53 protein-coding genes and 1 pseudogene are annotated in these 54,583 nt (G+C 61.2%); 18 read left to right on the forward strand and 36 right to left on the reverse strand.

Features of this window, described 5'->3' with window-relative positions; genetic code table 11:
- Nucleotides 1–61 precede the first annotated feature (61 nt).
- Nucleotides 62–379: a sunset domain-containing protein gene (locus ATY29_RS23620; RefSeq protein WP_097533171.1), complete on the reverse strand. Its 318-nt coding sequence runs from the start codon at nt 377–379 to the stop codon at nt 62–64.
- A gap of 333 nt (nt 380–712) precedes the next feature.
- On the opposite strand from ATY29_RS23620, the gene ATY29_RS23625 reads away from it, so the two are divergent.
- The 4 genes from ATY29_RS23625 (at nt 713) to ATY29_RS23640 (ending at nt 3,385) form a co-directional block, all read left to right on the forward strand.
- A complete protein-coding gene (locus ATY29_RS23625; protein ID WP_097533172.1) occupies nt 713–1,141 on the forward strand; it encodes a hypothetical protein in 429 nt (142 codons plus the stop codon).
- A gap of 244 nt (nt 1,142–1,385) precedes the next feature.
- Nucleotides 1,386–2,513, forward strand: coding sequence for a hypothetical protein (locus ATY29_RS23630; protein ID WP_133118161.1), 1,128 nt, complete (start codon nt 1,386–1,388; stop codon nt 2,511–2,513).
- An 8-nt stretch (nt 2,514–2,521) separates the two neighbouring features.
- A complete protein-coding gene (locus tag ATY29_RS23635; protein WP_097533174.1) occupies nt 2,522–2,872 on the forward strand; it encodes an STAS-like domain-containing protein in 351 nt (116 codons plus the stop codon).
- A 3-nt stretch (nt 2,873–2,875) separates the two neighbouring features.
- Nucleotides 2,876–3,385, forward strand: coding sequence for a hypothetical protein (locus ATY29_RS23640; RefSeq protein ID WP_097533175.1), 510 nt, complete (start codon nt 2,876–2,878; stop codon nt 3,383–3,385).
- Between the two features lie 118 nt (nt 3,386–3,503).
- Here the strand turns inward: ATY29_RS23640 and ATY29_RS23645 are convergent, their stop codons facing one another.
- From ATY29_RS23645 to ATY29_RS23675, 7 genes are all read right to left on the reverse strand, one after another.
- Nucleotides 3,504–3,722 (reverse strand): hypothetical protein, encoded by a 219-nt coding sequence (locus ATY29_RS23645; RefSeq protein ID WP_097533176.1) that lies wholly within the window; start codon nt 3,720–3,722, stop codon nt 3,504–3,506.
- Nucleotides 3,723–3,751: 29 nt separating this feature from the next.
- Entirely contained in the window at nt 3,752–5,734 is a 1,983-nt protein-coding gene (locus tag ATY29_RS23650; RefSeq protein ID WP_165779356.1) for a head maturation protease, ClpP-related, read from the reverse strand.
- Nucleotides 5,735–5,789: 55 nt separating this feature from the next.
- Nucleotides 5,790–6,380, reverse strand: coding sequence for a hypothetical protein (locus ATY29_RS36470; protein WP_097533178.1), 591 nt, complete (start codon nt 6,378–6,380; stop codon nt 5,790–5,792).
- Nucleotides 6,367–7,107, reverse strand: coding sequence for a DUF3102 domain-containing protein (locus ATY29_RS23660; RefSeq protein WP_097533179.1), 741 nt, complete (start codon nt 7,105–7,107; stop codon nt 6,367–6,369). Before ATY29_RS23660 ends, ATY29_RS36470 begins: the two co-directional genes overlap by 14 nt.
- Nucleotides 7,104–7,727 carry a hypothetical protein gene (locus tag ATY29_RS23665; protein ID WP_133118162.1) on the reverse strand — a complete coding sequence of 208 codons (624 nt, stop codon included), beginning with the start codon at nt 7,725–7,727 and terminating at the stop codon, nt 7,104–7,106. Before ATY29_RS23665 ends, ATY29_RS23660 begins: the two co-directional genes overlap by 4 nt.
- Nucleotides 7,663–8,460, reverse strand: a complete 798-nt coding sequence (locus tag ATY29_RS23670) for a helix-turn-helix domain-containing protein (RefSeq protein WP_165779357.1) — start codon at nt 8,458–8,460, stop codon at nt 7,663–7,665. Before ATY29_RS23670 ends, ATY29_RS23665 begins: the two co-directional genes overlap by 65 nt.
- A 164-nt stretch (nt 8,461–8,624) precedes the next feature.
- Nucleotides 8,625–8,819 carry a hypothetical protein gene (locus tag ATY29_RS23675; RefSeq protein WP_097533182.1) on the reverse strand — a complete coding sequence of 65 codons (195 nt, stop codon included), beginning with the start codon at nt 8,817–8,819 and terminating at the stop codon, nt 8,625–8,627.
- Nucleotides 8,820–9,004: 185 nt separating this feature from the next.
- Here ATY29_RS23675 and ATY29_RS23680 point away from each other — a divergent pair, with 185 nt between their 5' ends.
- Nucleotides 9,005–9,739 (forward strand): hypothetical protein, encoded by a 735-nt coding sequence (locus ATY29_RS23680; protein WP_097533183.1) that lies wholly within the window; start codon nt 9,005–9,007, stop codon nt 9,737–9,739.
- Nucleotides 9,740–9,741: 2 nt separating this feature from the next.
- Nucleotides 9,742–10,977, forward strand: a complete 1,236-nt coding sequence (locus ATY29_RS23685; protein WP_097533184.1) for a tyrosine-type recombinase/integrase — start codon at nt 9,742–9,744, stop codon at nt 10,975–10,977.
- A gap of 655 nt (nt 10,978–11,632) precedes the next feature.
- On the opposite strand, the gene ATY29_RS23690 is transcribed toward ATY29_RS23685, so the two are convergent.
- The 7 genes from ATY29_RS23690 to pobA all read right to left on the reverse strand — a co-directional run bounded on the left by ATY29_RS23690 (nt 11,633) and on the right by pobA (nt 18,618).
- Nucleotides 11,633–12,466 (reverse strand): cadherin-like domain-containing protein, encoded by an 834-nt coding sequence (locus ATY29_RS23690; protein ID WP_003566271.1) that lies wholly within the window; start codon nt 12,464–12,466, stop codon nt 11,633–11,635.
- A 345-nt stretch (nt 12,467–12,811) separates the two neighbouring features.
- Complete coding sequence (locus ATY29_RS23695) at nt 12,812–13,528, reverse strand: ABC transporter ATP-binding protein (RefSeq protein ID WP_097533185.1); 717 nt, start codon at nt 13,526–13,528, stop codon at nt 12,812–12,814.
- Entirely contained in the window at nt 13,509–14,273 is a 765-nt protein-coding gene (locus tag ATY29_RS23700; RefSeq protein ID WP_003566267.1) for an ABC transporter ATP-binding protein, read from the reverse strand. The genes ATY29_RS23695 and ATY29_RS23700 overlap by 20 nt, the downstream gene beginning before the upstream one ends.
- Nucleotides 14,270–15,277, reverse strand: coding sequence for a branched-chain amino acid ABC transporter permease (locus ATY29_RS23705; protein WP_097533186.1), 1,008 nt, complete (start codon nt 15,275–15,277; stop codon nt 14,270–14,272). Before ATY29_RS23705 ends, ATY29_RS23700 begins: the two co-directional genes overlap by 4 nt.
- 1 nt (nt 15,278) lies before the next feature.
- The gene (locus ATY29_RS23710) at nt 15,279–16,142 is read right to left on the reverse strand and encodes a branched-chain amino acid ABC transporter permease (protein WP_097533187.1); all 864 of its coding nucleotides are present in this window, start codon (nt 16,140–16,142) and stop codon (nt 15,279–15,281) included.
- 66 nt (nt 16,143–16,208) lie between these two features.
- Nucleotides 16,209–17,381 carry an ABC transporter substrate-binding protein gene (locus tag ATY29_RS23715; RefSeq protein ID WP_097533188.1) on the reverse strand — a complete coding sequence of 391 codons (1,173 nt, stop codon included), beginning with the start codon at nt 17,379–17,381 and terminating at the stop codon, nt 16,209–16,211.
- 64 nt (nt 17,382–17,445) lie between these two features.
- Nucleotides 17,446–18,618, reverse strand: a complete 1,173-nt coding sequence (gene pobA, locus ATY29_RS23720) for a 4-hydroxybenzoate 3-monooxygenase (RefSeq protein ID WP_097533189.1) — start codon at nt 18,616–18,618, stop codon at nt 17,446–17,448.
- 118 nt (nt 18,619–18,736) lie between these two features.
- On the opposite strand from pobA, the gene ATY29_RS23725 reads away from it, so the two are divergent.
- The gene (locus ATY29_RS23725; protein ID WP_003566257.1) at nt 18,737–19,627 is read left to right on the forward strand and encodes a helix-turn-helix domain-containing protein; all 891 of its coding nucleotides are present in this window, start codon (nt 18,737–18,739) and stop codon (nt 19,625–19,627) included.
- Nucleotides 19,628–19,697: 70 nt separating this feature from the next.
- On the opposite strand, the gene ATY29_RS23730 is transcribed toward ATY29_RS23725, so the two are convergent.
- Nucleotides 19,698–20,876: an acetate/propionate family kinase gene (locus ATY29_RS23730; RefSeq protein ID WP_097533216.1), complete on the reverse strand. Its 1,179-nt coding sequence runs from the start codon at nt 20,874–20,876 to the stop codon at nt 19,698–19,700.
- A 458-nt stretch (nt 20,877–21,334) separates the two neighbouring features.
- On the opposite strand from ATY29_RS23730, the gene ATY29_RS38535 reads away from it, so the two are divergent.
- Nucleotides 21,335–21,463 carry a hypothetical protein gene (locus ATY29_RS38535; RefSeq protein ID WP_375164585.1) on the forward strand — a complete coding sequence of 43 codons (129 nt, stop codon included), beginning with the start codon at nt 21,335–21,337 and terminating at the stop codon, nt 21,461–21,463.
- 9 nt (nt 21,464–21,472) lie between these two features.
- Here ATY29_RS38535 and ATY29_RS23735 read toward each other — a convergent pair whose 3' ends face one another.
- Together ATY29_RS23735 and ATY29_RS23740 are read right to left on the reverse strand one after the other, a co-directional pair.
- On the reverse strand, nt 21,473–23,044 hold the full coding sequence (locus tag ATY29_RS23735) for a putative bifunctional diguanylate cyclase/phosphodiesterase (protein ID WP_097533190.1): 1,572 nt from the start codon (nt 23,042–23,044) through the stop codon (nt 21,473–21,475).
- 410 nt (nt 23,045–23,454) lie between these two features.
- Complete coding sequence (locus ATY29_RS23740) at nt 23,455–24,009, reverse strand: histidine phosphatase family protein (protein ID WP_097533191.1); 555 nt, start codon at nt 24,007–24,009, stop codon at nt 23,455–23,457.
- Nucleotides 24,010–24,241: 232 nt separating this feature from the next.
- Here ATY29_RS23740 and ATY29_RS23745 point away from each other — a divergent pair, with 232 nt between their 5' ends.
- Genes ATY29_RS23745 through ATY29_RS23755 form a run of 3 tightly spaced genes read left to right on the forward strand, consistent with a single transcriptional unit; the run spans nt 24,242 to nt 25,893 of the window.
- Nucleotides 24,242–24,451, forward strand: coding sequence for a CbtB domain-containing protein (locus ATY29_RS23745; RefSeq protein ID WP_003566248.1), 210 nt, complete (start codon nt 24,242–24,244; stop codon nt 24,449–24,451).
- A 12-nt stretch (nt 24,452–24,463) separates the two neighbouring features.
- Nucleotides 24,464–25,210, forward strand: a complete 747-nt coding sequence (locus ATY29_RS23750) for a CbtA family protein (RefSeq protein WP_097533192.1) — start codon at nt 24,464–24,466, stop codon at nt 25,208–25,210.
- 53 nt (nt 25,211–25,263) lie between these two features.
- The gene (locus tag ATY29_RS23755; RefSeq protein ID WP_097533193.1) at nt 25,264–25,893 is read left to right on the forward strand and encodes a hypothetical protein; all 630 of its coding nucleotides are present in this window, start codon (nt 25,264–25,266) and stop codon (nt 25,891–25,893) included.
- Here the strand turns inward: ATY29_RS23755 and ATY29_RS23760 are convergent.
- A complete protein-coding gene (locus ATY29_RS23760; RefSeq protein ID WP_097533194.1) occupies nt 25,878–26,540 on the reverse strand; it encodes a sulfite oxidase-like oxidoreductase in 663 nt (220 codons plus the stop codon). The two genes, ATY29_RS23755 and ATY29_RS23760, sit on opposite strands and share 16 nt — an antisense overlap.
- Before the next feature lie 187 nt (nt 26,541–26,727).
- Between ATY29_RS23760 and ATY29_RS23765 the strand changes: the two genes are divergently transcribed.
- From ATY29_RS23765 to ATY29_RS23790, 6 genes are all read left to right on the forward strand, one after another.
- Complete coding sequence (locus ATY29_RS23765; protein ID WP_375165808.1) at nt 26,728–28,524, forward strand: sensor histidine kinase; 1,797 nt, start codon at nt 26,728–26,730, stop codon at nt 28,522–28,524.
- Complete coding sequence (locus tag ATY29_RS23770) at nt 28,521–29,855, forward strand: sigma-54-dependent transcriptional regulator (RefSeq protein ID WP_097533196.1); 1,335 nt, start codon at nt 28,521–28,523, stop codon at nt 29,853–29,855. Before ATY29_RS23765 ends, ATY29_RS23770 begins: the two co-directional genes overlap by 4 nt.
- A 211-nt stretch (nt 29,856–30,066) precedes the next feature.
- Entirely contained in the window at nt 30,067–31,050 is a 984-nt protein-coding gene (locus ATY29_RS23775; RefSeq protein WP_097533197.1) for a tripartite tricarboxylate transporter substrate-binding protein, read from the forward strand.
- A gap of 198 nt (nt 31,051–31,248) precedes the next feature.
- Nucleotides 31,249–31,710, forward strand: a complete 462-nt coding sequence (locus tag ATY29_RS23780; RefSeq protein WP_097533198.1) for a tripartite tricarboxylate transporter TctB family protein — start codon at nt 31,249–31,251, stop codon at nt 31,708–31,710.
- Nucleotides 31,711–31,719: 9 nt separating this feature from the next.
- A complete protein-coding gene (locus tag ATY29_RS23785; protein WP_097533199.1) occupies nt 31,720–33,225 on the forward strand; it encodes a tripartite tricarboxylate transporter permease in 1,506 nt (501 codons plus the stop codon).
- A gap of 92 nt (nt 33,226–33,317) precedes the next feature.
- Nucleotides 33,318–34,487 (forward strand): M20 aminoacylase family protein, encoded by a 1,170-nt coding sequence (locus tag ATY29_RS23790; RefSeq protein WP_097533200.1) that lies wholly within the window; start codon nt 33,318–33,320, stop codon nt 34,485–34,487.
- Nucleotides 34,488–34,535: 48 nt separating this feature from the next.
- On the opposite strand, the gene ATY29_RS23795 is transcribed toward ATY29_RS23790, so the two are convergent.
- From ATY29_RS23795 to ATY29_RS23875, 17 genes and pseudogenes are all read right to left on the reverse strand, one after another.
- The gene (locus ATY29_RS23795) at nt 34,536–36,323 is read right to left on the reverse strand and encodes an adenine deaminase (RefSeq protein ID WP_097533201.1); all 1,788 of its coding nucleotides are present in this window, start codon (nt 36,321–36,323) and stop codon (nt 34,536–34,538) included.
- Nucleotides 36,320–37,240 (reverse strand): nucleoside hydrolase, encoded by a 921-nt coding sequence (locus ATY29_RS23800; RefSeq protein WP_097533202.1) that lies wholly within the window; start codon nt 37,238–37,240, stop codon nt 36,320–36,322. The genes ATY29_RS23795 and ATY29_RS23800 overlap by 4 nt, the downstream gene beginning before the upstream one ends.
- 4 nt (nt 37,241–37,244) lie before the next feature.
- Nucleotides 37,245–38,270 (reverse strand): ABC transporter ATP-binding protein, encoded by a 1,026-nt coding sequence (locus ATY29_RS23805; RefSeq protein WP_097533203.1) that lies wholly within the window; start codon nt 38,268–38,270, stop codon nt 37,245–37,247.
- Nucleotides 38,263–39,042: an ABC transporter permease gene (locus ATY29_RS23810; RefSeq protein WP_025416970.1), complete on the reverse strand. Its 780-nt coding sequence runs from the start codon at nt 39,040–39,042 to the stop codon at nt 38,263–38,265. The genes ATY29_RS23805 and ATY29_RS23810 overlap by 8 nt, the downstream gene beginning before the upstream one ends.
- Nucleotides 39,039–39,866, reverse strand: a complete 828-nt coding sequence (locus ATY29_RS23815; protein ID WP_003566221.1) for an ABC transporter permease — start codon at nt 39,864–39,866, stop codon at nt 39,039–39,041. Before ATY29_RS23815 ends, ATY29_RS23810 begins: the two co-directional genes overlap by 4 nt.
- 66 nt (nt 39,867–39,932) lie before the next feature.
- Nucleotides 39,933–40,955 (reverse strand): ABC transporter substrate-binding protein, encoded by a 1,023-nt coding sequence (locus ATY29_RS23820; RefSeq protein WP_025416969.1) that lies wholly within the window; start codon nt 40,953–40,955, stop codon nt 39,933–39,935.
- Nucleotide 40,956: 1 nt separating this feature from the next.
- Nucleotides 40,957–42,001 (reverse strand): annotated as a pseudogene (locus ATY29_RS23825) (LacI family DNA-binding transcriptional regulator).
- A 171-nt stretch (nt 42,002–42,172) separates the two neighbouring features.
- Nucleotides 42,173–43,615 (reverse strand): efflux transporter outer membrane subunit, encoded by a 1,443-nt coding sequence (locus ATY29_RS23830; RefSeq protein WP_003566213.1) that lies wholly within the window; start codon nt 43,613–43,615, stop codon nt 42,173–42,175.
- 150 nt (nt 43,616–43,765) lie between these two features.
- Nucleotides 43,766–46,876, reverse strand: coding sequence for an efflux RND transporter permease subunit (locus tag ATY29_RS23835; protein ID WP_097533204.1), 3,111 nt, complete (start codon nt 46,874–46,876; stop codon nt 43,766–43,768).
- Between the two features lie 48 nt (nt 46,877–46,924).
- Nucleotides 46,925–48,136 carry an efflux RND transporter periplasmic adaptor subunit gene (locus tag ATY29_RS23840; RefSeq protein ID WP_097533205.1) on the reverse strand — a complete coding sequence of 404 codons (1,212 nt, stop codon included), beginning with the start codon at nt 48,134–48,136 and terminating at the stop codon, nt 46,925–46,927.
- A 153-nt stretch (nt 48,137–48,289) separates the two neighbouring features.
- The gene (locus ATY29_RS23845) at nt 48,290–48,892 is read right to left on the reverse strand and encodes a TetR family transcriptional regulator (protein ID WP_097533206.1); all 603 of its coding nucleotides are present in this window, start codon (nt 48,890–48,892) and stop codon (nt 48,290–48,292) included.
- Between the two features lie 103 nt (nt 48,893–48,995).
- Nucleotides 48,996–49,940, reverse strand: coding sequence for a phosphoribosylaminoimidazolesuccinocarboxamide synthase (locus ATY29_RS23850; protein WP_097533207.1), 945 nt, complete (start codon nt 49,938–49,940; stop codon nt 48,996–48,998).
- Nucleotides 49,941–50,038: 98 nt separating this feature from the next.
- A complete protein-coding gene (locus ATY29_RS23855) occupies nt 50,039–51,781 on the reverse strand; it encodes an SLC13 family permease (protein WP_097533208.1) in 1,743 nt (580 codons plus the stop codon).
- Nucleotides 51,782–51,883: 102 nt separating this feature from the next.
- The gene (locus ATY29_RS23860; protein WP_280176779.1) at nt 51,884–52,576 is read right to left on the reverse strand and encodes a phosphoribosyltransferase; all 693 of its coding nucleotides are present in this window, start codon (nt 52,574–52,576) and stop codon (nt 51,884–51,886) included.
- Between the two features lie 8 nt (nt 52,577–52,584).
- On the reverse strand, nt 52,585–53,391 hold the full coding sequence (locus tag ATY29_RS23865) for a pseudouridine synthase (RefSeq protein WP_003566198.1): 807 nt from the start codon (nt 53,389–53,391) through the stop codon (nt 52,585–52,587).
- Nucleotides 53,392–53,549: 158 nt separating this feature from the next.
- Nucleotides 53,550–53,756, reverse strand: coding sequence for a hypothetical protein (locus ATY29_RS23870; RefSeq protein WP_003566196.1), 207 nt, complete (start codon nt 53,754–53,756; stop codon nt 53,550–53,552).
- A gap of 141 nt (nt 53,757–53,897) precedes the next feature.
- Nucleotides 53,898–54,236, reverse strand: coding sequence for a hypothetical protein (locus ATY29_RS23875; protein WP_097533209.1), 339 nt, complete (start codon nt 54,234–54,236; stop codon nt 53,898–53,900).
- Between the two features lie 57 nt (nt 54,237–54,293).
- On the opposite strand from ATY29_RS23875, the gene ATY29_RS36970 reads away from it, so the two are divergent.
- Nucleotides 54,294–54,440 (forward strand): hypothetical protein, encoded by a 147-nt coding sequence (locus ATY29_RS36970; RefSeq protein WP_165779358.1) that lies wholly within the window; start codon nt 54,294–54,296, stop codon nt 54,438–54,440.
- The last annotated feature ends 143 nt before the right edge of the window (nt 54,441–54,583 follow it).

Genomic DNA, 54,583 nt, shown 5'->3' on the forward strand with positions numbered 1-54,583 from the left:
TCCGCGCGACACGAGTGCGACATGGATTGCAGCCATGCGCAAATAGCCATGTCAATCGGCTTCACACCTTCGATTTCCGCCAGCCGGCCGCCCAAGCTTCAAATTCCGAGCAGAACCACCGTTCGCCATATCGGGGGCTAATTGTCGTCTGGGCATAGTATCTCTGCCCCGGCACGTGGAAAATGCGCTCGCCCGTTTCAATGCTGATATTGCCCTTGATCTTGCACGACGGTCCGGTGCCGCCAGAAGCGTTCCACGAAGCCAGCAAATCGCTAACGGTCATGCAGCCGGCTGCACCGAACGCGATCGCACCGATCACCAAGCCCGGAAACTTGAGAAGCACCGATCGCTTCTGCGAATTGCGATAACTGTTACGCATGCCCCATCCCGCCAGTTCGCGCGAAAATCGTAACCGCGGTGGCGCCTTGGGAACATCTATCAAAAAGGGGTAGTCTCGCGCCCTTTCAAACCTGCGGGGCTTTGCCGAAATTTCGAAACCTGTCACGCCGTAACCAAACCGTCGTGCGGGAAGGGTATCGTGGGTTCGAATCCCGCCAGCCCTCGACCCCGGTTGCCCCGCTTGACGGCGGCTTTGCTTAGAGGCAGCTTCCACCAACAGTGGCATCAGGAGGGGGATTCCATGACGAGCCCAGCTTCAAACGGACCCAGATCGCATAGAGGATCGTTTTCAGTACCGTCAGCATTGCTACAGATGGCCCTGACGAGAGCCATTGTTCTCGCCGCCTGCTTTTCATCCTTTGTCACTGCGACGTTCGGTGCAGAGTTGCAGAGAAGCTGCATAGAACCGCCTGCGACTGTCATCGAGATGACCGGCATTAACACCAAACATGCACGCGCCACGGCAAAATTCACGGGGCCAGATATCATCAAGGCATGCCATGAAGGCTATGTGGGCCAAGGAAGCTATGGATCGCCTGAAGAATGCATTCGTCAGACGAAAGCGGACCTTCTCGGCGACACGATTCACGCAGAAGCAAATTGCAGTACGGGCACGATGAAATTGGGGCAAATGTCCTTCAAGATGCCCATTGAAAACAATTGTGCCTCAGGCGGCATACTTGCGGCGCCAGCTTTCAAAATGCTCTGCCCAAGCTATAGGGGCAAAGTTGTGAACGAATGAGCGCGCAAATTTTTGCACTATGCCGCACTAATCGCGACCGATTGACCAGGTATCCAGCCCCCGCGATGGCCCCGCTCTATGAGGCGCTCTTCCACGGAAAACGAACGATCATTCAACTAGGAAGATTTCCAGTCGTTTCATCGCGCAGTGAAGCAAGTTGACTTTTCATTCGCGTTGTAGTTGAAGACCGCGCGAGGCCTAAAGGATCGACGTGCGGAAGCTAACCGAACAACAACGAGAATACTTGAAGAAGCATGCTCAGCGCCTGCATCGTCGCGACCTTGCATTTAAGGAATGGCAAAAGGAGCGACGCAAGGCACCAGGAATGAAGTCGGTACTTGCCTATCAGGACGGCCGGCACATTCGGGCAAATGCCATATCCTCCATCCCCCTACCAGAAGTGTTTTGCCTCGATGAGAATACCCGCGGCACCCTGCAATTCCTCGACAGTGTATGGGATGTAATTCTTCAGCGCAGCCCTCGGAGACCATTCGTTCGCAAAAGCAAATCTGCGCCCCCTGTTGTAAAGCGCTATTTGGACTTGACTACGGTAAGACAGATCAGCCCGTCGGCGGCCCTCGTCCTCGCCTCGCTGTTCCAGCGCGCGAAACACGTCAACGGCCACAAACTATCGACGATTGATGAACACATGTGGGATCCCTTTGTGGCCGTCGTATTGCGAGCCGTCGGTTTCCATGAACTCTTGGAAATGCGACCCCTGCGGAGTTGGGACATCGATAGCTCTGGCCTTAAGATATTGAAGTTTCAGTCGGGGCGTGAGGCAGCTGGAGAGCCGCCTGGCAGACTGCTGGAAGCGCTCGCCGAATTACTACCTCCCGACCAAAAGGAGAACTTGTTAATAGCTCAGCCTTATGGTGGTATGTTTGAAGCGATCCTCAATTCAAACAATTGGGCGTACCCTGAAGATCATGTATGGGACTTCCCGGTGCTCCCGAATTGGTGGATTACCGGAGCCGTCGACACGAAATCGAACGAAGTGACCGTATGCGCTTTCGATCAGGGGGTGACAATTCCCGTCAGCCTCCCCAGATGGACACACTGGAGTCCATTTGAACTGCGTGGAAAGCGACTAATCGAGCGGTTAAAGCTATCGAAGCCGATCGACGATCCATCGAACGATGGAATTGCAATTCAGTTGGCAATGAAAATTGCGCGTACAAGCTCGAATCTACCACAGCACGGCAAAGGCCTGCATACCATGGTGGAAGTGGTGGAGAGAGCTCAACGCGGCCGGTTACGGATCTTAAGTCGCAATGGCGAATTTATATGGGAGACTGGACAGAAGCCGCGAAGCCGTACCCACGACCACCCTCTAAGAGGAACATTGGTGGAATGGCAGCTTCAGCTTTAGGAAGAACCATGGAAAATCAGATTGTAGTTGCCACAGACTTCACAAGGTACCCTGGGCCAAGATATCGAAAATCCGGCCCTTTTAGCGGGCAGCAGTTTCGCGAGGACGTATTGGCCCCCCGCTTGAAGCAGGCTATCGAATCTGGAACGGTGCTGGTCGTAATCCTGGACGACGTCGCGGGGTATGGATCATCGTTCCTCGATGAATCGTTTGCAGGTTTAGTCCGTGCGGGCTTCAGCCAAGAAGAACTGGATAAACATCTTCGTATTGAAGCGCACACCGCCCGGTTTCGCCATCACGCGGTGCGCGCACGCGAATACATCGCTGAGCAATCGGCACGAACCCCAACGGCCCACTGACGCATGTTGTTGCTGTCGGGACTATTGGGGGCCTTCCTTGGCGCAATGATGACCTTCGGGTTCAACATGTGGAAATTTCATCGCGACGAGCGAAACGCGCGATGTGATGAATTGTGTAAAGCGATTTGGGACGCTGGAATTTTGGCCTCAGACTACTGGTCAAAAAAGTTTGATGATTCAAACACGCAGGCCGTCCAGGAAGCTCGGATCGTCGCCGCGCAAACTTTGATGGATGGTCTCTATGCAGACTTTGATGAATATCTTTCGTCAAAGACGAAAGATCTGGACGGTCATTTCTCCGATCTGCTCGATAAGCTTTCAGGTGGTCAATTTACAGAGGAAGATCGTCCAATTGATTTAGCGAGGGCGGCAATGGCGCCCCGTGTTGCTGGAGTGACCATCGTAGCGCTACGCAGATTGTATCGAGAGAGCATCCCCTTCCATGGTTTAGGCAAAGCAATCCGCGAAAACCGCCGCCGCGTTTTAGATATGCCCATCCCTCGCCCGCGCTGAGTGTCACAGGGCCTCGCCCTCCCGTCGCTAGTTCGATGTCTCCTTTGCGCTTGCTGCATCCTCGCCGTCAGCCTGATTCAGTAGGGGAACGCAAGGCAGCCGCCAGTCGTAGGTTCAGTCACTGGAGAGGATCGGGAACGACTTCGATCCTCATTGGCCTGCCATAGATCCGGCTCGCCTCCTCGGCTCCCAAGGCAAGAGCCGTTTCGAGCGTGATACCTAAGCGGGTGCAAAGTTCGTCAATCGATATGTTTTTGCCCTGCGCCTGCTCCTCGGCGATCTTTGCACCTTCGGCCATGATTTCGTCGTCGGTCAGACACGAGTAATGTTCTGACATATCCGGTCCTCTTGGTTGATCCAGGCCTTCTATTCGCCCTCGTTGAGATAGGCGCCGCGCCAGCCGGTGATGCCACAGCCGAAATCCAGAATTGCCCGGAATTCGGTCCCGAGCGTGTTCCAGCCTTCGCGCGTTTCCAGTTTCGGCTGCTGGACACCGTTAAGGTAGGCAATCTCAAGGATAGGCGCCTGGTCGGGAGATGCGAAGAGCCGCCAGGCGGCATCCTCAAGGCGAGGCTCTACCAGCAGCGAGAGTTTCCCGGAGAAGGGGTTGACCTCTTCGGTTGCCGAGGGCGTGATCGCGGCGATAATTTGCTCGCCCGTTGTTTCATTATCAGAGCCGACGATGAGGAACTGCGGCTTCAGCGAAAGCGGCGTCTCGTTGTCGAGCCCCTTCTGATCGCGCATCGCCTTGCGGCCAGCGCTGACGCTGCTGATCGTCAGGGCGGATGGCGTAACCGCTTTGTTTCCACGTGCATTTGCGAAGAGCGTGACGTCGTCGTCGAGCAGTGGTCCGAGGCCGTTATTGTCGAGCAGAAGGTCGGCAATCAAATCCGCCTCGGTCTGCGCGGCGGCTTGGCCGAATGCCCGGAGCGTGTCTGAGAAAGCGTCAAGATCATCGTTGATCAGGGCTTCCCGTGAGATGCCGAACATTTTCGCATATGTTTTGACGCGGTAGGTTTCTTTCGCCTCCGAACGCGTGCCGTAAGTGATTTCGGCGCCTTCAAGCACCTCTTCTAGCTTCGGCATTTCCGACATGCGGCCGATGGTCATAGCCTTGAAATTCGCGGCGTTGCGGAGGCGTGCCAATTGCTTCAGCGGCGTTTCGGCGGCGCGATAGGCATCGAGCAGGAAACGGTTCGCGGCGTTGCCCGTGACGAAAGGAAAATCCGACGTGCTGTGCGTCGCCCCGCTGCTCATGATCTGCGTCGCAAGCCGATCGCGATTTCGCGAAATGACCCGCTCGCCACGCGCCTCCAACAGGGCGGCGCCCATGTCGAGCAGGCTGCGGCCCTGCCATTCCGAGGCGCGGCCCTGCGCCGGCTTACCGGCAATCCGCGCATAGAGCGCATCCTCGATATCGCGGGCGACCATCACCGAGCAGTTGCTGTCCGCCATGGGATTGTGCGATACGCGGCCCCCCATCGGATCTTGATCCGCCAGATGATTGATAATCATCCTCTGCGCTTTGGCTAAGTCGCCCTTCGCGTCGAGCACGATGTTGTTTGCCTCCGCAAGCGTCATCTTCGCGATGGTGCAGAGTTGGTAGATGCGGGAATTGACGTCTTGCACCTTGGCGGTCGCTTGGTCGTCCGCCGGAGCCACGTTCGGTTCGGTCATGGTCACTTCCTTTCGTTTATGCGGAGCGGGCGCAACGGCCACCATGGGAAGACCCATTGCCTTCCGCTCTGTCGCCAGCTTCTTCAGACGATCCGGCGCTTTGGCGTACGTGCGATAGTCGAAGGCCGCATCAGCCCTCGATGCGGTCGGTGCATGCTCGGAAACCGAGGTGGCGAAGCCATTGGCCAGCGCGTCCTGCGGCGCCATCCAGGTTTCATCCTTCATCATCTGTCGGATTTCTTTCTCGGAAAGACCGGTGCGCTCGGCATAGACTTGCGCAAACACGCCGGTCATCGTTTCGAGAACGCCGGCGGTGCGCCGGTGATCGTCGGCAGGGCCGAGGGTCATTCCGGACGGTTCATGGATCATCAACAGGGTGCCGAGCGGCATTTCGATTTCGTCGCCAGCCATGGCGATCAACGAAGCGGCAGACGCGGCGATCGCGTCGATCTTGACGATCACCCTCCCGTCGTGGCGCTTCAGAGCGTTGTGGATCGCCGAGCCCTCCATGGCGATGCCGCCGCCGGAGTTGAGACGAACGACGATGTCGTCGGAAAGCTCGGCCAAAGCCTCGATCACCTGGGAGCTGGTGAAGCCGCTTTCATCCCAGAAATCCGTGAAGCCAACCGGCCCGTAAAGCATCAGCTCGCCGTCTACGATCAGTTTTGACATGCTTGCCTCAATTCGTTTGCTTGAGGATTTCGCGAAACCGTGGTCACGAAAAGCCCTATCTCGTAACCAGGATTTTCCTGATCCGCTCGGCAGAAAGCGCATGATCGACGCGGGTCAAGATGAGCCAAAGCGCCGCATGCAAGTCGCTGGCTTTGTATGGACATGTTTGCTCCGCCCGATCGGTGCGCCAGGCGGAAGCCGAATAGCGTCTCAGGGCTATCGCCAGCGCGTCGGCCTGCTGCTTCGGTTTCAGTGCGGGGAAGAAATTCGCTGCGGCTTCCCGAATGCCGGCGTTGCGTGCCTCAGCCAGCGACACCGCGCGCCAACCGCGTTTGCCGGGCGGCGCTTTGAGGTCGAGCGCTGCGGCGACGTCATGTGTTTCGCCCGACACGAACCGGTTGAGGCGGGTCATCATGCTGCGCGCCCAAGGCTCCGGCACCCGATCAAGGTGCTCCGCGAGGTTGATTAGGTCGTCTAATGGGGTCGACATCTTTCCTCCAACAACAATCATCATGATAGTGCGTAGTTTAGTGTTCGCGCACATGGTCAAGGCGACTGCGCTGCCGCCCCTCCCGCTTACCGTTTTCGTCCCGGAAGGACCCGTGGCATGGGTGAACGATGCGCCAGCGTCGTCATCGATGTTCATAGTCTTCCCTGCCGCTGGCTCCGGGCAATTTCCCCGATGGTTTTATTTGTCCATTGCCCATCGCAACCCTGCTTTCGCGTCCTCGAGTCGGATTGCTTGAAGTCTTCGGGGTAAGGGCGTCCACAAAGACGAGGCAATGGCTTTTCACCTCTATGCCCGCTGAGAGGACTCGCTCCATCAATGGAGGGATGCTTTCGACGGTTTGGATATCGGTTTCGTGGTCGATGAGATCGAGCGTCTGGCGCAGCGCCGTCGTCATGTCCGTCAGTCTTGATGTTGCCGCCAACAAGCCGCCGTCTTCGTAGATCGCCAGCGCAGTAACAACCGGATCAAATTGCTTCCGGCAGTAGCGACAATCAGCCAACTCCGCTTCAAGCGCTATGATTGCCGCCTCGATGTCGTCCAGCCTTTCAGCAAGCGTCGGCTTGCGATCAATAAGCTCGACCGCTGCCTGGATTGTCAAAAGCGCAACGTCTGCGCTTTTCGACTCGATCAATTCCCGATGCTTGGCAAGGCGCATGTAGAGCTGTGCAGTGCGCTTCGGAACCGCGCAATTGTCGGCGAGCCAGGGCAGCCATTGGCCATGCGCAACAAGGCTCTTCGCCTCCATCAGCATTTCGCCCGCCGCCAAGGCATGCGAGAGTGATTGCCGCATTGCGGCGAGGCATTCGTCATGCTCGGTCTTGATGCTCGCTGCAAGAACCGGCAACCGGTTGCTCTCGCTCATCGTTTCTCCTCCTCTGTTTCTGGTGTGACGGCCGCCTTCGCCTTCAACGATCGCCGCAACGCGTCGCTATGCCGACGGTCCTGCCGCGAAATGAAATCGGAAACCGATTCGGCTGCCGTACGATTCATCCGTTCCTCCTTGTCGGCGAATAGCGCCCGATCGAAGTGCGCGCTTGCCGCCTTCACGGCTGCCTCCTCCTTCTCGGCGTCCCGCCTGGCGCGCCAGTTGGCGACGGCCTCCGGATCGCCTTTCGGCGCCGGCAGGGCGCGCGGCTTGCCGTCCTCTTCCCATCTGTAGCGCCGCTCTTCTTCGGCGGCCCGCCGCTCTCTTTCGCGAAGGGGTTCCATCACGCGATCGATTTCGCGCCGCAATTCGGCCGGCGTCGGCATGAAGGGGTGACCCAAGGCATTCTGATTGATCTGGCGTTCCGCCTCGAACAGTGCCCATTTACCGACCCCTTCCAGCGCTTGCATGTAGGCGGGCCGCACTAGCCGGAAATCGCTCGGTGCCCGGCAAGGGTAAACTGCAAGCAAGCGAGTAAGGACGGTCAGCTTTTCAGTGTCGGTGGCGACCCGAGATATATCCGGGCGGCCCGCCGGTGTCGTCTTCGGCGTTGTCATCGAACAATCCTTCTTGCTTCAGAAAGGCGCGCCGGGTTTCCTCGAACGCTTGCTCTGCGATGTGGGGTGGGCGCTGCCGGCGATTTGTTCCTTTGCGCTTTCCGTCGGCGGCATCGTTCCTGGCCCAAATTCGCCAAGCCGCACCCCAGTCGAGTTTCCTGCCTGCAACACCCGGCTTGGCTTTCCAGTAATCGATGAAGTTGAGCGCGCTTCGTTGTGCTTCTTCGGCCGTCATGCCTTCGGCCAGGGCTACAGAACGGTCAGGGCTGAAATGTTCGGGAATGCGACAGCCCTGCTCGTGCGTCGGCGCACGCATACGGGACTCTCTCCCAGTTCTTTCCAGTTCCCTTTCCGGTTCCTTATAGGGGGGTGCACGACGTGCCGATTTAGGGGTGCACGACGTGCCGGTAAGACGGGCGCTCGTGCCGGTTAAATTCAGTTCGGGGGCTTCGTTATCCGGCACCACGTGCCGATTAAAATCAGCCAAGAGCTGATAGCTGTTTCCGGCCTTGCCGCCCCCCACGACCCGGATGAGACCGGCCTGCTTTAGCTTAGTCAGGGCCTTGCGGACCGCACGTTCCGAGTAGTCGGTCTCTAGGCAGATCGTCGCAACCTTCGGGTTGCATTGCCCGGTCTTGCCGTTGTGGTGCTCGGCAAGGGCGACCAAAACATTTTTGGCGACTGGATCACCGAGAGGCTGACTGCGTGCCCATCGGACGGCGTCGTGACTCATGGCGCACCACCGGCGACGCGATGAGTAAGATCGAGCTGTTGAGGCATGGGCCATACTCCTATGGCCACCTTGCTTGCGAGTGCGGAAAGGACGTCTATATTAGGAATTGCCCACGCAATCCCTAAGCCGCTGCCGTAGCTCGCAAAAAGCCGGTGGCGGTTTTTTTAGGCAGGCTGCTCGCCCGCGAAGTACATTCGAAGCTTCGCTTTTGAGGCGACCCATCGGCCGCAGACTTTCACGGCTGGCAACTCGCCCCGTTCTAGCAGATGGTAGGTCGACCGCTCATTGCGACCGATTTCCGCGGCGATTTCGCCTGCGCCCCACAACAAGTCGTCTTTTAATTCCATCTCAATTTGCATCGATGCGCTCCTCTTCAGCTGCGTGCATGGAAGTCGGTGAGCACGCCCGTTTTACCAAGCGTTGATTGCGCCTTCTTCTGTCCGGCATTTACAGAAAATATCGTAACGCGGGAGAGGCGATTGCGCTACATTGGTTTTCTTGATATTCGTAACTTTGGAAAAAAAGCGTAACAAGGGAGCGAGTGATGATACCGATTCGCTTAAACTGGCAGCGTTACACGGATGGTTTTCAGCTTCAGGAACTCAGGCAATCAAGTGGGACGAAAGTGAAAATCGCGGAACCACGAAGCAAGCGGACAGATGCGCTGCTACATGAAGCGATTAATCTGGAAGATCCAATCGTGTTGCGCCTCGTCAATTGCGAGACTGATGCCGACTACATCAAGTTCTTGCATCGTTTCGGCACCCTGGAGGAAAAGGACGTCAGCACTAGTGACGAGATCACAGGGGATATCGAATTCAGGTATGGAAGCTTCGGTGATCCGAGATCGGGCGGCTATCTTCACCCGGCCGCAGATGCATCGAATAAGAGCCCAATCACCTTGAATATGCTTAGGGATCGTGCCCTATCCTTACACGGGCTTATCAAAGAAACGTTGTGGACTGGGCGTGTAGATACCGGCTCTAAAGTGCGGTTCCTCAATGAACTTATGGATAAAGCGAAAGTAGTCGTGCGCCCCTGCTTCGTGCATACCGCCGACAAAATGCAGTTTGTGCTGCAGGCCGACACGTTGTTTGCTTTTATGGTTATGGAAATCACAGCGGCCCATGAGGCGGAAGCAGTTGCCACATCGTGTGAGCGTTGCCGCAAAGTCTTTCTAACAGGTCCGCTGACCGGCCGCCGGTCCCATGCCAAATATTGTTCCGATCGCTGCCGAGTTGCGGCAATGCGGACGCGCAACGCGGCAAAGGGGAAATGATCATGTCGGTTCGCAAACGCAAATGGAAACGGCCGGACGGCATCGAGAAGGAAGCATGGGTCGTCAACTACACCGACATCAAAGGCGTGCGGCGGCTCAAGACGTTCACGAGAAAGAAGGACGCCGATGAATTCGCGAGTAAAGCGGACGTTGAGGTAAGAGAAGGAGTACACATTGCCGATCGCGATACGGTGACGGTAAAGAAGGCCGGCGAGCTATGGATCGCTACGGGTGAGGGCGAAGAGCTGGAGCGCTCGACCATCAACCAGCGCAAACGGCATCTGAAATTTCATATAGAGCCGTTTATCGGCAACACGTTATTGTCGAAGGTGGACGCACGCGCTTTTCAGGACACACTGCGCGCCGAAGCTCGGTCGCCCGCTATGGTAAAGAAGGTGCTCGGCTCCCTCGGCTCCATCTTTGCCGACTCAATCGAACGCAAATTGGCTGTGCGCAATCCGGTGCGCGACATGCGCCGAAGTCGTAAGGGCAAGGAAAGGCGGGCTGAACAGCGGCAAAAGGGCAAGGTGATAGTCGGGGAAGACATTCCAACCCGCGACGAGGTGAAGGCGCTTGTAGGGGTTCTCTCTGGCCGTTGGCGGCCGTTGCTGCTTACGGCGATCTTCGCCGGGCTCCGATCGTCGGAGCTGCGAGGGCTCCGTTGGCAGGACGTCGAGCTCGATCGACGCGAAATCCGTGTGCAGCAGCGTGCGGACGAATTCGGGGAGATAGGCCGCCCGAAGTCACATGCGGGTGAGCGCACAATTCCGATTCCGCCGATTGTCATCAACGCTCTACGCGCATGGAAATTGGCCTACAGCCGCCCGATCGTCGGCAGGGACGAAGACGGCGCGCCGGTCCGGGAGGACGTGAAGCCACATCATCTCATCTTCGCCAATGGCGCGGGGAAGGTCGAGAGCCATGCCAACATCATCAACCGCGGCCTCGTGCCTGCGATGTTAGCGGCCGGCGTGACTGTCCCAACTAGCAAGAAGGACAAGGACGGCTGCGTCGCCATGGCGGCAAAATATTCAGGCCTTCACGCCTTGCGGCACTTCTACGCATCATGGCTCATCAATCGGCCGGCAGATGGCGGGCTGGGACTGCCGCTAAAGGTCGTGCAGGAGCGCATGGGGCACTCCTCAATTACTATGACCGCAGACACGTACGGCCACCTCTTTCCGAGGGGCGACGATGCTGACGAATTGGCCGCCGCCGAGAATGCTCTCCTAGGGTGAGCGCGACATGGATGCGACATGGAGCGATAAAACCCCTGGAAATGAAGGCTTGTTAGAGGAATCATAATCCTTGTGTCGGGGGTTCAAATCCCTCCTCCGCTACCATCTCCTCAAATGCAGAATTAGCGATATTTGCGGCTCGATTTTGAGCCGGTTCCGGCCGCCGCCGTAGCACATTGACCGCAGCGCCAAGTGCGGCGGCGAGGGGACAAACGGTTCAGCTCTGATCTGCAGGATGTCCGCCAATGCGCGTCGCATTGAACTGGATTCATGCGGCGCGCTTTAGCTCTTTGTTTTATGCATGCCGCCTGGTACCGCGACACACTTCCGGGCGGCATGCATTAACGCCGAGGACAGTTCTATCTGTAGAGCGCCAAAAGCAAGACAGGTATCTTCGTCGACCAAAGATGCGATGCGGCAGCGATGATAATAGCCCATACGGCGAGCGAGAACATGACCGCCGCTAACCTGATCCCGACTGACTCCATCATTTCCTCCATCCCAGCAAAATCGTCCCTCCTCGGACGATCCAATGCTAGCAAGGTGCAGGTCGCTCAGCTATCGCAAGAAATTGGTACCCGATAGAAGTTGCTAACCATGCGCTCGGAAAAGATGCAGAGTTTTCGGCGTTACGGCGCCCTTTTCACTCCCTCGGTCAAACGAGGAAGTGAAAATTGTCGTATTGCGCGCCGAAATAATCAGGGCCGCTATCTTCCGTGACGATCGGTTCGCTATCGAGCAGGAGGTAATCGATCGGGCCGTAAGCGCTGAGATCGATCAGCTGGGGATCGTGGATGCTGTCGGCGGTTATGGTCACTGTTGTGGAGAAGACAATATTGCCGTTCAGCTGACCTTCGATCGTCAGCACATTGTCATAGTTCGACGTTCCGTTGGCCACTTCGAATTGCTTGATCTGAAATGGGCCGCCATCCGCTGAATAGATGGGTGTCCAGAAGACGCCGCCTCCCAGATAGTGGTTGCCGTCGGCCTCCTCCCGCACCGTCGCATCGTCTCCGTCCCGCCAGGCGCCCCAGTCGAAGCCTTTATAGCCTGTGGGGAAGTCGCTATGGCCGACGTCTTCAAAATTGACGAACACATCGCCACGTTCCGGCAGGTCAATTGCGATGCTGAGCGCGCCGACGTCGGTGGCGCCTTTGCCGTCTGATATTTTGAAGGTGAATTTTTCGACCAGCGCATCCCCCGGTCCGAGTGCTGCGACCTCCGGCTTCGAGTGATCGAGTGCGTAGGTGTAGCTGCCGTCGGAATAAACGGTGAGCGTGCCGTACTCCCCCTGGATTGCCGTGCTCGTGGGCGGCGAGCCTGCATTGGCCGGTTGCGGAATGCGTTGTCCGTTGACGAAGTTGAGGCGTACCGTATCTCCATCGACATCCGTAGAACTGGTATTTTCGAGAATGTCGCCGGTAATCGCGTCGTCGATGCTGAAAACAGGCAAGTATACGTCGCCTGCGACTGGCTTGTGATTTGCCATTTCTACCTCCCTTGTGATTTTCGTTCCGACTATGCAATCCTATCGGGTAATCTGGCAACGGAAATTGACGATGCTTCGGACTAATTCGTCTGCGCTGGCCGACGGATTTCGAATGGTCGTGCACCGACCTCGAAGTAGAGGGCGGCGTTTGAGCCGAATCTGCTTGTGATTCAGAGCTTCTATGCGCTGTTTCCGTGCCGCTGCCGTTCCATCGTGCGTGGAAAGACGTTCCAGGCAGCATGATAATGGCTGGCCGACGATGACGTCGTCATGACGATATACCGGTTATATTGCTGTCCGTGCCGAGCGCGGCAGAATGCAGGACGACTCGACGGCATCCAGCTGTCAATGCAGGCCACCGACCCCGAGCAGGCTCTCGACCGTCTGGTGATCCCGGGCGAGGCTCTCCGGCGTTCCCGTCCAGGCCAGTCGGCCTCGCTCCAGGATGACCACCTGATCGGCGAAATCGAGTGCACTCTGGATGCGCTGTTCGACGAGCAGGATGGTCATATCGCCTGACTGGGCGAGTGCGGCGAAGGCGGCCATCAGTTCCTCGCAGATGACAGGTGCCAGGCCTTCCAGCGGTTCGTCGAGCAGCAGGACGGAGGGGCGGCCGAGAATGGTGCGGGCGGTTGAGAGCATCTGCTGCTCGCCGCCGGAGAGCTGGCTGCCGAGGTTGCGGCGGCGCTCCTTCAGGCGCGGGAACATGGCATAGGCTTCCTCCAGCGCCGTTTTCGGCCGTGCCTTCAGGCCGACGAAGAGATTTTCCTCGACCGTCAGAGTCGGGAAGACACAGCGCGTCTGCGGCACATATCCGAGCCCCTTATGTGCCCGTGTCGCGCTCGGTGCGGTGGTGACATCCGCACCGCCAAGGCGGATTTGGCCCTGATATCGCCTGGTCTGGCCGGCAAGGGTCGCCAGCAAGGTGGTTTTGCCCATGCCGTTGCGGCCGAGCACGGCAAGCCGGGCGCCTGCCGGCACGGCGAAGGAAATGTCTTCGAGCACGCGCGTCGGTCCATATCCGGCCGACAGATTTTCGACCTCAAGCGATATGGCTGGCATTGGCATAGCTCCCGAGATAGGCCTCGCGCACACGCGCATCCTGGGTGACGTCTTCAGGCCGGCCGTCGAAGATGATTGTGCCAGCGGCCAGTACGATGACGCGTTTGGCAAAACGGAAGACAAGGTCCATATCGTGTTCGATCATCAGGACGGCGAGACCGGCGGGCAGATCGGCGAGCGCCTGTTCGATGCGGCCGGTATCGCTTTGGGGCACGCCGGCTGCCGGCTCGTCGAGCAACAGCACTTTCGGCTTCAGCGCCAGCGCCACGGCGATCTCAAGAAGCCGCTGCTGGCCATAGGCGATCTCGCTGACCTTGCGATGCATCAGCGGCGCCAGTCCGAGCTTTCCAAGGAGATCGTCGACCTCCGCCATGACATCGGGCATATGCAGGAAACTCCCGAACATGCGTCCGGTCCTCCCGTCCCGCTGAAGCACGGCGAGGCCGACATGTTCGGCCGGTGTCATATCCTGGAAAAGCCGTGTCACCTGAAAGGATCTGACGAGACCGCGTTTGACCCTGCCGATGGCACCGACTTTCGTGACCACCTCGCCGCCGAGCCGCACCTCGCCGGAATCGGGCGAGAGATTGCCGGTCACCAGGTTGACGAAGGTGGTCTTGCCGGCGCCGTTCGGGCCGATCAGCGCCACACGATCGCCCGGTGACATCATAAGCGAGACATCATTGGTAACGGTAAGGCCGCCGAAAGCTTTCCTGAGATTGGCGACCTGAAAAACCGGGCTCATGAGCGCTGCTCCCTGCGGCGGTCAATGAAGGCCGCAGCGGTTCCGTAGAGACCCTTCGGCGCGAAAAGCACGACGGCGATCAGCAGCGCACCGACCATGGTCAGCCAATGGAAGGGATTGGCTGCCGAGACATAATCTTCAAAGAGCATGAAGATGACGGTGCCGGAGAGCGCGCCGAAGAGGGAGCCGGTGCCGCCGAGCACCAGCATGACAAGCGCCTCGGCCGATTGCGTGAAAGACAGGCTGTCGAGGCCGACGACCTGCGTCGAGATCGCATTCAAGGCGCCGCCGACACCGGCCACGGCGCCCGATATCCCATACATCCTGATGAGAGCCGCCTTCGGCGAAGCACCCATGGCGCGGACACGCAGCGGGTCTTGCTTGATGGCGCGGCAGAGCATGCCGAAGGGAGAGCGGACCAGCAATCGCAGCAGCACGAAGACAACAAGCAGCAGCGCCATTCCGAAGAAGAAAGCGGTTTGACCGTAGAGATCAAATTCGAAAATGCCGAAGATCGGGTCCGGCGCGATGCCGGAAAGCCCGTCGCTGCCGCCTGTCCATGACGATGCCTTGTTGGCGAATTCATGGAAGAGATTGATCAGGGCGATCGACAGCACGAGCTGCGGCAATCCGTGCGCCCGCAGGATGACGATGCCGCAGAGCAGCCCGGCGACAGCGCCGCCTGCAATGCCGGCCAGCATCATCAGCAACGGATCATTGATGCCGTAATGCGCCGACACGATGCCGGCGGCATAGGCGCCGGAGCCGAACAGCGCGGCATGGCCGAGCGTGGCGACGCCGCAAAAACCGGTGACGAGATCGAGCGAGAGGACGAACAGCGCGATCGTCGCCATGCGGGTCAGGAGCGCCAGATTGTCGGGGAAGGCGAAATAACCGATCGTCGCGACAGCGATGATCACGCCTATTCCGGCGAGATCGCGGCCGATGGTTCCGCGCCGCCGATGCTGAAGGCGTTCGTTTTCGTTGTTTATGACAAGCGCCATTCTATTTCGCCCTTCCGGCAAGGCCGCGCGGGAAGACGCAGATGATGGCGATCACGGCGAGATAGAAGAAGAATTCGCCGAATTCAGGCATCAAATAGCGTCCCGTCGTATCGATCGCTCCGAGCAGCAGGCAGGCGATCAGCGCTCCCGGAATGGAGCCGGCACCGCCGACGGAGACGACGACCAGGAAGGTGACCATGTAGCGCAGCGCATAATAGGGTTCGACCGGCAGGAGTTCGGCGCCGACAACGCCGCCGAAAGCGGCAAGTCCGACCGCAACGGCAAAGCTCACGGCATAGATGATCTCGGTGCGCACGCCGAGCGCTGCCGCCATCGCCGCATCGTCGACGGAGGCGCGCAGCTTGACACCGAAGCTGGTCCTGTCGATCGCAAACCAGAGCGCAAGGGCAACCACGAGACCGCAGAAGATGACGAAAAGCCGGTGGACGGGAATGGTGCGGAAGCCGAGATCGGCCGATCCCTGCAGCGCAGCGGGAAGCGGAATGGTTTTCAGCGTCGGCCCCATCGCGTAGTTCGCGAGGCCGATAACGCAGAAGGTGATGCCGATGGTCATCAGCACCTGGGTCAGCTCCGGAGCACCGTAGATCCGGCGATAGAGAAAACGCTCGAGCGGGATGGCGACGACCATGGTGATGGCAACGGCGGCCACGACCGCCGCTGCATAACCGAGGCCGAGATCACGGGCGGCATAGGAGGCGATATAGCCGCCGATCATGGCGAAGGCGCCGTGCGCCAGGTTGACGACGCGCATCAGCCCCATGGTCACTGAAAGGCCGATCGATATGACGAAGAGCACCATGCCATAGGCAAAGGCGTCGACGGCGATGCTGAAGACTGTCTGCATGGAAATACCCTGCTTCGATGCGACGGGCTCGATGTGTAAGCCCGTCGCCTGTCGGGATGCCGGACCTTACTTGGCGGCGGCCAGGCCCGGATCGCCCTGCTTCTCGAAGGTCTGGATCTCCTTGTTGATGTAGGTCCCGTCATCGGCTTTGGCGACTTCGCGCAGATAGATATTCTGGGTGATGTGCCGGCTTTCCGGGTCGATCGAAACCGGGCCGCGTGGGCTCACCCAGGCAAGGCCTTTTACCGCATCGACAGCCTTCTCGGCATCCTGCTTGCCGCCCGTCGCCTCGATCATTTTGTAGATGACATACATGCCGTCATAGGCGCTGACCGCAGGGAAGGAGAGCTCGGCCTTGTTGCCGATCGCCTTGGTCGCCGCCTCGACGAAAGCCTTGTTCTCGGGCGAGTCGTGCGACACGGCATAGTGGAAGGTCGTCTGGATGCCGAGCGCGGCGTCGCCAAGCGCCGGCAGGTCGGATTCCTGCGTCAGATCACCCGGCGCGAAGAACTTGATGCCGGCCGCCTTCAGGCCGTTTTCATTATAGGCCTTGACGAAGCCGAGCGTCGTCGGACCGGATGGCAGGAAGGCGAAGACACCCTCAGCGCCGGAATCCTTGATGCGCTGCATGATCGGGCTGAAGTCGTTGGTCGCAAGCGGCATGCGGATCGCCTCGACCACCTGGCCGCCGGCCTTCTCGAAGCCGGTCTTGAAGGCGTTCTCGGCGTCGATGCCGGGGCCGTAATCGCTGACGACCGAAATCACCTTCTTGACGCCGGCGTCGAAGGCGACCTTGGCGATCGGCGTCGAGGTCTGCCAGGTGGTAAACGAGGTACGCACGACAAGCGGGCTCTTGGTGACGATCGCCGAGGTCGCGGCGTTCATGATGACCATCGGCACGTTGCCCTGCTTCAGGATCGGGGTCACCGCCATGGCATCCGGGGTGAAATAGAATCCGGCGAGATACTGGACCTTTTCCTTGACGATCAGTTCCTGCGCCAGCGCCTTGGATTGGGCCGGATCGGCCTGCGGCACGTCGCGATAGACGATTTCGACCGTGTCGTTGCCGACCTTGCTGCCATTGACCGCCATATAGGCATCGATGCCGGCCTTGAAGTTCTTGCCCTGAAGGGCGAACGGACCGGAGAACGGCCCGATGACGCCGACCTTGATCGTGTCGGCATAGGCAGCGCTGCCGAGCACGATTGCCGCAACGGCGGCGAAAACGAACTTCTTCATGGTTTTGGTTCCTCCCTTTCAAAATGCGGACCTCGATGGTTCGCACCAGTCTCAAATCATCCTGTCAGAATGGCAATCCCACATAGTTTTCCGCGAGCACCGTCGAGGCCGCGCGGGAATGGGTGAGATAATCGAGTTCCGCCTCCTGGATCTTCTGGTCGAAATCACCCGTATCTGGAAAACGATGCATCATCGTCGTCATCCACCAGGAAAACCGTACGGCCTTCCACACGCGGGCGAGTGCTGTCTGCGAATAGGCATCGAGGCCGCGGTCTGAGCCTTCGCGGTAATGCTCGATCAGCCCGGAGAAAAGGTAATGGACGTCGCTGGCTGCCAGGTTGAGCCCCTTGGCGCCGGTCGGCGGCACGATATGGGCGGCGTCGCCGACCAGGAAAAGCCGGCCGAAACGCATCGGCTCGGCGACGAAGGAGCGTAGCGGCGCGATTGATTTCTCGAAGGACGGTGCGGTCACCAATGCCTCGGCATGATGCGTCGGCAGGCGCCGTCTCAACTCGTCCCAGAAGCGATCGTCGCTCCAGGCCTCGACCTTTTCGTCAAGCGCACACTGGATGTAATAGCGGCTGCGCGTCGCCGAGCGCATCGAACAGAGTGCAAAACCCCTCGGATGGTTGGCGTAGATCAGTTCATGGCTGACCGGCGCCACGTCAGCAAGCAGGCCCAGCCAGCCAAAGGGATAGATCTTTTCGAAATGCTTGATCGCTTTTTCGGGGATGGCTTTGCGGCTTGCTCCATGAAAGCCGTCGCAGCCGGCGATGAAATCGCAATCGATGCGCTGGGGGACGTGGTCTTTCATATAGGTGACAAAAGGCGAATGCCCATCGAAGTCATGCGGTGTGACATCGGCGGCATCGTAGATCGACAGGGCGCCGCGTGCTTCGCGCCGCTCCATCAGGTCGCGCGTCACCTCCGTCTGGCCGTAAACGGTGACGCGCCTGCCGCCGGTCAGATCATGCAGGTCGATGCGATGATCGCGTCCGTCGAAGGCCAGCGAGAAACCGTCATGCGGCAGGCCTTCGGCATGCAGCCGCGCTGCCGATTTGGCCTGATCCAGCAGCCCGACGGTGCCTTCCTCCAGAACGCCGGCGCGCACCCGTCCGAGGATGTAATCCTTGTTGACGCGGTCGAGAACGACATTGTCGATGCCCGCCTCGGTCAGAAGCTGACCGAGCAGCAGGCCGGATGGCCCCGAACCGATGATGGCGACCTGGGTTCGCAAATGCGTCCTCCCTCACATTTTTGCGTTTTGCCGGATTCTGCCGTGTCGCCCCGGTCGCAGCAATGGACATCCCGGCCAAAAAATTGCACTAATCGAACATTGGTGCGGGAGCAGACCGATGCGCAGACATGTGCCGACCTACGAGCTCTACGGCGAGAATACCGGGCGAGGACCGGATTTTTGGTTGCATTGCGAAACAATTCGCTCCCGCAGCAGCTTGCATCAATGGGAGATCCGTCTGCATCGGCACGAGAGTTTCTTTCAGATATTGTACATCGAAAGCGGTTCGGGCGATGCGATTTTCGGCGATGAGAGCCATGCCATTCGTCCGCCGGCCATCATCACCGTGCCGCCGGGCCTCAATCACGGCTTTCGATTTTCGCGCGATATCGACGGCCTGGTCATCACCATATTGAGGTCCCATCTCAGCCATCCGCTGGGCGACCGAAGCCAGTTGGGCGAATGGCTGACGACGCCGCATCTGACGTCACTCGATCCTGGCAATGCCGCGGCTGCCTACGTCATGCAGACGTTGCGGCGGCTGGGCGACGAATTCGAAAATCGCCGCAGCGGCCGCAATGAGATGCTGGGCGCTTACGTTGCGCTGGCGCTGCGGCTGACGGCGAGGATTTCCCATCAGGGAAACAGCGATGAGCTTGCGTCGAACGAGAACGACCGGCGTTTGGAAATGCTGGACGAGCTGCTGCAGCAGCATTTCCGATCACACAAGCCCGCTTCCTTTTACGCTAGGGAACTTGGGATTTCGCCGACACATCTCACCCGCATCGTCCGGACGATGACCGGCAGCACGCCGCACGAATTGATCGCCGGTAAACTCATCGAAGAGGCAAAACGCCAGCTCGTTTTTACGCTCGGCAGCGTTCAGGAGATCGGATTTCGGCTTGGTTTTGCCGACCCCGCCTATTTCTCGCGCTTCTTCCTCAAATATACCGGAGAAACGCCGCGGGTCTGGCGCATGAAGGAGAAGATTCGGCTGGAGGGCGCGTAACTTTTCCGACGTCCAGCGGCGGCGCATTCGCAGGCGCGAGCCGCCGATTCCGGGACGCTGTTGATCTGGATCAGCCACTGCCAAGAAGGGACAGCGCCTCGTCGGCGATGATCTGCTCCTCATCGGTGGCGATGACATGGGCGGCGATGCGGCTTTCCCCTGTACTGATCATGAACTCATTGGCGGAATTGGCCTTTTCGTCGATCGCAAGGCCAAGCCAGGAGAGCCGCTTGGCCACGCAGGCACGGATCTCCGATTGATGCTCGCCGATGCCTGCAGTGAAGACGACGGCGTCAAGGCCGCGAAGCGTTACCGCCATACGGCCGATTTCGCCGGCAATGCGCAGTGTGAAGAAATCGATCGCCTGGCGCGCCTCCGGCCGTCCGTCCTTCAAAAGGTCGCGTGTATCGGCACTGATGCCCGATAGGCCGAGCAGGCCGGAGCGGTGATAGAGCAGGTCTTCGATTTCCGTGAAGGATTGCTTCCTCTCTCCCGCCAGATGCAGAATGACGCCGGGATCGAGCCAGCCCGGGCGCGTCGCCATCGGGATGCCGTCGAGCGTCGAAAAGCCCATGCTGCAATCGCGGCTGACGCCTTGGTCGAGCGCGCAGAGGCTGGCGCCGCTGCCGAGGTGGGCAACCACCGCCTTTGCCGCGCGCGGCGCCTTGCGGGCGAGCTCACCGGCGATGAATTTATAGGAAAGGCCATGAAAGCCGTAGCGCTTGACGCCTTCCTCATGCAGTGCACGGGGAATGGCGAAGCGGCGAACGAGATCGTCCTGGGTGGCATGGAAGGCTGTGTCGAAGGAGGCGGTCTGGGCAAGACGCGGTTTCAGATGGCGCAGCGCGCGGATGAAACGCAACGCCTGCGGCTGATGCAGGGGCGCAAGTGGCGTCAGCGCGTCGACGGCATCGATCGCGGCGTCGTCGAGGGCGATCGCGCTGGTGAAACGATCGCCGCCATGGACGACGCGGTGACCGGCGGCGCGGGTGGCGGCGACGTCGAAATGATCGGCAAGAAGCGCTAAGCTCTCGTCGATCACGCTGCGCAGATCTTCCGTTATGCTGGTTTTCATAGGTACGTCGAATGCCTGCGATCCCCGGCTCAGACAGATCGAGAGCGGTTCAGCGCGCAAATCGATCACGCCCTTGCCGATGCGCCGCGCCTTGCCGCCATCGATGGCGAAGATGCCGATCTTGACGGTCGAGGAGCCGGCGTTGAAAGTCAGCAGGAGGTCGGTCGATGACATGATCTTCAGAGGCTCCGCGCAGATATGATGATCGAACTTAGTGTCGGCGCTGCGGACGGAAAGGCGTCTATCGGCTCGCTGCGCATTATCCTGCGCATCCAATCATCTCGTTCGCCTGGGGCTGCGTGGATTCGCCGTGAGGCCTGTGACAGCCAATATCGCCTGATGTCAGTGTCTTAGGGGACGGACCAGCAGGGCGTCATGAGAGTTCACGCGCGGAATTATTGACAAAAACGCAAATTTGCCTTGGATATGTCGCCTATGCACTCGGACGCGATTTGACGTCAGCAGTTGCCGATCCCTGGATTCCCCTGAGCCTTGCGCTGCTGATCGCGCACGGCTTCGAATTCGTCAACGGTTTCCACGATCGGCCACTGCCGTCGCCACCGTCATCTACATCCGTTCCATGCCGGTGGCCTTCGGCATTCTGGCGCTGCTGCCGGTAGAACTGATCCACCATGGCGGCGAACGGTTCCGGCCTGCAATGGTCGACCGTGCGTAACATGCTGATGGCCTGGGTGCTGACGCTGCCGGCCTCGATCGCGATCGCCTTCGTGCTCTTCGTGATCCTGCGCCAGGTGTTTTAAAGGGTTCCGTCAGGCCGTGGAGGCCAGACTGGCATTGCGATCGCTGATGAAGATGCCCGCTTCGGCGGCGGGCATCGCCTTGCCGAAAAGATAGCCCTGGCCGATGTCGCAGCCGAGCTGCAGGAGGAAGGCGAGCTGCCCGTGCTCCTCGACGCCCTCCGCTGTCGTTTTGATGTTGAGGCTCCGGCCGAGGCCGAGCATGGCGCGGACGATCTTTTCCTGACGCTCATCGCCGCGATAGGTGGCGATGAAGCTTTTGTCGATCTTGATCTTGTCGAAACGATAGCGGGCGAGCTGGGCCAGACTTGAATAACCCGTGCCGAAATCGTCGAGGGCGATCTGGATGCCGGCCGCGTGCAGTTCATCAAGGATGACGGCGGCGATGGCGGGATCCTGGATCAAGGCGTTTTCGGTGATCTCCACTTCCAGGCGTTGCGGCGGCAGCCGGCTTGCCGAAAGAACCTTGAGAATGCGTGATGTCAGCAGCCTGTCTTCCATCTGTACCGGTGAGACGTTGAAGGACAGCATCACATGGTCCGGCCAGGTGAGTGCGTCGCTGCAGGCCTGGGCGAGAAGATCCTCGAACAAGGCGGTGATCATCCCGTTTTCCTCGGCGATATCGATGAAAACAGGCGGCGGAATGTTGACGCCGTCCTCGCCGATCCAGCGCGCCAGCGCCTCGAAGCCGCAGAGCTGACCGGTCTTCAGGTCGATCAGCGGCTGATAGAAGGGTTTGATCGCCTTGTTGGCGATAGCGGCGCGCAGCCTGGTTTCCAGCGCCGCGCGTTCCGCTACCTTGTCCTGCATGGCCGGTTCGAAAACGAAATAATGGTTGGGGCCGCGTGATTTCGCTTCGTACATGGCGAGGTCGGCACGATGAGCGGCATCTTCCAGCGGCTCGACGCCCTCCGCCCAGCGGTCGTAACCGACGCTGGCACCGACTTCGACGGCAAAACCATCGATATGGATAGGCCGGGTGACAGCCTGGATCAGCAGCCTGGCAAAACGCTCCTCGCGCTGCGCCGTCAGGGCAAAGGCGACAATGATGAATTCGTCGCCGCCGAAGCGATAGACGCAATCGGCATCGCCGAGCGCGCAGATCCGTCTGGCAACGTCGATCAACAGAATGTCCCCGCCCTTGTGGCCGACGAGATCGTTGACTTTCTTGAAGCCGTCGAGGTCGACGGAGAAGATGGTGACGTTTCGCTCCCACTCCTCGATCTCGGCCTCGTCGCTCCTGGTCGGCCGTGAGAGAATCTTGCGCTCGAAGGCATAGCGGTTCGGCAGTTTGGTCAGATGGTCGTGGGTTGCGGTCCAATCGGCCTTCGCCTGAGCGGCGTCGCGCAAGTCCATTTCCTTGCGCAGGTCGGCGATGCGCAGCACCGAATAGATGAAACTCATGGCGCCGGCGATGCCGAGCGCCAGAACGAGTTTGTCGGCGCCGTATTCGCCGAAACCGGTCATGAAGAAGACAAGGCTGTCGTCAAGCTGCAACAGCACGCCGAGGAGCCAGAGAGTTATCCCGAGCCCGACGATCGACACGCATTGCCTTCCGGCCCTGCTCTGGAAAAACACCGGCATATGGCCTTCTCCATCTCCACCCTGTGCCGAACTATCATGAAAGTCTGAAATGTTCGTTGAAACCAGAAGGCGAATTATTGGAGACGACAGCTTTTTGCTGCACCGTCGAGAGACGGACGGCGCTTGTCGTGAAGCGGAGACGGGAAACAACGAAGGCGAGCGTGCTGGTGCATCGCTCGCCCTTTCTCGTGTTTCAGGCGGTAACGATCAGCAGCGGAACGCTGACGATGAGGCCGACCAGAACCGTGATTGTGGCGAAACGCATCAAACGCAAGCGACGCGTGCGCTCCCCACTCCAGTCATATGTCATGTCTTCCATCTCCTTGGGACAAGGAAGTAGTCCCGGCGAAACCGGGTTCAATAGAGATGACGCGATTTGCTTGTGTAAGGCTGGATAAGATGAGGGATCGCTAATGCTGAAAACGCAGGGACCAGCGCCGGCCGTTGCTGGTCATGCGAATGACGGCGAGCGGTTCGACATCGACGAGCCAGAAGGAGGAGGGGGGCGCCTGAAGCGCATGCGTGATCGCCGCCCGGATGATCGCGGCGTGGGTGATGGCGATCACATGGCCGTCGAAGGTCGATTGGCTCTCCATCCAGCCGACGACGCGTTTCCCGAGATCAAGAAGGCTCTCGCCGCCGTGCGGGGCCGCTTCCGGCTTCGTCATCCAGGCCAGGAGGTTCTCCGGTTCCTCGTCCTCTAGCGCCGCAATCGACTTGCCGGCCCAGCGGCCATGATCGCAGTCGCCAAGTGCCGGATCTATCCGGGCTTGAAGGCGAAGCGCGTCGGCCGTCTGGCGCGCGCGCAAAGCGGGGCTCGTGGCGATATGGTCGGCGCGAGGCAGGGCGGCCATCCTGCCGGCTTCCTCCCTTGCCTTGGCTTCCAGCGGTTCGTCGACCGGAAACAGGGCCTTGCGGCTCGCCGCCGTTGCACCATGGCAGATCCAGGTAAGGCGCGTGTTCACGGTCTTCTGATCTCCTGGGAATACAGTGGGACAGCCCTCTGCCGGCACGTGAAGTTTCGTTGACAGTCTCTTCGGCGTGCAGATATAACCGGGCTGTTGCGGGTTTGGAAGCCGGTGGAAATCCGGCGCGGTCGCGCCACTGTGACCAGCGTGTCGAAGGCTCTTCGCGCTGGAAGTCAGACCTTACCGCACAAACACTCTTTCGACTGAACGCGTCATTCCGGAGGAATACATGTCTGACACCACTTTCACGCCCGTCGCAGTACCGGCCCCGATCCCCGTAGGAGAAATCCTGCCCTGGGCGATCTTTGGCGGCTTGCTGATGCTCATCGCCCTCTATTTCGTCGGCACCGAGGAAGGCGCGATGGCGCTGTTCAACGGCATGTATGTGCACGAATTCGTGCATGACGCCCGCCATCTCCTTGGCTTTCCCTGCCACTAAGGGGATACCGACATGGTTGGAAACCTTCTGCTTCGCGGCATGCTCGCGGGCCTGATTGCTGGCATCCTGGTTTTTGCCTTCGCCCATACCTTCGGCGAGCCGCTGGTCGATGCGGCGATCGCCTTCGAGGAGGCGAGCGCAAAGGCTGCCGGCGAAGCTGCCGAACCTGAAATCGTCAGCCGCGCCACACAGGCCGGTCTCGGCCTTTTCATCGGCGTCATGGCCTATAGCATCGCCGTCGGCGGGCTTTTTTCGCTCGCCTTCGCGTTCCTGCACGGCCGCCTCGGCCGCCTTTCGCCGCGCGGAACCTCTGCCGTCATCGCCATTGCCGCCTTCGTGGCGATCGTCCTCGTTCCCGGCATCAAGTATCCGGCCAACCCGCCGGCGGTCGGCAATCCCGATACGATCGGCGTCAGGACGGAACTGTTCTTCCTGATGATCGTCGTTTCGCTTGCCTCGCTGATTGCGGCGGTTGCGCTTTCTCGCCGCCTTGCCGGCCGCTTCGGCCTGTGGAACGGCGCGATCATCGCCGGCTTCGCCTATCTCGTGTTCATCGGCGCCGTCCTCTATCTGCTGCCGCCGATCAACGAGGTGCCGGAGAATTTCTCGGCGATGGTGCTCTGGCGGTTCCGCACGACCACGCTCGGAATGCATGCGATCCTTTGGGCAGCGCTCGGTCTTGTTTTCGGAGCGCTGGCCGAACGGCGGCTTGCCGTGAAGGGTGGGCAACGAGGACAGCCGGCAAAGGCATTTCACTGAAAGCATCGAGGGGCGCCGCTCTTTTGTGGGCGCCCTGAACTTTTCGGGCGATCATGAAAAGCGATAGAACCAGACCATTTCCGCTGGCGGCATTTGCCGTCGCCGCATTCTGTGTCCTTGCGGGGAATGCCTTTGCCCATGGCAGCGGCGCCGGCGGCAGCCGTGCCGGCCTCGATATCCCGGAAATTGCTCATGGCGAGATGGCTGTCATATCCGACTATCGCAGTCGTATCATCGAGCTTGCATCCCGCGCAGTCGATACGAACGAGCCGTTCCGGCGGGTGCTGAACTATGCCGAAATCCAGTATTCCTACTGCCTTTGGGGCAGGGTGCCGGGCAGCGTGACGGACGAGGAAAGTCCGTTCAACGAATGCACCCATGCTTATCTCGCAGCAGCCAAGGCCGTATTGTTTTCGATGCGCGAGATGCCGCGGGAGGCTGTTGCTGCGGGTGAACTCATTTCCGCCGTCGATGCCGATATGGTGCGGCGCGGGCTTGCGCTCGTCACCTGCCAATTCAGCGGCCAGGCTTTCAACACCGCCGATGTCGTCAAGCCACGCTGGAGCGGGATACCGTTTCATGCCGCCAGCATGGCGTTGCTGACGGCGTTTGCTTCTTTGCTCGTATTTGCAGTCTTCGGGCTTTGCCGTTTGCTGCGGCCGACGGCTCAGTCGTCGGAATAGCGCTGCTCGCGCCACGGATCGCCAAGCATGTGGTAGCCGTTCTTTTCCCAGAAGCCGGCTTCGTCGTCCGGGATCAGCTCGATGCGGCGCAGCCATTTAGCGCTTTTCCAGAAATAAAGATGCGGCACGACGAGGCGCATCGGGCCGCCATGGTCCGGCGTCAGGGGCAGGCCTTCCCAGGAGGTCGCAAGGATCGCGTCCTCGGCGGCGAAATCGGCAAGCGGCAGATTGGTCGTGTAGCCGTCGTAGCTCGTCAGCATGACGTAAGCTGCCTCCGGTTTCGGAATGGCGCGGTCAAGCAGATCGCGCGTCGAAACGCCTCTCCATTTGTTATCGTAGCGCGACCATGTGGTGACGCAGTGAATGTCGCTGACCCTGGTGCTCTGCTCGATCGCCTGGAAATCGCCCCAGGTGAGGGTGAGTGTCGTTTCGATCAGTCCGCGCACTTCGAGCCGCCAGCTTTCGGTGGCGATGACCGGCTGCTGGCCAAGATCGAGCACCGGCCAGTTCTTGACAAGGTGCTGGCCGGGCGGCAGGCGATCGGCTTCAGGACGGCTGATACGGCCGGTCAGGAACTTGCCCTCCGCCGCCCAGCGACGCTTGGAGCTGGTGAGCTTGCTGTCGGCGGGCGTGTTGTCGTCGCTCATGATTGGTTCCCTTGCGATGCAGCAATAGGATATCGGCCCTCGACGGGTGTCAAGTTTCGACGGCCCTTGGAAATCACCGTCGGTGTTATTAGACTTGGACCGTCGGGTATGCCTCGCTGGGGAGTGGAGGCGGAAAGGGGAGGAGCCGGATCTGTCTTTGCGATATCGTGCGATAGCTGCGTTGCTGGTGGTACCGCTGATCATCTTCGCCTTCTTCACCTATGGAAGCGCGATCGCGACGCGCGCCTATATGGGGGAGGCCTCGGCCCAGGCGGGAACGGCGCTGCGCCTTGCCGTCTCGGCGCTCAGCGGTCACCTCAATCGCTACGAGGCGCTGCCGGCGCTGATTGCCGATCACGAGAATATCAAGGAACTGGTGAGCGCGCCCGACGACTCAGCCTTGCGCGATGCAGCTAATCTCTATCTCAAAGAGATCAACGGGCTGCTGAAATCCTCCGATATTTATGTGGTCAAGCCGGACGGCGAGACGATCGCGGCCAGCAATTACGACGGACCGGGAAGCTTCGTCGGACAGAATTTCAGCTACCGGCCCTATTTTCAGGACGCGATCGAAGGCCGGCAGGCGCGGTTCTATGCGCTCGGCACCACCTCGCTGAAGCGCGGCTATTACTTCGCAGCTCCGATCCGGACCGGCACGGATATTGGCGGTGTCATCGTCTTCAAGGTCGATATCGACATGATCGAATCCTCCTGGGGTGGCGGCGAATACAAGATCTTCGTCTCCGATCCGGAGGGCATCATCTTCATGTCCGGCAGCCCGGAATGGCTTTACGGCGCAATCCTGCCGCTGACGGCCGACCGCATCGCACGCACGCAAGCTTCGCGGCGTTATGCCAATGCCAGGCTGACGGCGTTGCCGGTGACTCGCCAGCGCTTTGAGCCGCACGAGTTGATGACGCTCGCCGGCGAGCGCGGTTCCAGAGAATATCTGGTGCTTTCGCACTACATGCCGGCCGAGGACTGGACGGTGAACGTGCTGATGGAGACAAGTTCCATTCGCGCCCAGGCGCGCACGGCGCTTGCGGCCATCTTTCTCATCCTCTGCATTGCGGGGCTCGCGGTTGCGGTTCTGCGCCAGCGGCGGGCGCGGCTTGCCGAGCGCATGCAGCTGCAAACGGAAGCTCGCAACGAGCTGGAGCGGCGCGTCGACGAACGCACGGCCGATCTTGCCCGCGTCAACAGCCGGATCGAGGAGGAGATATCGGAACGGCGTTTGACCGAGCAGCAGCTCCGTCAGACGCAGGCCGATCTCATCCAGGCGGGCAAACTTGCCGGCCTCGGGCAGATGTCGGCTGCTCTTTCGCATGAGTTCAATCAGCCGCTCGCCGCCGCCAAGACCTATACGGATAGCGCCTCCGTTCTCATCGATCGCGGCCGGACGGAGGAGGCGCGGGACAATATAAGGCGTATCGGCGGGCTGATCGACCGCATGGCCGCGATTAGCCGGCACCTGCGCAACTTCGCCCGTAAACCGAACGAGAAGCTGGGGTCTGTTTCTCTCGATGAAGCGATGCATGACACGCTCGAAATCATCGCCTGGCGGCTGAAGGCGGCAGACGCCGAGCTCCGGCTCGACCTCGGCACACGGCCGCCGGTGGTGCGCGCCGGTTCGGTGCGTCTGCAGCAGGTGCTGGTCAATGTGATTTCCAATGCCGCCGATGCGGTGGAAGGGCTGGACGACAGACGCATTGAGATTTCGGCCTTCGAGGAGGCCGGCAAGGCGGTGCTGACAGTGCGCGACCATGGGCCGGGTGTGCCTGCCGCGATCGCCGAGCGTATCTTTGATCCCTTCTTCACGACCAAGGGTGTCGGCAAGGGGCTCGGTCTCGGCCTGTCGATCTCCTACAATATCATCAAGGATTTCGGCGGCAGCCTTACTACTGCCAATCATTCCGAAGGGGGCGCGGTGTTCCGCATCGAGCTGCAATCGGCGGCAGGGCTGATGCCGGAGGCAGCGGAATGAACGATGCGAAGATCCTGCTGGTTGACGACGAGGAGGAACTGCGCCGCTCGACGGCGCAGGCGTTGGAGCTTTCCGGCTTCAGTGTCGAGACCTATTCGAACGGCGACCACGTGCTGGAGCTGATCGGCTACAGTTTTCCTGGCGTCGTCGTCAGCGATATCCGCATGCCCGGCATGGACGGCATGACGCTGATGCAGAAGATCCGCGAACTCGACCCGGAGGTGCCGGTCATTCTCGTCACCGGCCACGGCGACGTTCAGCTTGCGGTGAAGGCGATGCGCGAAGGCGCCTATGATTTCATCGAGAAGCCGTTCACGCCGGAGATGCTTGCCGGCGTCATCCGCCGGGCGATGGAGCGGCGCGGCCTCGTGCTCGAAAACCGGCTGCTGAAGGCGGTCGCCGGCAAACGCGACGATATCGAAGCGCGGCTGCCGGGGCGCACACAGGTGATGGTGGATCTGCGCTACCGTATCCGGGCGATCGGCGCGAGCGATGCCGATACGCTGATTGTCGGCGAGACCGGGGCCGGTAAGGAAGTGGTGGCGCGGGCGCTGCACGATATCAGCGCCCGGGCGAGCCGGCCGTTCATCGCGATCAATTGCGCAGCACTTCCGGCAAACCTGATCGAGAGCGAGCTCTTCGGCCATGAGGTGGGCGCCTTTCCTGGCGCGGTGCGGCCGCGCTACGGAAAGTTTGAGCACGGGCGCGGCGGCACCATCCTGCTCGACGAAATTGGCTCCATGCCCTTCGACCTGCAGGCGAAGTTCCTGCGGGTGCTGCAGGAGCGGGTGATCTCCCGGTTGGGATCGAATGAGACGGTGGCGCTCGACGTGCGCTTTATCGCCACGAGCAAGGTGGATCTGGAGGCGGAGGTGGCGGCGGGGCGCTTCCGCGCCGATCTCTTCTATCGGCTGAACGTCGCGACACTTCATGTGCCGTCTCTGTCGCAGCGCCGGGCGGATGTTCCGCTGCTCTTTCTGCAGCTGGTGCGGGAAGCGGCGGCCCGCTACGGCCGCGACGAGGTCGTCGTGGCGCCCGAGGTGATCTCTGACATCGCCCAGCGCGACTGGCCGGGCAACGTGCGCGAACTCCGGAATGCCGCCGACCGTCTGGTCCTCGGTCTCGATGATGGCGGGCCACAGGCCGAGGAAGCGACCGGGCTTGCGGAGCGTGTCGCCGAATTCGAACGGGGCGTCATTGCCAGTGCTCTGGTAGCGCATGGCGGCAGCCTCAAGCCGGTTTATGAGACGCTCGGCATTTCCCGCAAGACCCTCTACGAAAAGATGCAGAAATACGGCCTCGACAAGCGGATGCTGACCACCGAAGGCTAATTGCCGGCCATCAAGTTCGCGTTGGGTGGAAATCCACCCAACGCGAAAGCCGTTTGTTTCCAAATCGACCCATGCTGCATTGCACTGTCGCAAAATCGTCTCTCGAAAGTGGCTGCAGTGATTGCCGGTCGGTTTTTCCCGGCGGCAAATAGGTCATGCCCGGCGCGGAGGATGTGTCGGCGGACTTGCTTGTTTCATCAGGGAGGAAACGATGAAAATTCTGAAGGCCATGCTCGGCCTGACCGCGGCTGCCGCAGTCTCTCTTCTCGCCGGCGCCGCTTCGGCGCAGACCTATCCCGAACGCACCATCACCATGGTCGTGCCCTTTGCAGCCGGCGGCCCGACCGACACCGTCGCGCGCCTCGTCGCCGAATCCATGTCGAAGGATCTCGGTCAGCAGATCGTCGTCGAAAATGTCGGCGGCGCCGGCGGCACGCTCGGCGCCGGCCGCGTGGCGAGCTCCGATCCCGACGGCTACACGATCCTGCTGCACCATATCGGCATGGCGACCAGCGCCACGCTCTACCGCAAACTCGCCTATGACACGCTCGGCGCCTTCGATTATGTCGGCCTCGTCACCGATGTGCCGATGACGATCGTCGCACGCAAGGACATGGAGCCGACCGACCTCAAGGGGTTGATCGACTATATCAAGGCCAACAAGGACAAGGTGACGGTTGCCAATGCCGGCATCGGCGCGGCCTCGCATCTTTGCGGCATGATGTTCATGAGCGCCATCCAGACGCCGCTCACCACCGTTCCCTACAAGGGGACCGGCCCTGCCATGACCGATCTGCTCGGCGGCCAGGTCGATGTCATGTGCGACCAGACGACCAACACGACGAAGCAGATCCAGGGCGGCACGATCAAGGCCTATGCCGTGACCTCGCCCAAGCGCCTCGACGTGATGAAGGACATTCCGACGGCTGTCGAAGCCGGCCTGCCGGGCTTCGAAGTCGGCATCTGGCACGGCATCTACACGCCGAAGGGCACGCCGGCTGCGATCAACGAACGGCTGTCGAAGTCGCTGCAGGTCGCGCTCAAGGATCCGAACGTCGGCGCCCGCTTCGCCGAGCTCGGCACGGCGCCATCCTCCGACGCCGATGCGACGCCCGCCGCATTGAAGGCCAAGCTCGAAAGCGAGATCGCCCGCTGGAAGCCGGTGATCGAGGCTGCCGGCGAATATGCGGACTAGTGAAGGTGGTGCCAGGAACAGCCCTTCACCCGAACCCTCTCCCCGTAAACGGGGAGAGGGGACTTGCCCTAGGGCCAGCGGCAGAGACAGAGGCCGGCGGCATATGCCTTCGCCCCGCAGGCGGGGAGAAGGTGGCTAAGCCGGATGAGGGGCAATCGCTGCAGTAACGACGCTCCATCTCCAACTCCAGGAGACATCATGAAATCCATCAGTTTCGATACCACCAATGCGATCTGCGGCGGGCTTTTCGTCGCGACCGGCGCATTCTTTGCCATCCAGTCGCTGGGGCTCGACCTCGGCACGGCGGTGCGCATGGGGCCCGGTTATTTTCCGCTGGTGCTGGCCTGTGTGCTCGTGCTTCTCGGTGCGATCATCTTCATTCAGGCGCTGCGCGTCGAGGGGGAGCCGATCGGTCCCTTCGCCTGGCGCGGCATGCTGTTCATCCTGCCGGCGCCCGTCTTTTTCGGGCTGACGGTGCGCGGGCTCGGATTTGCGCCGGCGCTGTTCTTCACCGCCTTCATCGCCTGCTTCGCATCGCAAAAGATGAACCTGTTCTTCGCGATCATTCTTTCGCTGCTGCTGACGGTCTTTTCCGTGGCGGTCTTCAGTTATGGGCTCGGCCTGCCGTTCGAGCGCTTCGGCCCCTGGGTCCGGTTCTAGGAGGCGATGATGGATCTTTTCAGCAATCTCGCGCTCGGTTTTGCGACAGCCGGCACACTTGACAACCTGCTCTTCTGCCTGATCGGCGTGCTGCTCGGCACGCTGATCGGCGTGCTGCCAGGCATCGGCGCCACGGCGACGATCGCCATGCTCCTGCCGATCACCTTCCAGCTCGAACCGGTCTCCTCGCTGATCATGCTCGCCGGCATCTATTACGGCGCGCAATATGGCGGTTCGACGACGGCGATCCTCATCAACATGCCGGGCGAATCCTCGTCCGCCGTCACCGCGATCGACGGCTACCAGATGGCGCGCAAGGGCAGGGCTGGGGCAGCTCTGGCGATCGCCGCGCTCGGCTCATTCTTCGCCGGCACGGTCTCGACCTTTCTCGTTGCGATCTTCGCGCCGCCGCTCACCGCCATCGCGCTGCAATTCGGTTCGGCCGAATATTTCTCGCTGATGATCGTCGGCCTTGTCTCGTCGATTGCCCTCGCGCACGGCTCCGTCGTCAAGGCGCTGGCGATGGTGGCGCTCGGGTTGCTGCTCGGTCTCGTCGGCACGGATATCTACACCGGCACGCCGCGCTTCACGCTCGGCATCCGCGAATATGCCGATGGGCTGAATTTCGTGGCGCTGGCGGTCGGCGTCTTCGGGGTGGCGGAAATCCTGCGCAACCTCGAAGGCGAGTCGACCCGCACGGTGCTGATGGCCAAGGTGTCCGGCCTTTTGCCCTCGCGCCAGGAATTCAAGGAGATGATCGCGCCCGTCATTCGCGGCACGGCGATCGGTTCGGCGCTCGGCATCCTGCCCGGCGGCGGCGCGATCCTTGCCTCCTTCGCCTCCTATACGGTGGAGAAACGCCTGTCGAAGACACCGGGGGAATTCGGCAAGGGTGCCGTCGCAGGCGTCGCCGGTCCGGAATCGGCCAACAATGCCGGCGCGCAGACCTCGTTCATCCCGCTCCTGACGCTCGGCATTCCGGCCAATCCGGTCATGGCGCTGATGGTCGGCGCGATGATCATCCAGGGCATCGTGCCGGGACCGAACGTCGCCACCGAGCAGCCAGCGCTGTTCTGGGGCATCATCGCCTCGATGTGGATCGGCAACCTGATGCTGGTCATCCTCAACCTGCCGCTGATCGGGCTCTGGGTGAAGCTCCTGACCGTGCCCTACTACGTGCTCTTCCCGGTTATCATGGCCTTCTGCTCGATCGGGGTCTACAGCGTCAACGCCAACGTCTACGACCTCTATGCCGTCGCCTTCTTCGGGCTCATCGGCTACGTGCTGGCAAAACTTCGCTGTGAGCCGGCGCCGCTGCTGCTCGGTTTCGTGCTCGGGCCACTGCTCGAAGAAAACCTGAGGCGCGCGATGATCCTATCGCGCGGCGATCCGACCACCTTCGTCACCCGGCCGATCAGCGCCACGCTTCTGGCGATCGCGGTCGCCGTGCTCATCGTCGTCTTCCTGCCGAGCGTCAAGAAGAAGCGCGAAGAGGTGTTTGTCGAAGAGGCGTAGGGGTTGAACTCGTCGCTTGTTTGATCAACATGGAATGATCTGAGGCGGGCGCCGGCTGGGCGCCCGTTTCGCTTGACAGGATATCCAGGCCCATGAGCATTCCTGCCCGGATCAAGGACGATCTGCCGTTTCTTACTTCCTTGCGCCGTGATCTGCATGCCCATCCCGAGCTCGGCTTCGAGGAGGAGCGGACCAGCGGCATCGTCGCGAGACTTCTCGAAGAGGCAGGCATTACGGTGCATCGCGGCCTCGGCGGCACCGGCGTGGTCGCCACGCTGCAGGTCGGCAATGGCACGCGCAGCATTGGGCTGCGCGCCGATATGGATGCGCTCGCCATGCCTGAAACGGCGGATCGCCCCTATAAATCGACTGTGCCGGGGAAGATGCATGCCTGCGGCCATGACGGCCATACCACAATGCTTCTCGGCGCCGCACGATATCTTGCGGCGACGCGGGATTTTTCCGGCACGGTGCATTTCATCTTCCAACCGGCCGAAGAGGGCCGCGGCGGGGCGAAGCGCATGGTGGAGGAGGGGCTGTTCAAGCTTTTCCCCTGCGACGCCGTCTACGGGCTGCACAACATGCCTGGACTTGCGGTCGACGAAATCGCCGTGGTCGAGGGGCCGCAGCTTGCATCGTCCGACAGTTGGCGCATCACCTTTCGCGGCATCGGCACGCATGGCGCCAAGCCACATCTCGGCCGCGATCCGATCACGGCCGGCGCCACCTTCCTGTCATCGCTGCAGACGATCGTCGGGCGGGTGGTCGACCCGCTGCAGCCGGCCGTCGTCAGCGCCTGTTTCCTGCAGGCGGGTAATCCCAAGGCGCTGAACGTCATTCCTGATACTGTCGAGATCGGCGGCACGGCGCGGGCCTATTCACCTGAGGTGCGCGATCAGCTGGAGACCGAGATCGGTCGGTTGGCTAAGGGAACGGCAGCGATGTACGGCATTGAGGCCGATTACGACTTCGAGCGCCGGATTCCGCCTGTCGTCAACGACGCGGATGTCAGCGCTCGGGCGCTTGCTGCCGCGGCGACTGTCTTCGGCGAGAAGGTGCGGACAAGCTTCCCGCCGTCGACGGCCGGCGATGATTTCGCCTTTTTCGCGCAGAATGCGCCGGGTTGTTATGTCTGGCTTGGCAACGGGCCGGCGGTTGATGGAGCGCTGCACCACAACACCGCCTATGATTTCAACGATGACGCGCTTGACTATGGCGCGGCCTATTGGGTGGCGTTGGTGGAGCGGGAGTTAAAGGTTTGAGGTCGCGTTTGCGGCCCCTTCCCTGGTTTGTGCTTTGTGCGTCCCGACTTACAAAACCTCCAGCACCGGACTTTCCAGCACCTTGCCCGTCACCACGTCGGCAATTCCCCGGTCCGTCTGGTGCGGGCCGGCGTTGCAGGCGAGCGTTGCGCCGAAGCAGGCCTTGAAGACCCGATAGGGCGGCTTCCAATCGACGATTTTTTCCATCGCCTTGCGGATGCCGGCGAAGGCCGAGGCGGTGTCCTTCAGCGATGCATCGGTTACCAGGCCGGAGAGCGGCAGCGGCAGGATCGCTTCGATCTTTCCGTCCTTGGCGACTGCCATGCCGCCGCCGGCCGATATGACGACGTTGGCGGCGAGCGCCATGTCGCATGCATTGCCGCCGAAGACGGTGAGGTTGTGGCTGTCATGCGAGACGGTCGTGCAGAAGGCGCCGCGCCATTCGCCCCAGCCGGTGAGGAAGCCGATGCGCTGGGTGGCGTCGGCTTTGCCGTGGCGGTGAGCGACGGCGATCATCGCGCTTCCGGCCGGCGGCACGACGAAGCCGTCTTTGACCTCTGTCTCCACCTCGCCCCATTGCGTGAAACGCGGGCGGTCGATGGTGGCGACGCGGACGCGTTCGCCTCTCGAGGGAATGCGGAAATCATTCTCGCCGAATTGCGGGAGCTTCACCGAATTTTCCAACGGGGCCGGATCGAGCTTCCGGACGCCAACCTGCATGCTGCCGTTGCGGGCGGCGATGCGGCCGCCCGATATGACCAGCCGCGCCCGGAATTCCGTGAGGTCCTCGAAGAGCACGATGTCGGCGCGGCGGCCAGCGGCGAGGAGGCCGAGATCGGAGCGCTTCAGCCGCTGCGTGGCGTTGAAGGTCACGGCACGCAGCGCCCATTCCGGTTTCAGGCCGTAGCGCACCAGACGGCGGATGACGTCGTCGAGGCCGCCGCTTTGATAGAGTTCATCGGGAAAGACATCGTCGGTGCAGAGTGTCACGGTCGGGGGCAGGTGGCCGATACCATTCAGCACCTCGACGAATTCCTTGAGCAGATGGTCGTGGGAGCCGCGCAGCTCGATCGTCAGACCGGCGGAAAGCTTGGCGGCGAGGTCGGTGCCGGAGGTGAGTTCGTGGTCGGAGGTGACTCCTGCTGCCATGAAGGCGTTGAGATCGGCGCCTTCAAGGCCGCGGGCATGGCCGCAGACGAGTTTGCCGGAGGCGAGGCCGGCATTGACGATAGCGGTCATACGCGGATCGCCGTCGATGACGCCGCGCATGTTCATGACTTCGGCGACGCCGCCGACGGCGGAGGAGCGCAGCATTTCGGCGATGACGGCGGCATCGAAATCGGCGCCGGCACGTTCCAGGCCCGGTGCCGATGGCACGCAGGAAGGGGCAAGCAGGATCATGCGCAACGGCAGTGAGCGCGCCGCCTCGATCGCCCAGCGCACGCCGTCGAGCCCGTGGACGTTGCCGAATTCATGCGGATCCCAGACGACCGTCGTGACACCGCGCGGCAACACCGCGCTCGCATATTCGGCCGGCGTCACCATGGAACTTTCGACATGCATGTGGGTGTCGATCAGGCCGGGCGTCAGGATGCCGCCCGCCGCATCGATGATCTCGACCGCATCCGTGCGGCTCTCCGGGGCATGGACGCTTGATATCAGGGCGCCGACGAGACCGATATCGACTTTCCGGACTAGGCCGGTCACCACGTCGAGCAGCCGGCCGCCGGTAATCAGCACATCGAAGGGGGCGTCGCCACGCGCAGCCGCGACGGCGCGGGCACGCAAGGCGGGATCGTTGAGATCGGCGGGTTCCCGGCTAGGGATGGCGTTCATTTGCGGGCCTCGTTGAGCAGGGCGGCGAGAATGACCGCGCGCGCCTTATCGGCATCGATATCGGCGGCGAATTCTGCATTGAAGGTCGCATGCGTGGCGCGGGTCTCGACGACGGTGCGGCCACGGGTCAGACTGCCCTGCAGCTCGACGTCGATGCGCGCCGGGCGGAAGCTGACGATATCGGGAGCGACGAAGGCGACGGCGGCGCAGAGGTCGTAGATGGCCATGCCAGGGCGGCCGCGGCTGGTGCCGATGCTTATATAACCGGACAACATGTCGGCGATCAGCTCGGCATTGGCGCCGCCGGCATTGCGTACCGGTTCGGCATCCTCGGGCATTGCCAGCACCTTGCGGCACAGGTCGAGATCGACCATGCGCAACGGCAGGCCATGGGCGATGACGATCGCAAGGGCCTCGGGATCGGCCAGCGCGTTGAACTCGGCAGAGGCCGTGTGGTTGCCTGATGTAACGCCGCCGCCCATCCAGACGAGTTCGCCGATGCGGGCGGCGAGATCGGGACGGGCGAGCGCCACGGCGGCGATATTGGTGAGCGGCCCGAGCGCCAGGATGCGGTGCTGGCCATCACGCTCCAGCCAGCGGCAGAGTGCGGTGAAGGCATCGCTCTCGGCAAGGGCGGGCGCCTCCGGCAGGCTCTTGCCAGATGTCGGAATTCCGGTTGCGCCGAGGATCGCCTGGGCGGTTTCGAGCTTGCCGAGAACCGGCAGGGCGCGGCCGGTTTGGATGGGGAATGTCCAGCCGAAGGCGCTGGCGGCGCCGGCGGCGTTTTTTCTCACCTGCGGCAGCGGCGCATTGCCGAAGACCAGCGAGACGCCGTCGATTTCGAATTCCGACTGCGCCACCACCAGAATGGCAGCGATGTCGTCGAAGCCCATGTCGGTGTCGATCCAGACGCCCATGATTTCACCCGAACCGTTTGAGGTTGGCCGCGCCGGCAACCGGCAGGTCGAAGGCAAGCGCGCTGCCGATCTCGTGCGGCGGCAGGCTTGCGTCGATTTCGGCCTTGATGGGCCCAAGCGGCGTATCGAGAAGATATTCGCGGGTGTTGCCGGCGAAAGATGTGCCGCGCACGGTGCCCTGAAAAGGACCGGAACCGAGGGTCACCATGCGCGGGCGCCAGGCGAGGCCGGCCGCAGCTTTCGGCGCCGGGCCGGAAAGTGCTACCGGGCCATTCGGCGTCGCGAGCTTTCCATCACTCAGCGCAAAGACATTCTCGAAGCCGACGAAATCGGCGACGAAGGCGGAGGTGGGGTTGTTGTAGATCTCTTCCGGCGTGCCGATCTGTTCGATGCCGCCATTCAGCATGACGACGATGCGGTCGGCGAGCGCCAGGGCCTCGACCTGGTCGTGGGTGACGAAGATCATGGTGACGCCAGTCTCCTTCTGGACACGCTGCAGCTCTGCGCGCATCTCGAGGCGCAGGCGGGCGTCGAGATTGGAGAGCGGCTCGTCGAGCAGCAGCAGTTTCGGCTCCATCACCATCGAGCGGGCAAGGGCCACGCGTTGCTGCTGGCCGCCGGAGAGTTCGGCGGGTTTGCGGCCGGCGAAAGTGGTGAGCCCGACGGATTTCAGGCCGCAGCCGACGCGGGCATCGAGATCGGCGCCCGAGATGCCCTTGAGACGCAGGCCGAAGGCGACGTTCTCGTAGACCGTCAGATGCGGAAAGAGTGCATAGGATTGGAAGACCAGGCCGATGGCGCGTTTGTTGGCGGAGACGCGGGTGATATCGGCGCCGTCGAGCCGGATGCGGCCGGAAGCGGGGGTCAGCAGACCGGCGATGGCGCGCATCGTGGTCGTCTTGCCGCAGCCGGAGGGGCCGAGAAGGGCGACGAGTTCGCCTTTGCCGATTGCGAGGTCGAGATTTCCGACCGCGACCGTATCGCCATAGGCGAGCGTCAGCTTGTCAAGTTGAAGATAGGCGTCAGACATAACGCGAGAATCCAAGGAAGCGTTCGGCGAGGAAGACGATGCCGATCGACAGGAAGGCGAGAAGGGCGGAGAGCGCTGCAATGGAGGGATCGTAGGTGGTTTCCATGTAACCCAGCATGTCGATCGGCAGGGTCCGCACGCCCGGGCCGGAGAGGAAGAGCGAGACCGGCACCTGATTGAAGCTGGTGACGAAGCCGAGGATGAAGGCGGCGAGAATGCCGCCGCGGATATTCGGCACCACCACGCGGAAAAAGGCGCCGAACCTGGAAGAGCCGAGCAGAACGGCTGCCTCCTCGATATCCGAGCGCAGATTATCGAGGCTCGCCGAAACGACGCGCACGGCATAGGGCAGCACCAGGGCTGTATGGGCAAAGAACAGCGCCAGCGTGATATTGAAGCCGAAGGGCACGACGAGATAGCGCAGCAGAGCCAGACCGACGATGATGCCGGGGACGATGATCGGCAGCGAGACGATCGTGCGAACAGTTTCGGCCGCGGGCAGCCGGTACCGCGACAAGGCATAGGCGGCTGGGATGCCGAGCACGAGGGCTGCGAGCGTTCCGAAGACGGCAAGGAATATTGACATGGCAAAGCTGTCGCGGAAGCTGTCGATGGTGAAGACCTTCATGACCCAGCGCAGCGATAGTCCCTGCGGCGGAAAGGCCAGCGTATCGCCTGATGATAACGAAGCGGCGATGATGATCAGGAACGGGCCGATCAGGAAGACCAGCAGCAGCAAGAGCACAATGGGCGAAAACAGGCGCAGGGTCATCGGCGGTTCCTCGCCGTTGCAAGACGTTTCAGCAGGATGTTGGCGGCAAAGCTCATGACGATCAGGATGAAGGCGATGACGCTGGCCGAGACGAAATTATTGGCGACGGAAACCTGCTGATACAGCAGCGTTTCCAGCATCAGCACCTTGGAGCCGCCAAGCACGGCAGGGGTGATATAGGCGGTCAGCGAACCGGTGAAGACAAGCGTGCCGCCGACGACGAGGCCTTCCCTGGTCAGCGGCAGGATGACCTTCCAGAAGACCTGGAACCAGTTGGCGCCGAGCACACGGGCAGCCGGGATCGCGTCCTTCGGCATGTTTTCGAGGGCGCTGATCAGCGACAGGATCATCAGCGGCAGGAAGAGCTGCAGGAGGCCGATGAAGACGGCGGTCTCGGTAAACAGCAGCCGTAGCGGCTCGGCGCTGAGACCCATACCGGTTATCGCCTGGTTGACGATGCCGGTGCGGCCGAGAATGACGATCCAGGCATAGGTGCGCGCCACCGGCGAGATCATCAGCGGTAGGGTGATGAGGCCGATCATCCGGCCCTTGCCCTTCGGCGGCAGGTTGACGATGGCAAAGGCTGCGGCATAGCCGATAACCGCCGAGACGGCGGTGACTTCGAGGCCGAGACGGAAGCTGCGCAGGAAAACTGTGCGGTTCAGCGTCTCGGAGAAGAAACCGGCATAGGCCGACAGTGTCCAGCCGCCGCCGGCACGGAAGCCCTCCGACAGCAGGATCGCGACGGGCAGCAGGAAGACCACGGTCGCAAAGATGGCCGCCGGCAAGGCAAGCGCCAGGGCTTCTGCGCGGTTCTGGAACATGAGGCGCCTTTCCAGGACAGGAGGGCGGTCCCGACAGTGGCGCCGGGACCAGTTTTGATACGGACCTTACTGGCCGACCTTCTCGTTCCAGGTCTTCAGCCAGCCGGCGCGATTGTCGAGGGCGACGGCGGAAGGAATCAACTTGAGGCTCTTGGCTGTCGCCTCGCCATAGGTGAGGTTGTTGGCCGCAGCCTCGGACAGTTTGACCTCGTTGTTTGCCGGGCTGTCGACCAGCTTTTCGGCGAGCTTGGTTTGGGTGTCGGTCGAGAGCCAGAAATCCATGAACTGCAAGGCGAGATCCTGGTTTTTTGAACCCTTGGTCAGCACCAGCACATTCATGCCACCGGTCTGGCCCTCTTTCGGCGTCGCCCAGGCGACCGGGACGTCGAGTTTGGTAAAGCCTGCCCAGGAGAAGCGGCCGATCGGCGCTGCCCAGATTTCCTCCTGCTGCATCAACTGGACGAGCTGGGAGGACTTTTCGTAGAAGGTAACGATCTCGTCCTTCTTCTCGCCCAGCGCCTCGATCGGTCCCTTCAAATCGGGCGTGTCCTTGCCGAGCGCTTGGCCGAGCATGTAAAGCGCCGGTGGCCCCTGATTGGTGGTCACGTTCGGAAAGGCGACGTGGCCGACATATTCCGGCTTCAAGAGATCGGCCCAGGAGTCGATCTTCATCTTGTCGGGTCGATAGGCGATCGAGGTGGCGTAGAAGGTATAACCAACGCTCATGCCGTCGTCGTTCGGATCCTTGGCGATGTCGTACAGCTTGGCGAAATTCGAAAGTTTCGCGGTATCGACCTTGTCGATCAGCCCGGCGCGGGCGGCGGCGAGCGCATCGGCCATCGAAACGGCGGCGAGATCGACGACGGGATTGGCCTTGTTGGCTTCCATCTTGGCCAGTCGTTCGACGCTGTTGCCGGTTTCGACAACGAGCTTGCAGCCGCATTTGGCTTCGAATGGATCGTAGACCAGCGTCTTGAAATCGTCCTGGGCAAAGGCATAGACGGAAATGGTCAGCGTCCGTTCCGCCGCAGATGCGGCAAGCGGCGACAGGGCGGAGAGCGCCACCGAAGCAATGAGAGCTTTTTTCATCCTACATGTTCTCCATCTCTGAGGTTTTTGGTGCCGGGTCCGCAAGGCCCGGATGATTGGCGGACGATCAGCTGCATGGCGACACGGTCGACATCCGCGGTAACGAGCATGCCCTCCCAGGTGCTGCTTGTTTTTATGGCATCCGTCAGTGCCGACACGGCAATCTCGGCAATCCTATCCATGTCCATCCGCACGGTTGTCAGCGACGGCGTCACGACAGGCGACCAGATGAGGTCGTCGAAGCCGGTGACGCTGACATCGGCGGGAATGTTGACGCCGGCTTGCTGCAACTCCGTCAGCGCTCGCAGGGCCTGCAGGTCGGACAGGGCTGCGAAGGCGGTGAAGCCCTGCCTGACTTTTTCGGCAAGGCCAAGCGAGCAGCCGCTGCCGCGATCCTGCTCGAGTCTGTCGATCCACAACGTGTCCGCATGCATGTCCGGGCGCATGCCGGAGCGGATGCCATCGGCGCGGTCGTTCTGGACGCTGGATTCCTGATTGTTGCCGATGATGAGGATGCGGCGATGGCCGAGGCCGGCAAGATGGCCGGCGATTTCGCAGCCGCCTTGCCAATGGTCGGCAGCAACGGTGTTGCCTGAAGTCGATGGGGTATCGATGACGGCGACGGGGCAGGCAGCGGAAGAGATGCGGGTGGCGCGGCGGGGAATGACGACCATACCGTCGACGCCGCGCTCGACCAGCCGATTGATTGCCTCGGTCTGTGCGGTGACATCGCCCCGGGAATCGGCGATCAGCACACCGTAGCCCGCGGTGGAGGCGGCAAATTCGATCGCCTGGGCGATCTTCGGAAACAGCGGATTGGCGATATCGGGCAGGACCAGGCCGAGAACGCCGCTGCGTCCGGTGCGCAACGCCCGGCCGGCCTGGCTCGGGATATAGCCAAGTTCGGCTGCATGCTCGCGGATTTTTTCGATCAACTGGCCGGAGACCCGGCCCTTGCCGGAAAGCGCATTGGAGACGGTGGCGACAGAGACGCCGAGTGACGTCGCTATCCTGCTGAGGTTTGGTCCCGGGCGCGATTGAGCCATGATCTAAAGCGTTCTGGTTAATCGTTTAATCAGAGCTTTACCTCAGCTTTTTTTGCTTGTCGAATCCAAACTCACCTTATGCCCAATTATCCGCGAAGCGAATTCGTCAGATATGAAAAAACCCCGCGAGGCGATCGCGGGGTTCCGAATTTCCGACAGGCAGACCGCCAATCAGCTCTTGGCCGGCTTCGCCGTCGGCACCGGCTTCACCGGTGCCGTGGTCTTGCCGCCGGGTGCATAGCCGCCGCCGACTGCAATATTCAGCGAGACGTAGTCCTTGGCCATCTGCTGGACGGACTGGGCAAGGCTTGCCTGAGCCAGCGAAACCTGACGCTGCGCGTCGAGAACGTCGAGCAGCGAAGAGGCGCCATCCTTGTAGGATGCGGTGGAAAGTTCGAGCGTTTCCTGGGTTGTCTTGACCTGGGCCTGAAGTGCGGCGACCGTGCGGGCGTCGCGCCGGACAGCCGCAAGCGCGTTTTCGACCTGTTCGACCGCGGTCAGCACCGTCGACTTCCAGTTGAGGTAGGCCGTGGCGGCATCGGACTGCGCCGACTTGACGTTGGCGCGCAGGCGGCCACCGTCGAAGATCGGCAGGTTGAGGGTGGGGCCGAAGGACCAAGGCGTCAGGCCGCCATGGATACCACGCTGGTTGATGTAGGACGGTGAGATCGAACCGCTGAGCGAGATGCTCGGATAGAGTTGCGCCTGGGCGACGCCGATATTGGCGGTTGCGGCAGCGAGATCACGTTCCGCCACACGAATGTCGGGACGATTGCGGATCAGGTCCGCCGGGATGCCGGAGGTGATGCCGCCGCGGAATACCGGCTGACCGTAGCCCTTCAGCAGTTCATCGACGAGGGCCGAGGCCGGCAGGCCGAGCAGTGTAGCGATGTGATGAGCTGATATGCGGATGTTGGTTTCGAGGCCGGGAATTTCGGCGAGCGTCGACTGCACCAGGCCTTCGGCCTGAACAACGTCGAGACGCGAAGCGGCACCAGCTTCGAGCTGGAACTTGGTCAGTTCGTAGGTTTCCTGGCGGGACTTCAGGTTAGCCTTCGAAAGAGACAGGCGCTGCTGGTAGTAGCGAACGTCGATATAGCTCGAGACGAGATCCTGGATCAGCGTCAGCCTGGCAACATCGGCCGATGAGTAAGCGGAATCGAGCGAGGCGAGAGCGCTTTCGGTGCTGCGCTTGTAGAGGCCGAAGAGATCGAGCAGCCAGCTCAACTGAACGTCGCCGGCGCTGGTATTGCGCGTGTCGAACTGCGTGCGCAGTTCGCCCCTCTGGCCGCTCACCGTGTGCGAGCCGCCGACGGTGAGGTTCGGCAGGGCGCCGGCTCCGGCGGTGGTGACGGCGGCGGAGGCCGCATTGATGCGTTCGATCGCCTGCTGGACTGTCAGGTTCTGCTCGAGGCCGGCGTTGACGTAGCCGTTCAGTCTCGAATCGTTGAAGGCGGTCCACCAGGCTGCGGTAGCAACATCACCATCACTCTTCGTTCCGCCTTCTCCGAATTTGGCGGGCAGCGGCATTTCAGGAGGAACATGATCCGGGCCAACAACGCAGCCCGACAGTAATAACAATAATGCCGGGGTGGCAAAACGAAGAGATACCATTCATTTCATCCTGTACTCGAGCAAGTCAATTCTTGTCCGAAGCTTCATGCTTCATTAACGCGGCCGCGCCTCGTTCTGCCAAAAACACACACACCGAAGCAGTCGGGCGCAATGTAGCAACGAGAACAGCATTATCACAGTGCATTTTTATCACAGTCCTGCCGCATTTTTGCTGCGTGTGGCAAAGATGCGTCGAATGACGACGAAGAATGACGGAACGAAGAAGATTCCGAGCATTGTCGCCGCCAGCATGCCGCCGAGGACGCCGATGCCGATGGCGTTCTGTGCCGCCGAGCCCGCGCCTGTCGCGATCGCCAGCGGCACGACGCCGAGAATGAAGGCAAGCGAGGTCATGATGATCGGCCGCAGGCGCAATCTCGCCGCCTCCAGCGTCGCTTCGTAGAGGCCCATGCCGTTTTCCATGCGGTCCTTGGCGAATTCGACGATCAGGATCGCGTTTTTTGCCGCCAACCCGATGGTGGTGAGCAAGCCGACCTTGAAATAAACGTCGTTCGCCTGGCCGAAAAGTGTGGCGGCCGTCAGCGCTCCGAGAATGCCGACCGGCACCGCCATGATCACCGAGAAGGGGATCGACCAGCTTTCGTAAAGTGCCGCCAGGCAGAGGAAGACCACAAGAACCGAGATCGCATAGAGCATCGGCGCCTGCGAACCGGAAAGGCGCTCCTGATAGGAGATGCCTTGCCAGGCGACCGTATAACCGCCGCCGAGCTGTTCGGTCAGGGCTTCCATTTCGTTCATCGCGTCGCCGGAGGAAACGCCGGGTGCAGACGCACCGTCGAGCGGAATGGCGCTGACGGCGTTGAAGCGGGCAAGCGAGGGCGCACCCTTCACCCATTCCGTCTTGGTAAAGGCAGAGAACGGCACCATTTCACCGGCAGTGTTGCGGGCGTACCAATGGTCGAGATCATCCGGCTGCATGCGGAAGGGCGCATCGCCCTGGACATAGACGGGCTTGATCTCGCCGTTCAACGTGAAGTCGTTGACGTCGCGGCCGGTGAAGATGATCGACAGCATCGAATTGACCGAGGCGATGTCGACGCCCATGGCGCCGATCTTCTCCTGATCGAGCACGATGCGCATCTGTGGCTCGACTTCCTTGCTGCTACTGCGCAGCGCCACGATCTTGCCCGAGGTGTTGCCCATCTGGATCAGCCGCTTGGAGGCGGCCGTCAGCGCGTCGTTGCCGTGGCCGCCGGTATCGACGAGATACATGGAGAAGCCGCTCGATACACCGAGACCCTGGATCGCCGGGGGCAGGAGCGCGAAGACCTGCGCCTCGCGGATGGCAAAGAAGCTGCGCAGCGCGCGGTTGACGACCGACTGAGCGCTTAGATTAGGATCGGTGCGCTTGGAGAAATCCTTGAGCTTGGTGAAGACGATGGCGCTGTTCTGGCCGGAGCCGTTGAAGCCGAAGCCCAACGCACCGAAGACGGACTCGACCGCATCCTTCTCGTTCTCACGGTAGTAGTTTTCGACCTTCTCGACGACAGCCTGGGTCTGCTGTGTGGTCGAACCCGGCGGCGTGGTGACGATGGTCAGCAGCACGCCCTGGTCTTCCTGCGGCAGGAAGGAGCTCGGCAGGCGAGTGAAGAGATAGGCGCAGCCGGCGCCGACAAGCAGGAAGACCAGCATGACGCGGATCGGCCGCTTCAGGAGATAGCCGATGGTCCTGACATAACCATTGGTCGAGCGCGTGAAAATGCGGTTGAACCAGTCGCCGACACGGTGTCTTCTGTGCTCGCCGACCGGCTTCAGCATCGTGGCGCAAAGGGCGGGCGTCAGCACGAGGGCGACGAGGGCCGACAGCAGCATGGCCGAGACGATGGTGATCGAGAACTGCCGATAGATGATGCCTGTGGAGCCGCCGAAGAAGGCCATCGGGATAAAGACGGCGGTGAGAACGAGCGCGATGCCGACAATGGCGCCGGTGATCTCGCCCATCGATTTTTCCGTCGCCTCCAGCCGCGACAGCTTCTCCTCAGACATGATGCGTTCGACGTTTTCGACCACGACGATCGCGTCGTCGACGAGAAGGCCGATCGCCAGCACCATGGCAAACATCGTCAAGGTATTGATCGAGTAGCCGGTGACCGCCAGCACCCCGAAGGTGCCGAGCAGCACGACGGGAACGGCAATCGTCGGGATCAGCGTTGCCCGCAGGTTCTGCAGGAACACGAGCAATACGACAAAGACGAGCACGATCGCTTCGATCAGCGTGTGCACGACCTTCTCGATCGACAGTTCCACGAAGGGCGTCGTGTCGTAGGGATAGGTGATCTCCACGCCTGCCGGCAGGCCACGGCCGATGACCTCGAGGGCGGATCGGACGCGGGCAGCGGTATCGATGGCATTGGCGCCGATCGCCAGATTGACGGCAAAACCGGTCGACGGCTGGCCATTATACCGCGAACCGCCGCCGTAGCTTTCCTGACCGATCTCGATGCGCGAGACGTCGCTCAGGCGCACCGTCGCGCCGTCCTTTTCGACCTTCAGGATGATGTGCTCGAAATCGGCGACGGTGGTCAGCTGGCTTTGGGCGGTGATGGTGACGTTGAGCTGCTGGCCGGGGGTCGCCGGCTGGGCGCCGAGCGAACCGACGGAGACCTGGGTGTTCTGCGCCTGGATGGCCGACGTGACGTCGCTCGGCGTCAACTGGTATTTCAACAGCTTGAACGGATCGAGCCAGACGCGCATGGCGTAACCCGAACCGAAGACGTTGATGCTGCCGACGCCTTCCAGGCGCTGGATCTGATCCTCGATCGACGTCGACATGATGTTGCCGAGGTCGACCGAGTTGCGCTTGCCGTCGGTCGACACAAGCGAGCCGACGAGAAGAATGCTCGAAGTCGAGCGGGTGACGCTGATGCCGGCATCGATGACGTCGCCCGGGAGCTGCGACTGAACCAGCTGCAGCTTGTTCTGCACCTGCACCTGGGCGATGTCAGGGTCGGCGCTCGTTCCGAAGGTGAGCTGGATGCTGGCCGAACCGGTCGACGAGGTCGAGGTCATGTAGGTCAGATCGTCGAGGCCGGTCATGCCATCCTCGATGATCGTCGTCACCGATTTCTCGACGGTCTCGGCGCTGGCGCCCCGATAGGTGGCATTGATGCGGACCGTCGTCGGGGCGATGTCGGGATATTGCGAGATCGACAGCGTGAAGATCGCCAGCAGGCCGGCGAGCATGATGGTGATCGCAATGACCCAGGCGAAAATCGGACGTCGGATGAAAAACTTGGCCATCGGTTGTTCCTGTGCGGCTGAGACGGTGACGATGCCGGGCTGCAGCGACTATTTCGCTGCGGGCTTCTGCGTATCACCGGCCAAGGGCTGCTCGGCAGCCACGACCACGCCGTTGTCGTTGATCTTCATCGGGACCGGCTTCACCGGCATGCCTGCCGTGATCGACTGCAGGCCGCTGACGATCAGCTGATCGCCATCCTTGATGCCTTCGGTCACCAGCCAGGAATTGTTGGAAGGCGAGCTGTTTTCGAAGGCGCGGGTTTCGACCTTGCCGTCGGCGGAAACAAACTGCGCCGTCAGCCGGCCATTGGCATCGCGGCTCGTTGCCAGCTGCGGAAGCGCATAACCGGCCTCGGCGCCGAGCTCGACGGTTGCCCGGACATACATGCCGGGCAGAACGATGCGATCGGGATTAGGAAAGAGCACGCGGATGATGAAGGTGCCTGTGGTCTCGCTGACCACCTGCTTCGACATGTCGAGCTTGCCCTGCTGGTTATATTCCTTGCCGTCTTCGAGGATCAGGTGGAAGGCGACTTTGTCTGCGCCCTTGATGTCGCCGGCCGCCATCGCATCGCGCAGCTTCAGGAGGTTGGTGCTCGATTCCGTCAGCGAGATATAGATCGGATCGAGCTGGCGGATTGTCGTCAGCGCCGTCGTCTGGTTGGCGGAGACGACGTTGCCGACATTATAGGCCGTCTGGTCGATGACGCCGTCGAAGGGGGCGACGATCCTGGTGTGGTCGAGATCGATCTGCGCGGCGGAAAGTGCGGCCTTTGCCGACTCCACTTCGGCCTTGGCCTGGAGCAGCGTCGTCTTGGCGGTTTCGAATTCGATCTGGGTGGCGCCGCTGCCGACAAGGCGCTGGTAGCGGTCGAGATTGCTTTCGGCGCTTGGCACGCTGGCTTGCGCCTTGGAGATTGCCGCCTTGGCCTGCTCGACAGCGGCGATATAGGGGGCATCTTCGATCTGGTAAAGAAGGTCGCCCTTCTTGATCTCGCCGCCTTCCTTAAAGGCGATCTCGCGGATGAGGCCGCTTACCTGCGGCCGGATATCGGCCGTCTGGAAGGTCTCGGCACGCCCGGGAAGGATCGTCGTGATCGGGAACGTGCCTTTCGTCATCGTGACCGCGCCGACCGGCGAGGCCTGCTCTGCGGCACCTGCGCCTGCGTTGCCGGCGGGTTTGCCGGCATTGTCGCTGCAGCCGGCGAGCAACGTGCCGAACGCCAGAGCCGAGGAGATGAGGAGGGCGCGCCGTATCATTCTGAATTCCCTGTGCGATGGCAATTGCCGTTCGATCCACGGGCTCGTCTCAGCCGAGCGCAGGCTTATATAAGCGTCAGGATTGATTTGGCTTCAAATGCCATCCGGATTTAACAAATGCTTTGCGAAGTGACGTAAGTCAGCAACCGTCACTTAGCAAGAGTTATTTTGCAATGCGGCATCGACGAAGCCGACGATGTCCTCGGCACGGTGGACGAGGGTTTCCTTATCGTCGCGGGCAATCAGGATCGGATGCAATACGCAGGTCAGCACGTCTGCGACGGTGCGTGCCGCGCTCTCGGGATCGCAGCAATGATACCGTCCCTCCACTATCCCCTGGCGGATGATTTCGCCGAGCTTCTGTTCTATCCGGGCGCGATAGCGGTTGCCGGCCTCGAGTTTGGCCTCGATCGTCGAAAGCACCATTTCGAAGATGTAAGGGTTCTTCTGGATGTCCTGCAGATGGCCCTCCAGCAGGCGCAGGACAAAGCGGAGCAATTGCTCCTTCGGCGGCAGGTCCTGCTCGAAGGCGGCGAAACGCTCGGTGGCATGGTCGAGATGGCGTCCGGCGATCGCATCGACCAGCGCGACCTTGGAACGGAAATGCTTGAAGACATTGGCGGGCGACATATGCAATGCGCCTGATATATCGGCGATCGACACCGCGACGTAGCCACGGTCGCGAAACAGCGTCTCAGCCATGGAGAGAATGTCCTCCCGCGTTTCCTCGGCCTTGCGTCGCGGCCTTCTCGTCATCCGTCCCCCGTCGGGCCGAGCCCGATACCCCTTGCTAATGCTAGCGCGTTTGGGCGAAAATCCGCAAGCCGATGCTTGGCCTGTCGGCTTGCCCGTCATCTCTTCAGGGGAAATAGGGGGCGAGGTTGTTTCGGACACGGGCAAGCGGCGTCTCATCGCTGTCGTCGGGGACAAAACGCTCGCCGGTGATGGCCTCGTAAGCCTTGATATAGACGGCCGAGGTCTGCTCGATCAGTTCGACGGGGATTTCGGGGATCTCATCCTTATAGGGATCGCAGCGCTCGGCCACCCATGCGCGGACAAAATCCTTGTCGAAACTTTCCGGGCGTTTCCCGGCGGCAAAACTCGCCGGATAGCTTTCGGCAAGCCAGTAGCGGCTGCTGTCGGGCGTATGAATCTCGTCGGCGAGGATGATGTTGCCGTCGCCGTCGGTGCCGAATTCATATTTGGTGTCGACGAGGATCAGGCCGCGTCTGGCCGCCATCTCCTGGCCGCGTGCAAAGAGGGCGAGCGCATATCCCGACAGGGTCTCCCACTGCTGCCTGGTCAGAAGGCCGCGGGTGACGATTTCCTCAGGCGTCAGCGGTTCGTCATGGCCGCCGTCGAATTCCTTGCTGGTCGGGGTGATGACGGGTTCGGGCAAGATCTGGTTGTCGCGCATGCCGTCAGGCAGGCGCATGCCGTACATCTCGCGCTCACCCTTCTTATAGAGTGTCAGGATCGAGGTGCCGGTGGTGCCGGCAAGATAACCGCGCACGACGATCTCGACCGGCAGGATATCGAGCCGCTTGCCGATGACGACATTGGCATCCGGATAATCGAGAACGTGGTTGGGGCAGATGTCCTTCGTCGCCTCGAACCAGTAGCGCGCCGTCTGCGTCAGCACCTGGCCCTTATAGGGAATGCAGGTGAGGATGCGGTCGAAAGCGCTCAGCCGGTCGGTGCTGATGATAATCCGGCGTCCGTCCGGAAGGTCGTAATTCTCGCGCACCTTACCGCGATAATAGTTCGGCAGTTCCGGAAAATGGGCTTCGGAGAGGATTCGCACGGCGCTCGACTGTCCTTGTGATTGGGTGAAGGCTTCCTGTCTTTTCATTACCGGGAAGTCAAGGCGACCCCCAAAGTATGGCATCACAGAGTATCGCATCAGAGCCAGAACAGAGCCAGGAGAAACAAGGCGAGGCCGTAACTCGTAACGGCAAGCGGCCAGCCGGCGCGCAGGAAGTCACTAAAGCGGTAGCCACCGATGCCCATGGCCAGCGTGTTGTTGTGATGGCCGAAGGGCGTCAGGAAATCGAGCGAGGCGCCGGCGGCGACCGCGATCAGATAGGCGTGCGGCGCATGCTGGCCGTCTCTCGCAAATTCCAGGGCGACCGGGCTCAGAACGATGGCGACCGTCGCGTTGTTCACGAAAGGCGTCAGCGCCATGGCGAGGAAGAGGATGAGCGCGACGCCGATGAGTGGATGGGCGATCGGCACGACGAGGCGCAGCCAGAAGGCGATGGTTTCGGCCGCCCCGGTGGTCGCCACCGCCTGACCGATCGGGATCATCGCCGCCAGCATGATAATGATCGGCCAGTTGAGATCGGCCATTGCGTGGCGGATATTCAGATGATTGAGCAAGGCGAGCACGAGCACGACGCCGGCAAAGGCGACGTCGGGGCGCAAGCCGGCCACACACGCGGCGATGCCACAGGCAAACAGCGCCAGGGGCCGCCAGGGGTGCGAGGCTGGTTCGCTCGAGGCAGTCGGGGCGAGCGGCAGGCACTCGCTTTCTTCGAGCGCTTCGGCGATTGCCGTTCGCGGCCCCTCCAGTGTCAATATATCGCCGATCGACAGTTGCAGGTCGATGAAACGGCCCTCGATGCGCGGCGCGCGCATGGAAAGCGCGGTGACCGCGACGCCGCGGCTGTGAAAGATTTCGAGCGAGCGGATCCGCGAACCGACCAGCGTGCTTTCCGGCATGACGACGCTTTCGACACGGGAAAAATCCGGTTGCAGGCCGTGCGGACTGATGTCGGCGATCAGCGCCTGTGTAGCGGCAAGACCGGCAAAGACCGCATCGGCCCCCTCGGCAAGCAGCACGTCGCCGGCTTCGATCACCGACTGATCGAGCGGTCCAAAGACGAAATTGTCGCCGCGGATCAGCGCGTGCGGCTTGATGCCGAAGCGCATTGGACAATCGGACAGCGTTACACCGACCAGCGGCGAAACCTCAGGGACGCAACGTTCGACGACGATGCGGCGCGTGGTCGGGGAGATTGTCGCGGGATCTTCGTCGGGCTCCGGAAACAGCCGTTGCACGCGAAAGGCGATGAGCAGAATGCCGGCGATTGCGACGGGCAGGCCGACATAGGCGAAATCGAAGAAGTGAAAGCCGGCTCCGGTCGCCTTGCCGAGCGCATCGCTGACGAGCAGGTTGGCCGGCGTGCCGATCAGCGAAACGAGACCGCCGAGCAGGGCTGCGAACGAGACCGGCATGACGAACTGCCGGCGGGGGATCGCCAGAGCCGTGCCGAGCCGCAGCGCCACCGGCAGAGTGATCGCAAAGGCACCGATATTGTTCATAAAGATGGAGATGAAGCCGGCAAGCGAAGATGTGCCTGATATGACCTGGAAATTCGAGGGTCCTGCGGCGGCGAAACGGGCGGCGAGACTGTCGAAGAGCTTGGCGCGCGCCAGCACCTGGACGATCAGCAGGACCTCGACGACGGTGACGACGACAGGACTGCCGAAGCCCACGAAGATCTGGTCGGCCGGATAGAGGCCGAGCGCGTAGCCGGCAAGCAGGCCGGCGATCGAGACCACCTCGATGCGGAAGCGATCGAGTGAGAAGAGAACGAGCATCGCCAGCAGAAGGATCAGCAGGGATGCTTGCTCGAATGACATAGGCAGATCCGGTGTTTCATCGACGGGGCGGACTGTAATCGTTCTTCATGCGCTGTACAGAGGCGCCTTCAGGCAAAGATTGGACAATTCGCATATCTCGCGTCAAGCCGGCGGAGCCTTCCACCGGCCAGCTGCGGTTCGCTCCAGAATGGGCGTTGAGAAAACGCCGACGGTGCGTGCAATCCACTGCGGCCCGGCGGCTTCCAGCCTTTCGCGCCATCGGTCCGATTGCAGCATAGCGGCACCGATGACGACGGGTTCGATGCCGCAGGCCGCCAGCAGATCGAGCCCGGCAACGATCGAGGCGCCGCTGGAAATGACGTCGTCGATGAGGGCGACGCGCCGTCCCTCAAGCAGCGGCAGCATGCGCGGATCGATATAGAGGCGTTTCTGTTGCGTCGGTGTGGTGATCGAGGACAGCGCAACGGAGAGTTCGTCGCGGTACCAAAATTTGCGTGAGGTACCGAGCGGAACATACCTGTTATGGCCGAGCTTCTGCGCCACGGCGGCGGCAAGCGTCAGGCCGAGTGTCGGCAGACCAGCGACGACATCGATGCGCATGGGCCTGATCTTTTCGGCGAGGCCTTCGGCGAGTGTGTCGAGCACGGCGAAGCTTGTCTGGTTGACGATCAGCGAGGCGAGGGCGTGACTGCCATCCGCCAAAACGCGGATCGGCAGGCGAAGCTGGCGGCCGTCTTCCAGCACGGCGACATAGAAGGAGGCGAATTCGCCGCCGACGGCAAAGGTGCCGGGCGGATCAATCTCCTGCCAGAAATCGTGCGGCGCCATTTCCATCGCATTAGTCAATTGCGTCTTGCCTTTTCGATGCCGGTTTTCCGCCGCAGCGACTGCAATTCCGCCTCGGTCAGCGCACGCACCGCGCCTTTCGGCAATTCGCCGAGCTCGAGCTCGCCGATTGCGACGCGCACGAGGCGAAGGCATTCGGTCCCGAGCGCCTCCAGCATGCGGCGGATCTGGCGGTTGCGGCCCTCGTCGAGCTCGACCTCGATCCAGGAGTTCCTGTCGCCCTGGCGAAGCCGGCGCGCGGCGGTTGCCGTCAGCAACTCGCCGTCATGGCGAATTCCGGATGTCATGGCGTCGATCGCTTCGTCATCCATGATGCGATCGATCTGGACATGATAGGTCTTGGTTACATGCGTAACTGGATCGAGCAGTATCTGGGCAAATTCGGTATCGTTGGTGAAAAGCAGCAGGCCCTCGCTTGCCTTGTCGAGCCGGCCGACGGGGGAGAGATGCGGAATGTCGAAATCCCTGAGGCAATCATAGACCGTCGGCCGGCCTTCGGGATCATGGCGGGTGGTGACGAGCCCGCGAGGCTTATTGAGCATCAGATAGATTTTCGCCTCGGCGGCGATAACCAGGCCGTCGACGCTGATCTTCGCCGTTGCAAGATCGACCCATGCGCAAATATCCGTGATGGCACGGCCGTCGACAGCAACGCGGTTTTCGGCAATCAGGCGTTCGGCCTGCGTGCGGGAGCAGTAACCGAGCTTGGAAAGGGCGCGGGGAAGGGTGACCCGCTTAGCCGCGGCGTTATCGACGAGCTTTGTCCGCTCACGCGTCTTATGCGGTGGGCGCCGGTCCCTCATCTGCCGTCCTTGTCCTGCATTTGATGCCGTCTCTTGGCATGAATGGCAGAAGGATGCCAGCAAGGCGAATAGAAAACGAGGGGAAACTCAGGGGCCGCCAAAAACACGCGGCGCTTTGGGATAAAGCGCCGTCAGGGTTTCGATGGGGTCGGGCTGCCTCAGCGGCAGACCATGAATCCGGCCAGCTCCTTACGGCTGACGACGATACCGGCGGCGGCCTTGACCGGGTCGGGATGGGTGTAGGACAGGCTCGGCATTTCCGGCAGGTCGAGTGCCTGGCGCATATTCATGATGCCGACGGCGTGACGACCATTGGCGCCGTCGACGCTGACTTCAATGATGCAGTTGGCCCTCTTATTGTCCATGGTAGTCCTCCCTTCGTTTTTTATGTTCCCACAGCTCGCATTAAAAATTGGTTTTTATAAGACATAAGCATTTACGCACCCTACCGAAAAACGGATCGGCGGGTGCGCAAAAGTATGCTTTTTTAGGGGGATGCGGAGCCTTTAGCGCCACCAATGGCGAGGCTCCGGCTGCGAGCTGCCGGCGAGCAGATATCCAGCGAGGAAACCAATGGCCCCGGCGAGCACCAGCGCAGTGGTTGCGGCGGTTGGATGCTCGCGGGCGGCGCCAGCAGCAGCGGCCCCTTCGGCCCTGATCTGGGCGACGGCATTCTTGGCGCGGGGCAGGGCCTCGTCATAAGCCTTGCCTGCGCGGCCGCGGACTTCGTAATAGGCTTCTGCGCCTTGAGCGGAAATCATCTTCTGCAGGCGCGAGACTTCCTGTTGAAGTGCGGCGATGTCTTTGCTGACAGATGCCCTGATATCATCGGTGTTGGCAGCCATGTCGGTCTCCTTCCTTCAATGGGAAAGACAACACCTAAGACGGGGATTGGTTCCGAAATGTCAGCCGCTGATGATGACGGAAATTTGAAGCTGCAACGGGAGCACATTAAATCTTTCATTAACCATAAATCCGCTCAAGCCGCTGTTTTTTCGGCATCTTTCTCCATCGCCAAGCAACTTTCCGATGGATTTTTGACCAGGTGATAAAGAAATTTCCGGGATTCCGTCCCGAAAGGGCGCCCTGTGGATAATATCGACCGACAAAAACGCCAGCCGAATCAACCTGTTACAAAATTGTCAAAAAACTTTGTATTGGTGTGTTGACTTGGAAAAGGGGTTAGTTCTAT

This window comes from Rhizobium hidalgonense (assembly GCF_002914525.1).
GTDB classification, from domain to species: Bacteria; Pseudomonadota; Alphaproteobacteria; order Rhizobiales; family Rhizobiaceae; genus Rhizobium; species Rhizobium hidalgonense.

Bases quoted from the DNA above. Each gene is read 5' to 3' on its own strand.
- ATY29_RS23620 (WP_097533171.1), bottom strand. From the start codon at position 379: ATGCGTAACAGTTATCGCAATTCGCAGAAGCGATCGGTGCTTCTCAAG.
- ATY29_RS23625 (WP_097533172.1), top strand. From the start codon at position 713: ATGGCCCTGACGAGAGCCATTGTTCTCGCCGCCTGCTTTTCATCCTTT.
- ATY29_RS23635 (WP_097533174.1), top strand. From the start codon at position 2,522: ATGGAAAATCAGATTGTAGTTGCCACAGACTTCACAAGGTACCCTGGG.
- ATY29_RS23640 (WP_097533175.1), top strand. From the start codon at position 2,876: ATGTTGTTGCTGTCGGGACTATTGGGGGCCTTCCTTGGCGCAATGATG.
- ATY29_RS23645 (WP_097533176.1), bottom strand. From the start codon at position 3,722: ATGTCAGAACATTACTCGTGTCTGACCGACGACGAAATCATGGCCGAA.
- ATY29_RS23650 (WP_165779356.1), bottom strand. From the start codon at position 5,734: ATGTCAAAACTGATCGTAGACGGCGAGCTGATGCTTTACGGGCCGGTT.
- ATY29_RS36470 (WP_097533178.1), bottom strand. From the start codon at position 6,380: ATGAACATCGATGACGACGCTGGCGCATCGTTCACCCATGCCACGGGT.
- ATY29_RS23660 (WP_097533179.1), bottom strand. From the start codon at position 7,107: ATGAGCGAGAGCAACCGGTTGCCGGTTCTTGCAGCGAGCATCAAGACC.
- ATY29_RS23665 (WP_133118162.1), bottom strand. From the start codon at position 7,727: ATGACAACGCCGAAGACGACACCGGCGGGCCGCCCGGATATATCTCGG.
- ATY29_RS23670 (WP_165779357.1), bottom strand. From the start codon at position 8,460: ATGAGTCACGACGCCGTCCGATGGGCACGCAGTCAGCCTCTCGGTGAT.
- ATY29_RS23675 (WP_097533182.1), bottom strand. From the start codon at position 8,819: ATGCAAATTGAGATGGAATTAAAAGACGACTTGTTGTGGGGCGCAGGC.
- ATY29_RS23680 (WP_097533183.1), top strand. From the start codon at position 9,005: ATGATACCGATTCGCTTAAACTGGCAGCGTTACACGGATGGTTTTCAG.
- ATY29_RS23685 (WP_097533184.1), top strand. From the start codon at position 9,742: ATGTCGGTTCGCAAACGCAAATGGAAACGGCCGGACGGCATCGAGAAG.
- ATY29_RS23690 (WP_003566271.1), bottom strand. From the start codon at position 12,466: ATGGCAAATCACAAGCCAGTCGCAGGCGACGTATACTTGCCTGTTTTC.
- ATY29_RS23695 (WP_097533185.1), bottom strand. From the start codon at position 13,528: ATGCCAGCCATATCGCTTGAGGTCGAAAATCTGTCGGCCGGATATGGA.
- ATY29_RS23700 (WP_003566267.1), bottom strand. From the start codon at position 14,273: ATGAGCCCGGTTTTTCAGGTCGCCAATCTCAGGAAAGCTTTCGGCGGC.
- ATY29_RS23705 (WP_097533186.1), bottom strand. From the start codon at position 15,277: ATGGCGCTTGTCATAAACAACGAAAACGAACGCCTTCAGCATCGGCGG.
- ATY29_RS23710 (WP_097533187.1), bottom strand. From the start codon at position 16,142: ATGCAGACAGTCTTCAGCATCGCCGTCGACGCCTTTGCCTATGGCATG.
- ATY29_RS23715 (WP_097533188.1), bottom strand. From the start codon at position 17,381: ATGAAGAAGTTCGTTTTCGCCGCCGTTGCGGCAATCGTGCTCGGCAGC.
- ATY29_RS23725 (WP_003566257.1), top strand. From the start codon at position 18,737: ATGCGCAGACATGTGCCGACCTACGAGCTCTACGGCGAGAATACCGGG.
- ATY29_RS23730 (WP_097533216.1), bottom strand. From the start codon at position 20,876: ATGTCATCGACCGACCTCCTGCTGACTTTCAACGCCGGCTCCTCGACC.
- ATY29_RS38535 (WP_375164585.1), top strand. From the start codon at position 21,335: ATGGCGGCGAACGGTTCCGGCCTGCAATGGTCGACCGTGCGTAACATG.
- ATY29_RS23735 (WP_097533190.1), bottom strand. From the start codon at position 23,044: ATGCCGGTGTTTTTCCAGAGCAGGGCCGGAAGGCAATGCGTGTCGATC.
- ATY29_RS23745 (WP_003566248.1), top strand. From the start codon at position 24,242: ATGTCTGACACCACTTTCACGCCCGTCGCAGTACCGGCCCCGATCCCC.
- ATY29_RS23750 (WP_097533192.1), top strand. From the start codon at position 24,464: ATGGTTGGAAACCTTCTGCTTCGCGGCATGCTCGCGGGCCTGATTGCT.
- ATY29_RS23755 (WP_097533193.1), top strand. From the start codon at position 25,264: ATGAAAAGCGATAGAACCAGACCATTTCCGCTGGCGGCATTTGCCGTC.
- ATY29_RS23760 (WP_097533194.1), bottom strand. From the start codon at position 26,540: ATGAGCGACGACAACACGCCCGCCGACAGCAAGCTCACCAGCTCCAAG.
- ATY29_RS23770 (WP_097533196.1), top strand. From the start codon at position 28,521: ATGAACGATGCGAAGATCCTGCTGGTTGACGACGAGGAGGAACTGCGC.
- ATY29_RS23775 (WP_097533197.1), top strand. From the start codon at position 30,067: ATGAAAATTCTGAAGGCCATGCTCGGCCTGACCGCGGCTGCCGCAGTC.
- ATY29_RS23780 (WP_097533198.1), top strand. From the start codon at position 31,249: ATGAAATCCATCAGTTTCGATACCACCAATGCGATCTGCGGCGGGCTT.
- ATY29_RS23785 (WP_097533199.1), top strand. From the start codon at position 31,720: ATGGATCTTTTCAGCAATCTCGCGCTCGGTTTTGCGACAGCCGGCACA.
- ATY29_RS23790 (WP_097533200.1), top strand. From the start codon at position 33,318: ATGAGCATTCCTGCCCGGATCAAGGACGATCTGCCGTTTCTTACTTCC.
- ATY29_RS23795 (WP_097533201.1), bottom strand. From the start codon at position 36,323: ATGAACGCCATCCCTAGCCGGGAACCCGCCGATCTCAACGATCCCGCC.
- ATY29_RS23800 (WP_097533202.1), bottom strand. From the start codon at position 37,240: ATGGGCGTCTGGATCGACACCGACATGGGCTTCGACGACATCGCTGCC.
- ATY29_RS23805 (WP_097533203.1), bottom strand. From the start codon at position 38,270: ATGTCTGACGCCTATCTTCAACTTGACAAGCTGACGCTCGCCTATGGC.
- ATY29_RS23810 (WP_025416970.1), bottom strand. From the start codon at position 39,042: ATGACCCTGCGCCTGTTTTCGCCCATTGTGCTCTTGCTGCTGCTGGTC.
- ATY29_RS23815 (WP_003566221.1), bottom strand. From the start codon at position 39,866: ATGTTCCAGAACCGCGCAGAAGCCCTGGCGCTTGCCTTGCCGGCGGCC.
- ATY29_RS23820 (WP_025416969.1), bottom strand. From the start codon at position 40,955: ATGAAAAAAGCTCTCATTGCTTCGGTGGCGCTCTCCGCCCTGTCGCCG.
- ATY29_RS23830 (WP_003566213.1), bottom strand. From the start codon at position 43,615: ATGGTATCTCTTCGTTTTGCCACCCCGGCATTATTGTTATTACTGTCG.
- ATY29_RS23835 (WP_097533204.1), bottom strand. From the start codon at position 46,876: ATGGCCAAGTTTTTCATCCGACGTCCGATTTTCGCCTGGGTCATTGCG.
- ATY29_RS23840 (WP_097533205.1), bottom strand. From the start codon at position 48,136: ATGATACGGCGCGCCCTCCTCATCTCCTCGGCTCTGGCGTTCGGCACG.
- ATY29_RS23845 (WP_097533206.1), bottom strand. From the start codon at position 48,892: ATGACGAGAAGGCCGCGACGCAAGGCCGAGGAAACGCGGGAGGACATT.
- ATY29_RS23855 (WP_097533208.1), bottom strand. From the start codon at position 51,781: ATGTCATTCGAGCAAGCATCCCTGCTGATCCTTCTGCTGGCGATGCTC.
- ATY29_RS23860 (WP_280176779.1), bottom strand. From the start codon at position 52,576: ATGGAAATGGCGCCGCACGATTTCTGGCAGGAGATTGATCCGCCCGGC.
- ATY29_RS23865 (WP_003566198.1), bottom strand. From the start codon at position 53,391: ATGAGGGACCGGCGCCCACCGCATAAGACGCGTGAGCGGACAAAGCTC.
- ATY29_RS23870 (WP_003566196.1), bottom strand. From the start codon at position 53,756: ATGGACAATAAGAGGGCCAACTGCATCATTGAAGTCAGCGTCGACGGC.
- ATY29_RS23875 (WP_097533209.1), bottom strand. From the start codon at position 54,236: ATGGCTGCCAACACCGATGATATCAGGGCATCTGTCAGCAAAGACATC.
- ATY29_RS36970 (WP_165779358.1), top strand. From the start codon at position 54,294: ATGTCAGCCGCTGATGATGACGGAAATTTGAAGCTGCAACGGGAGCAC.